Here is a 55,099-nt window from a genome sequence, read left to right as displayed (position 1 = left end):
TGGACTCCTTCCGCGCCTTCCGAGGCCGCGACGCCGAACTGGAACCGCTGCTAAAGCGCCGAGGCCTGGAGTAAGTCCTCATCGATTGCTCCAGAAGTGTCGTTTTGGACGCCCATAACGACACTTACGGAGCGATCGATCGAAAACGGCGGCGTGCGTAAACTATGCCCTCCAGAGTGCCATCTCAAGGCGTCCGGGAGCAGGACACCGGCCTGGTTTGGCGTCCTCGACGTCCCGGCGTACTGCGTGCTCTGCACCCACTCGAATTCATGCGTTACCTCTGCGGGAACACCCGCACGCGAGGCCGAATCAGGTCCACAAAGGTATCGGACATCGGATTGATCGATCTGCACCGGCTGAAACGGTATTTCGATGCTCACGGGTGCCACGCTAGTCCCGAAGCGCCGGCTCTAAGGACCGCTTCGACTGCGGTGGCGTCAGGCGGGCGTTGTCTCGCTCCCGCGCAACAACGCCGTCTCATAGCGGTTGCTCCGTAACTGTCGTTTTGAGGACTCATAACGACAGCTACTCAGCAATCGATGCAAACGACGGCGGCCGGTCACCTTCGCGGGAAGGTGACCGGCCGCCGTCGTAATTCAGTGCCGCAGGCTTACCAGCCGCGCTCAGCGAGGCGGTGCGGCTGGGGGATCTCGTCCACGTTGATGCCCACCATGGCCTCACCCAGTCCGCGGGAGACCTTGGCGATAACGTCCGGGTCGTCGTAGAAGGTGGTGGCCTTGACGACGGCGGCGGCACGCTGGGCCGGGTTGCCGGACTTGAAGATGCCCGAGCCAACGAACACGCCGTCCGCGCCCAGCTGCATCATCATCGCAGCATCAGCCGGGGTCGCGATGCCACCAGCGGTGAACAGCACCACCGGGAGCTTGCCGGTGGCGGCAACTTCCTTGACCAGTTCGTACGGGGCCTGTAGTTCCTTGGCGGCAACGTACAGCTCGTCCTCGGGCAGTGCCGAGAGCTTGGCGATTTCCGCGCGGATCTGGCGCATGTGGCCCGTGGCGTTGGAGACGTCGCCGGTGCCGGCCTCGCCCTTGGAGCGGATCATGGCCGCGCCCTCGTTGATGCGGCGCAGGGCCTCACCGAGGTTGGTGGCACCGCAGACGAAGGGAACGGTGAAGTTCCACTTGTCGATGTGGTTGATGTAGTCGGCCGGGGTCAGGACCTCGGACTCGTCGATGTAGTCCACACCCAGGGACTGCAGGACCTGGGCTTCGACGAAGTGGCCGATGCGGGCCTTGGCCATGACCGGGATGGACACGGCTTCGATGATCTGATCGATCATGTCGGGATCGGACATGCGGGACACGCCGCCCTGGGCGCGGATGTCAGCGGGCACGCGCTCGAGGGCCATGACGGCCACGGCACCGGCATCTTCGGCGATGCGGGCCTGCTCGACGTTGACAACGTCCATGATGACGCCGCCCTTGAGCATCTCAGCCATGCCCCGCTTAACGCGGCTGCTGCCCGTCACGGATGCTGCGGACGAGCCGGCTTCGTTGCTTACATCAGGTGTAGACACAAAAACCCCTATGGGTAGATAGAAGACCTTCTGCCCGGGGCGCACGCGGATGGGAGCCACTCAAAGCGCGCCGGATTTCCAGGTCGTATTTGACCAAGTACTTCCAATACTAGTCCCTGCGGCGGGGCGCTTGAACTTCGTGACCCGGGACCCTGTGCGGTGCCCCGCGACCCGGTACCGCGACGGCAGGCGGGCAGTCAGGCTCAGGCGGGCGTGCCGCCGTCGACGGGTTCGAGGGACTGGCGCCGGACCGCCGCCATGCGCTGCACGACGGTGACAGCGGTGGCGATGGCGAGGGCAACGAGCGTTACGAACAGCACCACCGGCGGCAGGCCGAGACCGGTGAGGCCGGTGACCAGGAGCACCGAAATCAGGCGTTCGGCGCGCTCGGCGATGCCCACGTTGGCCTGGAAGCCTAGGGACTCGGCCTTGGCTCTGGCGTAAGAGACCAGCATGCCCAGCACGAGGCAGGCGAGCGAGGCCAGGGCGATGGGCCGGTCGGCCCCGCCCGTAAAGAACCAGATCGAAACGCCGGCGAAGATCGCGCCGTCCGCAATCCTGTCCAGCGTGGAATCAAGGAAATTCCCCCACGTGCCATTGCGGCCCTGCTCGCGCGCCATGATGCCGTCCACGACGTCTGACAGCGCGAAGACCGCGATCACCAGGGAGCCCCACCAGAGCTCGCCGACGGGGTAGAGCGCCAGGGCACCCAGCACAACGCCGGCAGTGCCGACAATGGTCACGGAGTCCGGCGAGACGCCGCGCCTGAGGAGGAAGCGGGCTATGGGCGCGAAGAGCGCGGTGAAGAAACCGCGGGCGTGCCTATTGAGCATCCGACTCCCCCGGCCAGGCGTCGGCCACTTGCTGCCGGACTTCGTCGAGCGTCTGGGTGATGGCCTTGGTCTGGGCGATGATCGGGAAGAAGTTTCCGTCCCCGCCCCAACGGGGAACCACGTGCTGATGCAAATGCGCCGCGATTCCCGCGCCGCCCGTGACGCCCTGGTTCATGCCCAGGTTGAATCCGCTCGGGTTTGCCACTTTCCGCAGCACCCGCATCGCGGTCTGCGTGAGCTCGGACATCTCCGCCGTTTCCTCAACCGTGATGTCCGTGTAGTCGGGGACATGGCGGTAGGGGCAGACCAGCAGATGCCCCGGGTTGTACGGGAAGAGATTGAGGACCACAAAGCAGGTCCTGCCGCGGTACACGATCAGCGACTCTTCGTCGCTGCGGGCCGGTGCCACGCAGAAGGGGCAGTCGTCCTGGTTCTTGAACTGCTGCTGCCCGCCCTTGATGTAGGCCATGCGGTGCGGAGTCCACAGGCGCTGGAAGGCGTCGGGAACGCCTGCCAGGCCGAAGTCGTCGGTAACTTCGGCATCGCCGGGATATTCAGGGCTCACGCCTGTGTCCTCCTGCACTGTTCTCCTGATCTGGACGCTGGCGGCCTGTCAGCTGTCGCGGTTCGCGACGGCGTCGACGATCCGGCGAACGGCTTCGGCAACCGGCACGCCATTGTCCTGGCTGCCGTCCCGGAAGCGGAACGACACCGCCCCGGCTTCGGCGTCCTCGCCACCGGCAATCAGGACGAAGGGAATCTTGTCCTTGCTGGCGGTGCGGATCTTCTTCGGGAAGCGGTCCGAAGAAATATCCACCTCGGCACGGATACCCGCAGCCTTGAGCTGGTCCACGACGTCGAACATGTAATCGTTGAACGCCTCGGCAACCGGAATGCCGACCACCTGGACCGGCGCCAGCCAGGCCGGGAAGGCACCGGCATAGTGCTCGGTGAGCACGCCCATGAACCGCTCCACCGATCCGAAGAGCGCGCGGTGGATCATGACCGGGCGCTGGCGGGTGCCGTCGGCGGCCTGGTATTCGAGTTCGAAGCGCTCCGGCAGGTTGAAGTCCAGCTGGATGGTGGACATCTGCCAGGTCCGGCCCAGCGCGTCCTTCGCCTGCACCGAAATCTTCGGGCCGTAGAAGGCCGCGCCGCCCGGATCCGGGACGAGCTCCAGCCCGGAGGCCTCGGCCACCTCGGCCAGGGTGCGGGTTGCCTCTTCCCAGATGGCGTCGTCGCCGACGAACTTGTCTTCGTTCCTGGTGGAGAGTTCCAGGTAGAAATCGTCCAGCCCGTAGTCCTTGAGGAGGCCCAGGACGAAGTTCAGGGTGGAGGTGAGTTCGTCCTTCATCTGCTCTTTGGTGCAGTAGATGTGGGCGTCGTCCTGTGTCATCCCGCGCACGCGGGTCAGGCCGTGCACCACGCCGGATTTCTCATAGCGGTACACGGAACCGAACTCGAAAAGCCGGAGCGGCAGCTCGCGGTAGGACCGGCCGCGGGAGCGGAAGATCAGGTTGTGCATGGGGCAGTTCATCGGCTTCAGGTAGTAGTCCTGCCCGGGCTTGCGCACGGTGCCGTCCTCGTTCAGTTCGGCATCGATGTGCATTGCGGGGAACATGCCGTCGCGGTACCAGTCAAGGTGCCCGGAGACCTCGTAGAGGTGGCCCTTGGTGATGTGCGGGGTGTAGACGAACTCGTAGCCGGCGTCCACGTGGCGCTGCCGGGAGTAGTCCTCCATGGCCTTGCGGATGATGCCGCCCTTGGGGTGGAACACGGGCAGGCCGGAGCCCAGCTCGTCCGGGAAGGAGAACAGGTCCAGTTCGGCGCCGAGCTTGCGGTGGTCGCGGCGTTCGGCCTCGGCAATCCGCTCCTGGTAGGCCTTGAGGGCATCCTTGGTGGGCCAGGCGGTGCCGTAGATGCGCTGCAGCTGCTGGTTGTTCTGGTTGCCCAGCCAGTAGGCGGCGGAGGAACGGGTCAGCGCGAAGGCATTGGAAATGAGCTTGGTGTTGGGCAGGTGCGGGCCGCGGCAGAGATCGCACCACACGGTGTCGCCGCTCTTGCGGTCCACGTTGTCGTAGATGGTGATGTCTCCGGCACCGACCTCGACGTTGACGCCCTCTCCGGCGTCTGAGGCGTCATTCTTCTTGCCGAGCAGTTCGAGCTTGTAGGGCTCGTTCTTCATCGCGTCCCGGGCTTCGTCCTCGTTGACCACGCGGCGGACGAACTTCTGGTTCTGGTTGATGATTTTCTGCATCATCTTTTCGAGGGTGCGCAGGTCCTCCGGGGTGAAGGGCTCGGCGACGTCGAAGTCGAAGTAGAAGCCGTCGGTGATGTACGGGCCGATGCCGAGCTTGGCGTCGGGACGCAGCTGCTGCACGGCCTGTGCCATGACGTGGGCGGTGGAGTGCCGGAGGACGTTGAGTCCGTCCGGTGAGTCGATGGTGACGCCTTCGATGTCTGCACCTTCGGGCAGTACCTGGTCCAGGTCCTTGAGTTCACCGTTGACCCGGGCCACGACGACGTCGCGCCGTTCGAAGAAGAGCTCCGCCCCGGTAGTCCCCTCCGTCACCTTGGTCTCTTCGCCATCGACGATGAGGGTGATCTGCTGGGCATCTGACACGGGGGTCTCCTATTCATTGTTGAGGCTTCATAGCTTGTGGCGTACGGGGACCACAGCCAGCCACCGTCCATCGTATCCGCTCGGCCGGAGGCGTCCAAAGCTGCCGCACGGCCGTCCGGCAGTCCGTCGTTCAGGCTGCCGAAAAGGGTGCCGGGGATGCTTTCAGGGGTGGACGGCAAGGAAGCCGCGGAGCAGGATTGAGCCATGAGCACCCATGACGCACTCCTGAAGCAGGCAAGCATCACGGCAAGTGAGGCCACGCTGGTGGCCCGTTTTGAGATCAACGGCGATATTCCCGGTTCGGGAGCCTATGTAGTGGGCCTCGTGGCCGCAACCCCGGACTATTCTTCGCAGCGCAGGCTCGGCGTCGAGTTCATGAATGGCGAAGCGATCGCGTTCTTCGCCTTCAACCACGACCAAGGCACTGAGGAGAACTACGACCTCAAGGACGTTGAGCACTCCGGCAGCACGATCACCGCCAACTTCCCGCTTTCGGCCATCAACGGCCTCGGTGAAGGCCATGTGATCACTGCGTTCAGCGAGGCGGACGGCCGCGAGTTCCAGTCAGGCGTTGCCGTCGCCGAAACCCTCTGAACCGCCGGCCTGCTGCGCCGGACGTCATGTGACGTCCGGCGCCCGCCGTTGCGCGTGGGGAATAGCCTGTCCCGGGGTACCGTTGATGCGAGTAGTTCATAACAAACGGCGACAGGAGCATTCTGTGGACTTCACCCCCGATTCCGGCAGCATCACCATGTTCTCGACCACCTGGTGTGGCTACTGCAAGAGGCTGAAGAAGCAGTTGGATGCCCAGGGCATCGGCTACACCGAGATCAACATTGAAGAGGTCCACGGCACCGCCGAAATCGTGGAGCAGATCAATGGGGGCAACCGCACCGTTCCCACGGTCCTGTTCCCGGACGGATCCGCCGCCACCAACCCCTCCGCCGCCGAGATCGCGGAGCGGCTCGCGGCCTAGGCGCCAAACGCGGGCGCTGCCGCCGGCTCCAGGCGGATGACCACGGATTTCGACGCCGGGGTGTTGCTTCCCTCGGCAGTCGAGTCCAGGGGAACCAGCACGTTCGCTTCCGGGTAGTAGGCCGTGGCGCACCCCTTCGCGCTGGGGTAGGCAACGAGGCGGAGCTGGCGCAGCACCCGGTCCCGGCCGTCGGCGGCTTCGCTGTGGACGTCCACATATCCGCCGTCGTCCAAGCCCAGTTCCGCAAGGTCGTCCGGGTGCACGAAGAGCACCATCCGCCCTTTGTGGACCCCGCGGTAGCGGTCGTTCATGCTGTACGTGGTCGTATTGAACTGATCGTGCGAGCGGACGGTCTGCAGAAGCAGGCGACCCGGCGGCACCGTGATGGTCTCCAGCCTGCTGACCGTGAAATGGGCTTCTCCGTCCGGGGTGGGGAACGTGCGTGAATCCCGGGGGCCGTGGGGAAGCACGAAGCCGTCCTTCGCACGGATCCGCGCATTGAAGTTTTCAAATCCGGGGACAACCCGGGAAATGTGTTCACGGATGCGGTCGTAGTCGGCGGCCAGCCCTTCCCAATCCACAGACACCTTTCCGCCCAGGACCGACCGCGCCATCCGGCAGACGATGGCTACCTCGGACAGGGCGTCGGCCGGGACGGGTGCAAGGTTTCCCTGGGAACGGTGCACGGCGCAGACGGTGTCCTCCACGGTGACGAACTGCTCCCCCGTGGCCTGCCGGTCGATCTCGGTGCGGCCAAGGGTTGGCAGTATCAGCGCCTGGGCCCCGGTGATGGCATGGGAGCGGTTGAGTTTGGTGGAAATCTGCACGGAAAGCCGGGTCCTGCGCATTGCCTCTTCGGCCGCCTCGGTGTCGGATATGGCGTGGACCAGGTTCCCGCCAAGCGCCACAAGCACTTTGACCTTGCCGTCGCGCATTGCCCGGATGCTGTCCACGGCGTCAAGACCGTCCCTGGCCGGCGGGTCAAAGCCGAATTCGCCCCGGATCGCTTCCAAGAACCATGCTGGCATTTTCTCCCAGATTCCCATGGTCCTGTCGCCTTGGACGTTGCTGTGCCCGCGGATGGGGGACGGCCCTGCTCCCGGCTTTCCGATGTTTCCGCGCAGCAACAGGAGGTTGATGATCTCCTTGATGGTATCGACGGCTTTCCGGTGCTGGGTCAGGCCCATGGCCCAGGTGATGATCACGCGGTTCGCATGTATGTACCGTTGTGCCAGTTCGTCGATCTCCCCGGCGCCCAGACCGGTCGCGGCCAGCACCTCCTCGTCGTCGAGCTTCGCCAGGTGTTCCCGGAACGCCTCAAAACCCCGGCAGTGCTGGCGGATGAACCGGTGGTCCAGCACGGTGCCGGGTGCGGCGTCCTCGGCGTCGAGCACCCGCTTGGAGACGGCCTGGAGCAGGGCCATGTCCCCGGCCAGGCGGATCTGCAGGAACTGGTCCGCCAGATCCGTGCCACGCCCAATCAAGCCTCGTACCCGCTGCGGATTCCTGAAGTTGATCAGCCCTGCCTCCGGGAGCGGATTCACGGCCACGATGGCCGCACCGGCCTGTTTCGCTTCTTCGAGCGCCGTCAGCATCCGGGGGTGGCACGTGCCCGGGTTCTGGCCCATGACGATGATCAGCTCCGCCTTCGCGAAGTCGGCGTAGCTGACTGCGGACTTTCCGATGCCGATGGTTTCCGTCATCGCCAGGCCGGACGATTCGTGGCACATGTTCGAGCAGTCCGGCAGGTTGTTGCTGCCGTACGCCCGGGCGAAGAGTTGATAGACGAACGCGGCTTCGTTGCTCGTGCGGCCGCTCGTGTAGAACGCAGCCTCGTCGGGCGAGTCGAGGCCGTTGAGTTCGCGGGCGATGATGCCGAAGGCCTCGTCCCAGGTGACGGGCCGGTAGTGGTCCGAGCCTTCCGGTTTGTAGACGGGTTCTGTCAGCCGGCCCTGCTGGCCGAGCCAGTATTCCGTGCGGGAGGCGAGTGAACCGGCGTCGTGCTCTGCCCAGAACGCCGTGGGAACGGTGAGCATGCCGGCCTCCCAGCCGATCGCCTTGGCGCCGTTCTCACAGAATTCGGCAGCCTTGCGCTCTGCCGGATCCGGCCAGGCGCAGCCCATGCAGTCGTAACCGTCTTTCTGGTTGACGGCGCGCAGCGCTTTCCAGCCCCGCCCGGCTCCCATCTCGCCGAAGGCCCGGGGTATCGTCTCGGCCAGGCTCGGCAACCCCGCCGCCGAGCGTTCAGGACGGCCGAGTGCCAGGCGCACATCGGAGTCGTGGACTTCGGGTGCCTTCCGCTTCACGGAGCACCACCTCCCTTGGCGTCATCAAGCCTAGTCCCGGCGGAACCAGGCGACAACGCCCGGCGCCTCAGCCCAACAGCGTCCGGAAGTCGCCCTCGCGCAGTTCCGCGTGGCCGGCGTAGGCCTTGACGATGGCCTCCTCGACGGCGGGAACGTCCAGGCCGGGCAGGAGGTCGTCCGCGGCGCCGGCCGTGACGGGATCCCAGTCGAGGCCGAGCGCCTCGTAACTCGCTGTCAGCACCTCGCGGATCGGTGCGGAGTCCTGGACCACCACCACGGAACTGAACAGCCAGGCCCCGGAGACGACGCGCTGTGCGGTGCCGACCAGCTTCACGCGGTGGGCGGGAAATTCCGGGTCCACGCCGTGCACGCTGAACTCGCCGGGGCAGTACTCCCCGGGGATTTCCCCGACGGCGGCATGGAGCCCCACGCTGCGCAGCGCACCGGCCAGCATCTGCCCGAAGTAGTCGAAGCGCGACTTCGCGCCGGCGATCGCATCGTGGTGCGGTTCCACATGGTCCACCACGAGGGTGCCCTGGTGGTATGCCGCGGCCCGTCCACCGGCCTTGCGCACGAGCGGCTCGAAGCCAAGCGTGCGGCAGGCCCGCGCGGCGGCCTCGAAGCCGGGCAGTTTCGCGTCGCGTTGCCCGAAGGCGACGGTCGGCTGCGGACGGTACAGCCGCAGGGTCGGTTCGAGTTGTCCGCGGCGGGCCCGGTTCAGCAACTCGATGCCGAAGTCGAGGTCCTCGGCCGCGCCGAGGGATGCGTCCTGCCGCATCACGGTCAGGGTCCTAGCATCGGTAATCGGGGCGGTCATCAGCTGCGCCTCAGAGTCAGGATCTGTTCGGCCCTGCCGAAGGGGCCCTGAAGGTCATGCAGCACCGTCGAAGTCAGGCCGATCCCGTCGCTGCCGAAGGAGACCTTGTTGTCCAGGCCAAGCCAGGCCCCTGCCGGTTCCCGGTACATGTGGACCTGCAGGTCCAGGTTGGGGAACAGGTAGCTGTTCTTGCCGGGCGAGACGCGCGCGGCGATCCCGTTGGCCGTGTCAACAAGTCCTATCAGGCGGGCGACGTCACGACTGTCGGCGGCGTCCGTCAAGGGCAGGTCCGTGTGAATCCACACTTTGCCTGATCCTGCACGGTGGCCTTCGGCAATGCGCATCTCCAAGGACCGGATGTAGCCACCCGGCCACACGCTGGCGCCGTCCCAGGGCTTGCATTCGTCCGGCGGCGGCATGGTTTCATCCTCGACGGCGGCCACGGCGCTGGTGTCGCTGGTGGCCATCCGCCAGGCGGAGGCCCGGATGGCGGTCCGGCCGCCGGCGGAAAGCTCGGCCTGGATCAGCTCGATGGTCCGGCCGGGTCGCAGCGTGGTGGTGGCGATCGTGAATTCCCCGCCGGGAATCAGGCCGAGGATCTCGTAACTGATCCGGGCAATCCGCATGTCCTCGCGGGGTTCGTGTCGCAGCAGGGCTTCGGCAAGGATGCCGGAGGCAGGTGCCATGTGCTGTTCGTGCGCGTTCCAGGCACCTTGGACGTGGATCGTTGAACGGTAACGCCCGCCGCCAAGGGTCTGGTAGTAGAAATTGCCTTCCGCGAGTTCAGGAAGCTCAGTGCTCACGCGTGCCCTTTCAGCGCCGCCCGTTGGGGGGATCCTCGTCGTTGGTGGAACTCAGACCACTGTATCCCCTGGCGGGGCGGCATCAGCCGCGCTGGCGGCCCGGCGCCGGCGCCGCACAATCAGGAACAGCACCGCTGCGGCGGCGAACGCGAGGAGCAGCACGCCGGTCACCGGCGAAGCTGCCGCCAGGGCCAGCCAGGCGTCGATTGCGGCAAAGCCGATCGTCGCGTACAGCAGGGCCCAGGCCGCGGAGCCGACGACGGCGGCAGGCAGGTAGCGCCGCAGGGGCATCACCGCGGCGCCCGCGGCGAAGTTGATGGCGGTTTGGACCCCGACCGTGAGGAACGAGAGGAGGACGGCGAGCGGTCCCCACCGCCGGATGAGCGCCTGCGCGCTGGCGGCCTTGGAGGTGTGGAACCGGGCGGCGAAGCGGCTCCGTTCGACGCCGGCCGCGGCTCCCCTGCCCAGCCAGTAGGTGACGTTGACCCGGAGCATCACGATGCCGAACAGGATGGCCAGGGCCACGCCGAAAGGCAGCTTCAGAATGTCGTCCATGGTCCGGCCTCCCAGCCAATCAAGCGTGTCACGTCGTGCCTGCGGATTCCGTTGACCGCCCTGTTGGCCGGGCCTACCCTGAGGTGTCAGGACAAAGGAGTCACCATGAAACGCCATGCTGCCATTCTGGCAGCCCTCGCTTTGCTTACACTGACTGCTCCCCCGGCCGGGGCCCAGCCCAACATCTACCACACCATCTATTCCAGCCACGGTTCGGCGAACGTGGACCGGACGGACGGGTGCGAGCGGGTGGAAATCTTTCTCTCCTCCAGTGTCGCAGCTTTTGCAAGCCAGCCGGGACCGGTCAACAAACAGGGCCTCACCGGGGTCTTTCTCCGGATTTCGGACGTGTGCGCTGGTCTTGCGGCAGCAGCCGCCCCCGGCGGTTCCGTGCTGTTCCAGGCGGACGGACAGAGCCTTGCCCCGTTGACCATCGATCCGCGGCTGGAAACGGCGTCTATCGACGCGGAGCTGCCCGGAACGGACGGGGACGGCAACCCGGTGACAATCCGGGTCAGCGCGTCCTGGACCGGCGTCGGACCTTTGGAACACAGCACCGTGAACAGCCACGAACTCTTCCCCGGCGTCGGGAACGTGAGCGCAACGGACAACAACCTGCGCAGGGCCGCAGTTGCGACGGTGAGCGTTGCAGCGGGACCGTATTCGGTGTCCGGGACCGATCCCAATGCCGTGCTCGAGAGGGTGAAATCGCGCTGCGTCGAGGTGGCCCGGCCCGGGGTGGAAGAATTTTTCCCTTGCTTCGGTTTCCCGGGTTAGCCGGGGAAAGCTGCTAACTTTGGCGCAGGGACAAATCCGCTGCTGCACGTCCAAGGAGGTCTTCTTCTGATCCGGGTCATCAGCTACAACCTCCGAAAGCACCGGGCAAGCAACGAACTGAACCAGCTTGCCCGTGAGTTCGAGCTCGACGCGCTGTGCCTGCAAGAGTGCGACGCCGCCGAGCTCCCCGAGGTGCTGGGACCGTTGCGCCTGGCCGATGCCACCAAGGGAAACCGCCTGGGCCTGGCCGTCTACTACCGTGCCGAGCGCTTCAGCCCGCTGGAGAGCAGGTCCTTCGCGCTGCAGAAATCCATTCACGACCGGGTCCTGGCGCCCGCCCACGAACGGCTGCTGGGCACCAAGGTGACAGACCACAGCACCGGGCACGAACTGGTGATCGCGTCATTCCACGCCGCTCCGCTGACGGCGTCGAACTCGCTGCGCCGCAAACAGATCCACGCGGCCCATTCGGAGCTGATGGCCATGGGCGACAACCTGATGACGCTGATGGTGGGCGACTTCAACTACCCCTTCTTCAAGGACAAGCTGCACGCGCACGTCAAGAATTCGGGCTACTCCGTTTCCCTGAGCGACCGCAAGACCTACCTGAGGTACAAGGTCTTCCGCGGCCACTTCGACTTCGCCACGTCCCTCGGGCTGGACATCAGCAAAGTGGAGACCCTCCCCCAGGGCAGGTCGGACCATCTGCCGATCATGGTCACGGCCGAGTACGGGCGGGAACCGGCAGTCCTGGCCGGTTAACCCGCTCCTTTGCGCCCGGAGACTGCGCAGCTATTAGCTGCCGGTCTTGCGTTCGACGGCGAAATCACCGCCGGGATACAACATCGTTTCGTGCCCGTCGTCAAAGCGCACGAAATACGGCGGCGCTCCGTTCTCGCCTTTGACCTCAAGAATCTCCCCGTGACGGTCATGTGATCCTACGGTCCTGCCCCGGATGATGATCCGGTCTCCCTGCGAAGCCTCCACGGCAACCACCTCCGTACATCAGCGTAGGAGTCTCGGGGCGCCGAGGGAATGGCATCGGCTCAGGAGTCTCGGGGAGCCCAGGGGAAGCGCCGCCTTTATCCGACGGCGGTGATTGTCAGTGGTGCGCGCTAGCTTTCCCGGTGAACCCGATTCCCGGAAGGAACCGCCTGCATGACTGAAACAGCGCATTTCGAAGCCACCCCCGCCGCGACCGCCATGCCCGCCTGGTACCCGGAGTTGCTCGCCTCGGTGTCGCGGCAGGTCCACGGCGGCCGGTCGCGGGCCATCTCCGCGGCCAACCGGGAAATGCTGCTGGCCTACTGGAACATCGGCAACGAACTGTCCCAGCGCGAATCCGCGGAAGGATGGGGCAGCAAGGTCGTCACCCGGCTCTCGGCGGATGTGCGCGCCGCGTTCCCCGAGGCAAAGGGGTTCTCCCCCCGCAACCTGCGCTACATGAAGTCCTTCGCCCAGGCGTGGCCTGACTTCCCGATCTTGCAACAGCCTGTTGCAACATTGCCGTGGGGCCACAACGTCCTCCTGATCGACAAACTGGACCAACGGGAGAGCCGCCTCTGGTACGCCGAACAGGCCCTCACGGAAGGCTGGTCGCGCAGCGTCCTGGCATTGCAGATCGACAGCAAGGCCCACAAGCGTTCGGGCAAGGCGGTCACCAACTTCAGGGAGACCCTTCCCCCGCCGGGATCGGACCTGGCGGTGCAGTCCTTCAAGGACCCGTATGTCTTCGACTTCGTGGCGATGACCGGAAAGCGGAACGAACGGGACCTGGAGCACCAGCTGATCGTGCACGTCGAAAAGTTCCTGCTGGAACTGGGCCGCGGTTTCGCGTTCGTGGGCCGCCAGGTCCGCCTCACCGTCGACGGCGACGAGTTCTATGCCGATCTGCTCTTCTACAACTTCAAGCTGCGCTCCTTCGTCGTCGTCGAGCTCAAGGCCACCGCGTTCAAGCCCGAATACCTGGGGCAGATCAACCTGTACATGTCCGCCGTCGATGACTTGCTGGGGCATCCGGACGACCAGCCGACCATCGGCCTCTTGTTGTGCAGGACGAAGAACAACGTGGTGGCCGAGTACGCGCTGCGGGGCTTCAGCAAACCGATCGGCGTAGCGGAGTGGGAGGCCGAAATCGTTGCTTCCCTCCCCGAGGAATTCGCCTCCACGCTGCCGAGCATCAGCCTGCTGGAAACCGAGCTCCGCCGCCAGGGAGCCGAATAGGGCCTGGCCACCGCCGTCAGTTGGTAGGTAGACTGGTCTACCTACCAACTGGGAGGGATCCGTAGCGATGACGGCAGCAGGTCAGGATCGGCCATCAGGCACTCAGCCCCGCAGGTGGGCGCGCGAAGCCCTGCTCCAGGCAGCCGCCCGGCGCTTCTACGCCGACGGCCTGGCCGGGACCGGCATCGACGCGATCACGGCCGAGGCCGGGGTCGCCAAGAAGAGCCTCTACAACAATTTCGCCTCGAAGGCCGAATTGGTTGGTGCCTATTTGGAGGCCCGGCACGCGGAGTGGCTGGCGCTCTACCGCGCACGGCTCGGGCGCGCCGGCAACGCCACGGAACGGGTCCTTGCCGTGTTCGATGCCTACGCCGACCATGCCGGCCTGGCTTACGACCGCGGCTTCCGCGGCTGCGGACTGCTCAATGCCGCCGCCGAACTGCCCGCAGGCGATCCCGGCCGGGAAACGGTCCGCCGCCACAAGGAAGAGGTTGAAGCCTTGCTTTCGGCGCACCTCTCGGAGCTCCATCCGGAGGCCGCCAATGCAGCCCCGCTCGCGCGGCACCTCGCGTTCCTGCTGGAAGGGGCAATGGCCCGGGCCGGACTCGAAGGCAATGACCAATGCATCCGGGATGCACGGCGGCTCGCTGCGGACCTGATCGGCGCATCGTGAGGACCCCGGGTTTCGCCGGCCCGGGATGGGGCGCCCTCGCAATCCTCCTTGCGTCCGTCCTGTGGGGCACCACCGGAACGGCTGCAAGCTTCGCCCCCGAGGTGGGTTCGCTTGCCATCGGCGCGGCCGCGATGGGTATCGGCGGCTTGCTTCAGGCAGGGATCGCCGCCCGGCCTATCGCCGCCTTCCGTTCAGCACTCACCCGAGGCCGGCCCGTCCTGGCCCTTGGCGCCGTCGCCGTCGCCGTGTACCCACTGGCCTTCTATTCCTCCATGCGGCTGGCCGGGGTGGCGATCGGGACCGTGGTTTCGCTGGGTTCCGCTCCCCTCGCATCAGCCGTCATCGAACGCATCGCGGACAAGCGGCCGTTCACCGTCCGCTGGGCGTTCGGTGCGGCTCTCGGCCTGGGCGGAGCGCTGCTCTTGTGCCTGGCCGGACCAGCCCACGCCGCACCCGGGATGGAGAGCCCGGGCTGGACGCCCGGCCTCGGCATCTGCTTGGGGTTGCTCGCGGGGCTCAGCTATGCGGCCTATTCCTGGGCCGCCCACCGCCTGATCACCACGGGAATCCCTTCGGCGGCGGCCATGGGTGCGGTCTTCGGTGCGGGAGGCATGCTCCTGATGCCTGTGCTGGCGGTGACGGGTGCTCCGCTGGTGGCTTCCTGGCAAAACCTGGCGGTTGGCGCCTACATGGCGGCGGTGCCGATGTTCATTGGCTACGTACTGTTTGGCTGGGGCCTGGCACGTGTCACGGCCAGCACCGCCACCACGCTGACGCTTTCCGAAATCGTGGTGGCCGCCATCCTGGCTGTCGTAGTAGTAGGTGAGCGGCTTGCCCCGGTGGCGTGGACGGGCGCCGCGCTCATCACCGGGAGCCTCTTCGTTCTGACGCTCCCCGCCCCAGGGCGCCGACGGGAAGAACAAGCAGGCGACGGCGGAACCCACCTCCCGGAGGCAGCGGCCCGCCGCTGAACCGCGATTCCCTCCAAACCCGGGCTCCGGCGTCAGGCGTTCCGGCCGTCCGGCATCCCGGCGTACCCTGAACCCAACCTCGGTTCGGAGACCATATGCGCCAACGCCCATCTCTCAAAACCCGAAGACTCAAGCGAAAGTGGCTGCCCGCCGCCATCCTTATAGCAGCCCTCCTGCTCGCCGTGATTACCTGGCGCAGCCTCCGGATGCCGAAGCCCCGGCCCCGCCGCGAATCGCCCGCAGCGCACGTGCAGCCTTCCCCATAATTACTAAGCAGGCTTATAATATCTACTGGGTGCAAAAAGCACCGACTGTTCAAAGAGACCATAGGAGTACCCCATGGGACTGGATGACAAGATCAGGAATGCCGCCGAAGAGGCAGCCGGCAAGGTCAAGGAAAAGGCCGGAGACGCCACGGACAACGAAGAACTCGAAGCCGAGGGCCAGGCCGACCAGATGAAAGCGAACGTGAAGCAGGCCGGGGAGAAGGTCAAGGACGCCGCGAAGGATGCGTTCGATCGGGACTAGGTTCTGCATCCCGTTGCATCGGGAACGCAGCCGACCATCCCCCATCCGAAAGGAACACCGGTCATGAATACTTTGTTGGTTATCGCGGGCATCATCGCGATCGTTCTGCTGCTTGTCGGAGGGTTCAACCAGGCCCTCAGCTTCCTCCTCTGGGTCGGCGTGATCCTGCTGGTCCTCGCCCTGCTGGGCTGGATCCTCGGCCGTTCCAGGGGCAGCCGGGTTCCGTAGCGAGGCACCCGTGCGCATGTTCCGCGGCGCCCTCGGGATCCTGGTCATTCTGTGGCTGGTCCTGGGGGTTGTCGCGGCAGCCCAGCGTGGTTACTTCCGGGAACCGCCGGAACGCTGTTCACAGGCCGCGACCATCGCGGTGGTGATAGTTACCGGCCCCCTGAACTACCTGGGCGTGAATCCCCGGATGGGGTGCGAACTGCCGCAACCCTCCCCCTGACCGGGACGACCCGCTCCCGCGACGCTGAGGATCGTTCGTGAGCAGCACTGAACCCCACCAAATGCCAGGACGGCCGCTCGGACGCTTCGTGTCCGCGGCCGTCCTGCTCTGCGCCTTGAGCCAGTCCGTGATTGCCTGCTCGGCGCCGGTGGACCAGGCCGCAGCGTCCGCGGTCAACCAGGGCGCCTCCGCGGTAGGCACCGGCGTCCTCTCGCTCGACCTCCTGGCGAAGGAACGCGCAGGAACCCCGGTCGTCGAGACTGGCCTGGAGGACATGGCCGAAGAACTAGACACGGTCCGGAAAGAATTCCTCGACAACGTGCCCGCCACCACCGATGAACGGGCTTTGCACCGCGAAGTGGACGCAGCACTGGAGCGCGCGCAGGGCGCACTCAGCCTTGCCCGCCAGACGTTGGCGTCGAAGGACACGTCCGCCGGCCCCGACAACCCGCCTTCCCTGGCCAATGCCCGCGCGGCGTTGGCCGCCTCCGCAAAAGAGCTTGAAACGCTCCGGCAACGCCTCGGGACGGGCCGGTGAAACGGCTCCTGGGCGTCGCCCTCGGGATCCTGACGGCGATCGGCGGGTTCGTCGATATCGGCGATCTGGTGACCAACGCCGTCGTCGGCTCCCGTTTTGGCCTGTCGCTCATCTGGGTGGTGGGCGTTGGCGTGGTGGGCATCTGCCTATTCGCGAACATGTCCGGCAGGGTGGCGGCCGTATCGGGGAGGGCAACCTTCGAGGTTATCCGCGAGCGGCTCGGGCCACGCGCCGGGCTGGCCAACCTCGGCGCTTCCTTTTTCATCAACCTGATGACTGTCACGGCCGAAATCGGCGGCATCGCCCTGGCGCTGCAACTGGTCACGAGCATCCACCACCTGCTTTGGATTCCCGTGGGGGCCTTCGCGGTGTGGCTGGTGATCTGGCGGGTGCGCTTCAAGATCATGGAGAACGTTGCCGGCCTGCTGGGACTCTGCTTGGTGGTGTTCGGCGTGGCGCTGTTCCTGCTGCAGCCGGACTGGGGCCAGCTTGCCGGACAAGCCATGGCCCCCGCCGTCCCCCAGACCGAGAGCGCTGCGGTGTACTGGTTCTACGCGATCGCCTTGTTCGGCGCAGCCATGACGCCGTACGAAGTGTTCTTCTTCTCCTCCGGCGCCGTCGAGGAAGGGTGGAAGGTCAAGGACCTGGTCCAGTCGCGCATCAATGTGCTGGCCGGGTTCCCCCTTGGCGGCCTCCTCTCCGTGGCCATCGCCGGGTGCGCCGCCGTCGTCCTGCTGCCGGCGGGCATCGAGGTGACGTCGTTGTCGCAGATCGTCCTGCCGGTGGCTGAGGCAGGCGGAAAACTCGCCCTGGCTCTCGCGCTGATCGGCATCCTGGCCGCGACCTTCGGCGCCGCCCTCGAAACCACCCTGTCCAGCGGCTACACGCTGGCCCAGTTCTTCGGCTGGTCGTGGGGGAAGTTCCGCCGTCCCGTACGTGCAGCCCGCTTCCACCTGTCGATGATCATCTGCCTGGTGGTGGCGATAGGGGTGCTGGCCACGGGCGCGGACCCAATTCTCATCACCGAGTATTCGGTGGTCTTCTCGGCCGTGGCCCTGCCCCTCACCTATCTACCGATCCTCATCGTTGCCAACGACCCGCAATACATGGGCAAACACGTCAACAGCCGCGCCGTCAACCTGGCTGCCAACGTCTACCTGGTGATCATCCTTGTAGCTTCCCTGGCCGCGATTCCCCTCCTGATCATTACCGGAGCCGGCGCATGAACAGACCGCGGAATACGCCCACTTCATTGAAGTCTCCGCCCTCAGTTGGCGGCCCGGTGCTCGACGCCCAGCTCCATCTGCTGGACCGGCAGGTGATCGACGTCGACGGACTTCCCGTCACCACCGTCGACGACATCGAACTGGAGGGCGTCGAGGCGGATCTCCCGATTTCCCTCGGCGCCAGGGCGCCGGTGATCTCGGCCCTCCTGACGGGACCGGTCCTTGGCACGCGGATTTTCGGCGGGCGGCCGCCGTCGAGCCGTCTCATCCGCCTGCCGTGGCACGACGTGTCCGCGGTCGATGTCACCGTCCGGCTGGGCGTGCGCAGTGAAAGCCTTTCCGCGAGTTGGGTGGAGCGCTGGGTCCGGGACAAGATCATCCGGCGGATACCTGGGGGGAAGCATGATCCTGACTGACGTCCTCGGCTCACGTGTGCTGAACTCCGAGGGGGATCTCCTGGGCCGCGTGGCGGACGCCCGCTTCGTACTGGACCAACCGCCCGGACAGTTGCTGGCCGGGGCGCGCCTCCAAGGGCTGATCGTCAGCCCGCATTCCGCCGGGTCATTCATGGGCTATGAGCGCAACGATGTCACCCGGCCGTGGCCGATCGCCCAGATACTGAAGTGGTGGCACCGGGGATCATTCCTTGTCCTGTGGGAGGACATCGAAATCATGGGGCCGGAGACGGTCAGGCTGCGTGAAGGGTTCACCGCCTACCATCCCGGCCTGCAGGGTGCAGGACCGGGACAGGCGCCGCAGCGCTGACCATCCTACCCGTACTCCTTACTCGTACCTTCGCCCGGGTTATTCGTCTGGAGCCCGGGGCGCGAGGTCGGGGTCCTCCCCCACCGGCTCGTTGCCGGGATTGCTTTCCCGCGCGCTTTCTTCCCTGTCCTCCGGGTACTCGGCAGCGGTGTAGTCGTTTTCATCCCGCGCGGCATCTCCGTCTTCGGCTGCGACCGCCCCGCCGTCACCGTAGTTGCCTTCGGTGTAGCGGCCCCGCTCCTCGTCCTCCGGCGGGATATCCCGCCGGTCTCCGGTGGTTGCTTCCTCAGACATGGCTTCTACGCCCGACGATCAGGCCGTAGATCAATAGGACGATCACGGAGCCGCCGATCGCGAGCAGCCAGGTCTGCAGTGAGAAGAACTCCTGCAGCCCGGAGTTGAAGATGAGCCCGCCGATCCAGCCACCCAGTATTGCCCCGAGCACGCCCAGGATCAAGGTGATGAACCAGCCGCCGCCCTGCCTTCCGGGAATGAGCAGTTTGGCGATCGCGCCGGCGATCAGGCCGAGCAGGAGGAATCCGAAGAATCCCATGATGTTCTCGCTTCCTTTGGGGTTTGCCGGGCGGATTGTGACCGTCCGACGGCGGCCCGCGGCTTTCGCGGGCCGGGACTGTTCCGCTAGCCCTGGCTGGTGGCTCAGGGGCGTACGGCTAATGGTTGCGAATTGCGTCGATGAGTTGGGCTTTGGTCTTGGAGGAGTAGCCCTTCAGGCCCAGTTCCTTGGCCCGGGCCTTCAGCTCCGGGACAGTGCGGTCCTCATAGTCGGTGGCGTTGCCGCCGCGGCTGCCTACCTTTTTCCGGCCTTCTTTGGCGGCGGCGTTCGAGATGCGGGCTGCCTTCTCCTTTGAGGCGCCCTCGTCGCGCAGCTCCTCGTAGAGCTCTGGGTCTTTCAGGCTCGGGGTCTTTTTCCCTGGCATGGTTCAGTTCCTTCCGTCAGCTACTTGGCTTACTCAGGCCTGTCCCGGAGACATTGGTCTCGTGCTTCAGTCTAGGCCGCAGACACTCACGGCATAACCCCCGCCCCGCCTTGCACCTCACCCGCCGGGTGGCGGACCTAGATCACGACCTGCACAGTGAAGCCGTCCTCCGCTTCGTGACGCGCCCGGGCAGCCGTCACGACGGCGGCCGGGATGCCTTCGAAGGTGCGCGAATGGACCAGCATTTCCGGCATCTCGTCCACGGTCACGGCGATTTTCCCGTCGGAGGCTTCCTTGATGCGTGCTGTGAGGTTCATCTGGGGGTCTTTCCGGAGACTGTGGCGGGACGCGGGCCGGCGGAGCGAATAGAACGGAGTGGAACGGCGTCGGGCGCCTTTGGGACGGTCGCACTGGATGATTCCCGATTCCTCGAGAAGAGCCAAGTGCACAAGGAGGGTCTCCCGGCAGACGTCGACCTCGGTGAGGATATGCGAGAGCCTGCTGGCCCCGTGGCGGGCAAGATAGCTGATGATCTGGGCGTGCAGCCGGGTGTGCCTGGTCTTCGCTGCGGGGACCGGGCGGGCGGTTTGTGGTTCCGGCTCCTGGATGGTTGCTTGGGTCACGGTTTCCTACTCCTTGGTTTCTGCCGCAAACAGCACGTCATTGTGCCTGTTCGCGGTTTCGGGCATGGCGAATTGCCCCCGGGACTGTGCGTTTCAGTTCCGGGAAATTCAGGCGGTGCGGGTGGCGCTGGCACGAAGCGTGCTAAAGGTCCTGAGTGTCCTTACCGGTAACGGTCTCGACGGCGATTTCGACTCCCTGCAGGTGCAGCATCATGGCCAGAGTTGCCTCGTCCGCGGAACCGCGCTCAATCGCTTCGAAAATGGCGTGGTGCTCGGCCCCTGATTCCTTCCTGCGGTCAAGGACCTGGTTCAGGGTGTTGGACTGCTTGGACATCGCGTCTTCGATGTCTGCCTGCATGGTGGCGAACACGCCGTTCCCGCTGGCCCTGGCGATCCGGGCATGGAACTCCGAATTCAGCACCACCCATTGGGAGAGCTCCTCCTCGGCGTCCATGGCGTCCAGGATCTCCCGGAGGCCTTCGAGGTCCTCGGAACTCCGGCGCTGCGCGGCCAGGCCGGCAGCCGGAATCTCAATGTGCGGCCTCGCCTCCATCAACTGACGCGCCGAATACCTGCCGAGCCGAAGGTCCTGCTCCGCTTGGTCGGCGACCACGAACGTTCCCTTGCCGGTCTGAGTCGCCGTCAGGCCAAGCGACGCCAATGACCGGAGAGCCTCCCGGACCATCGTCCGGGACACCCCGAACCGCTGCGCCAGCATGGCCTCGGATTCAAGCTTCGTTCCCACCGGGAGCTTCCCGCTCTCGATGGCCGAACGCAGGGCCGCAAGGACCCCTTCTGCGGCTCCCACCCGCACCAGCGGCCCCTGATCGGCTGTCCAGCTGTCCAACAGGTTGCTCATGTCTCGAGCCTGACATGATGCACATTGCCGGGTCAAGAATGTGCGCGAGAATGTCACCGCTTGGTTTCTTTAAGACCACCGGCTGTTTTCCGGGCTCTGGGGAAGCACACCACCGGACAGGGCCGCATGGCCACGACTGCCGGAACGCAATGTGGCCGGCTGCCAAGGGCAGCCAGCCACACCGATTTAGTTATCGTCAAGCATTCGCCAGCACTTCGGCTGACTCAAGTGAGGAGCTTAGAACTCCCAGTCCTCGTCCTCGGTGTTCACGGCCTTGCCGATCACGTAGGAGGAGCCGGAACCGGAGAAGAAGTCGTGGTTCTCGTCCGCGTTCGGGGACAGCGCCGAGAGGATGGCCGGGTTCACGTCGGTGACGGAGGCCGGGAACATGGCCTCGTAGCCGAGGTTCATGAGGGCCTTGTTGGCGTTGTAGTGCAGGAACTTCTTGACGTCCTCGGCCAGGCCGACGCCGTCGTAGAGGTCGTGCGTGTACTGGACTTCGTTTTCGTATAGCTCGAAGAGCAGTTCGAAGGTGTAGTCCTTGATTTCCTGGCGCTTCTCCTCGGAGACCTTCTCCAGGCCCTTCTGGAACTTGTAGCCGATGTAGTAGCCGTGAACGGCCTCGTCGCGGATGATGAGGCGGATCAGGTCGGCGGTGTTCGTGAGCTTGGCGCGCGAGGACCAGTACATGGGCAGGTAGAAGCCCGAGTAGAACAGGAAGCTCTCCAGCAGGGTGGAGGCCACCTTGCGCTTCAGGGGGTCGTCGCCCTGGTAGTAGTCCATGACGATCTGCGCCTTCTTCTGCAGGTTCTCGTTCTCGAGGGACCAGCGGAAGGCGTCGTCGATCTCCTTGGTGGAGCACAGGGTGGAGAAGATCGAGGAGTAGCTCTTGGCGTGCACCGATTCCATGAAGGCGATGTTCGTGTACACGGCCTCCTCGTGCGGGGTGAGCGCGTCCGGGATGAGCGACACGGCGCCAACGGTGCCCTGGATGGTGTCCAGCAGCGTCAGGCCCGTGAACACGCGCATGGTGAGCTGCTGCTCCTCCGGGGTGAGCGTGTGCCAGGACTGGACGTCATTGGACAGCGGCACCTTCTCAGGCAGCCAGAAGTTGTTGACCAGGCGGTTCCACACCTCCACGTCCTTGTCATCCTGGATGCGGTTCCAGTTGATCGCTTCGACGTGGCTGAGCAGCTTGACCTTTTCGGTCATTTCGTCCCCTTAACGTATGTGTTCTTTAAGGTAAGCGTACGACGCCGGGCGCTCACCCGGCGTCGTACTCTTCAGTTTTGGTTCCCCGCTTGCGGGAGGGTCAGAGCATGCACGAAACGCAACCCTCAACCTCGGTCCCTTCCAGCGCGAGCTGGCGGAGGCGGATGTAATAGAGCGTCTTGATGCCCTTGCGCCAGGCGTAGATCTGCGCCTTGTTGATGTCACGCGTGGTGGCGGTGTCCTTGAAGAACAGCGTCAGGGACAGGCCCTGGTCCACGTGCTGCGTGGCGGCGGCGTAGGTGTCGATGATCTTCTCGTAGCCGATCTCGTACGCGTCCTGGTAGTAGTCCAGGTTGTCGTTGGTGAGGTACGGCGCCGGGTAGTAGACGCGGCCGATCTTGCCTTCCTTGCGGATTTCGATCTTGGCGGCCACCGGGTGGATCGACGAGGTGGAGTTGTTGATGTAGCTGATGGAACCGGTGGGCGGCACGGCCTGCAGGTTCTGGTTGTAGATGCCGTGCTCCATGACGGAGGCCTTCAGCTCGCGCCAGTCATCCTGGGTGGGGATGTGGTGGCCGGCGAAGAGCTCGCGGACGCGCTCGGTTTCCGGAGCCCATTCCTGCTCGGTGTACTTGTCGAAGAACTCGCCGCTGGCGTACTTGGAGTCCTCGAAACCGCCGAACTTCTCCCCCGTTTCGATGGCGAGCTTGTTGGACGCGCGCAGGGCGTGGAACAGCACCGTGTAGAAGTAGATGTTGGTGAAGTCCAGGCCCTCTTCGGAACCGTAGTGGACCCGCTCGCGGGCCAGGTAGCCGTGCAGGTTCATCTGGCCGAGGCCGATCGCGTGGCTCTGGGCGTTGCCCTGGGCGATGGACGGCACCGAGTTGATGTAGGACATGTCCGACACCGCGGACAGGGCACGGATGGATGTCTCGATCGAGGCGCCGAAGTCCGGGGAGTCCATGGTCTTGGCGATGTTCATCGAGCCCAGGTTGCAGGAGATGTCCTTGCCCACGGTCTCGTAGCTGAGGTCCTCGCCGTAGATGGACGGCGTGGACACCTGCAGGATCTCCGAGCACAGGTTGCTCATGGTGATCTTGCCGGCGATCGGGTTGGCCCGGTTCACAGTGTCCTCGAACATGATGTACGGGTAGCCGGATTCGAACTGGATCTCCGCAAGGGTCTGGAAGAACTCGCGGGCGTTGATCTTGGTCTTCTTGATCCGGGAGTCGTCCACCATCTCGTAGTACTTCTCGGTGACCGAGACGTCGGAGAACGGCACGCCGTAGACGCGTTCGACGTCGTACGGCGAGAACAGGTACATGTCCTCGTTCTTCTTGGCCAGTTCGAAGGTGATGTCCGGGATCACGACGCCCAGCGAGAGGGTCTTGATGCGGATCTTTTCGTCCGCGTTCTCGCGCTTGGTGTCCAGGAAGCGGTAGATGTCCGGGTGGTGGGCGTGCAGGTACACGGCACCGGCACCCTGGCGGGCACCGAGCTGGTTGGCGTAGGAGAAGCTGTCTTCGAGGAGCTTCATGACCGGGATGACGCCGGAGGACTGGTTCTCGATCTGCTTGATCGGCGCGCCGTGCTCGCGGATGTTGGTCAGGGACAGCGCCACGCCGCCGCCGCGCTTGGAGAGCTGCAGGGCGGAGTTGATGCCGCGGGCGATCGACTCCATGTTGTCCTCGATGCGCAGCAGGAAGCAGGAGACCAGCTCGCCGCGCTGGGCCTTGCCGGCGTTGAGGAAGGTGGGGGTGGCCGGCTGGAAGCGGCCGTCGATGATCTCGTCCACCAGGCGGGTGGCGAGCTCTTCGTTGCCGCGGCCCAGGTGCAGGGCCACCATGCAGACGCGGTCTTCGTAGCGCTCCAGGAAGCGCTTGCCGTCGAAGGTCTTCAGCGTGTAGGAGGTGTAGAACTTGAAGGCGCCCAGGAAGGTCTCGAAGCGGAACTTCTTCTTGTAGGCGCGGTTGAACAGCTCACGGATGAAGTTCATCGTGTACTGGTCGAGGGTCTCGCGCTCGTAGTACTGGTTCTTCACCAGGTAGTCGAGCTTCTCTTCCAGGTCGTGGAAGAACACGGTGTTGTTGTTGACGTGCTGCAGGAAGTACTGGTGGGCAGCCTCGCGGTCGGCTTCGAACTGGATCCTGCCGTCCGCGCCGTAGAGGTTCAGCATCGCGTTGAGCTCGTGATAGCCCAGGCCCTTGTAGGCCTGGGGAAGCGGCTTCTTGTCCTGGCCGGTTTCCACGGACGGCGTTACTTCTGTTTCTGCGACAGTAGTGTCCAAAACTTGTCCAATCCTTGGCTCACCCGGTCAACGTCTTCCGGGGTTCCCATGAGTTCGAATTTATAGAGGTGCGGAACCTTGCATTTTGCGGCGATGATGTCGCCGGCAGCGCAGTAGTTGTCCGCGAAGTTCGTGTTCCCGGCTCCGATGACGCCGCGGATCAGGGCCCTGTTCTGCGGGTTGTTCAGGAACCTGATGACCTGCTTGGGCACCGAGCCTTCCCCGTTGGTACCGCCATACGTAGGTACCACCAGCACATAGGGTTCCAGCGCAAGCAGCGGAGCGTCCTTGGCGTACAGGGGGATCCTGGCCGCGTCCCTGCCCAGTTTCTGGACAAAGCGCCGGGTGTTCTCCGATGTGGAGGAAAAATAGATGAGGTGACTCCTCGTGCTGACGGCTCCGCCGTCGGTACGTGCAGGTGCTGTTGCCAGCGCTGCCATGGGGTCACCTCATCTTTGTCAGTTCATGGTGGCGGCCGATACCAGGAACCGGTCGCGGTAACTAGGCCACCGAAGCGGCCGCGACGGCCAGTTCTTCGATCTTGTCAGGACGGAAACCCGACCAGTGGTCCTGCTCGGTCACCACAACGGGGGCCTGCATGTAGCCAAGGGCCTTCAGCCGCTCGAGGGCCTCGGCATCCTGGGAGATGTCAACGCTCTGGTAGGCGATGCCCTTCTTGTCCAGCGCCCGGTAGGTCGCGTTGCACTGAACACAGGCCGGCTTCGTGTAAACCGTGACGGTCATGATCCCTGTCCCCTCAGTTGAAGTCTGATGCTCTTCGTATGCGGCAGGCCCGTGTCGGTCACTAACTGAATCCGATGCCGGCCCACTTGCTGCAATGGCAGCCAATGCTCTGTTTTGTCTTAGGTCCGTCTTGCGCAGGTTTCCCGCCCAATCCGTAAATCGATACTACATGTAGTGCAAGCGGCTGGCGCGGACCCCAAGATGATGTATTACAAGTATGTCATTTAACTCACCGGTAGTCCACAGGCAGGGGTGCTGAAAATGGCCGGAAATCCGCCAAAAGCGACCGTTCCATCCACACCCTGTGGATGGGTTAATCACATTTCGCTCCCCGCGTGTCGCGGCGCGCCGGGCGTGTCGCGGCAGGTGGCGGATGCGATCACCCCCCGGCCCTGCCAAGCCCGCGAAAGCGCCACCCGGCCACCGGCCAAGCGGAGCTTCGGAGGGGGTGCCCCGGCTACACTGGCTTGGCACGGAAATACGCCTGACCCGTCCGAAGGATCCCTGATGGTCAACCTCCTCCACCTGCGCACGCTGCTCGAAGTGACGCGGCTTGGATCCTTCGCGGCCGCGGCTACGCGGCTCGGGTACACGGCGTCGGCGGTGTCCCAGCAGATGGCGGCGCTGGAGCGCGATACCGGGGTGGAACTCTTCCACCGTTCCGCCCGTAGCGTGGTGCCCACCGAGGCCGCCTTCACCATGGTGCGGCACGCCTCGAAGGTCCTCACCGACGTGGAGGCGCTGCTCGCCGCGGCGTCCCGCAGCCAGGACTCCCCCGCCCAGGAGCTCAGGCTGGGCATCTTCCCCAGCCTGGCCACCTACGTGCTGCCGGACATCCTGCGGAACCCGCGCTGGAACGACCTCGGGATCGAACTGCGGGTGTCCGTGGCTGAGCCCGCCCAGACAATCCAAGGCCTGCGCACCGGCGGCGAGCTGGACGTGGCGCTCGTTTACCAGGTGGGCCAGTCGGGCCTGGCCTGGCCGCATACCCTGGACCGCCAGTGGATCGGCGACGACGACTTCCGGGTGGTGTTGCCCGCGTCCTGGGGTATCCGCGAGGACGCCGAAATGCAGGCATCCCAGCTTTCGGACATGCCCTGGATCATCCACCACCCCGGCACCAGCGACGCCTTGGTGATCGAGCGATTGTTCGCCAGCTGCAACCTGCACCCGCGGGTCGTGGCGTACAGTGACGACTTCCACGCCAGCCTCGAAATGGCGGCAGCGGGCCTGGGTGCGGCGCTGGTACCGGAACTTGCGCTGCGGCACCGGCCGGCCGGCGTCGTCGTCCTGGATGTGCCGGACATCCGGCTGGCCCGCAACGTCTTCGCCCTGCTCATCAACGAAAAGCGCACCGCGCAGGTGCAACTCTTCACGGAATTGCTGGCCGATACGCTGCGCGGCACCTCCCTGGGTGCGGCGGCCAAGGCGCAGACGGCGGCCCGGCGGCCGGGCGGAAAGTCACGGCCGCAGCGTCCTCAGTGAATTCCGGCAGGATGCTGGAACCGGCTGGTCCTTGGGTCTAGATTGTTGGCATGAGCAAGGTAGCGAGCAAACATTTCGGGGAGATTGAGCTCAACCACGGGCGTGAACACTGCTATGTGGCCTCGCACGAGCTCGCTGGAACTCCCCTGGAACTTGACCTGAATGTGGGGGCGCACGACCACTTCGACGAGCGTGCCCTGCACAAGGTGGACTACCGTCTGGGCTATCTTTCCGAACTGGTCGAGCAGGTCCGCGACATGATCGCCGACGAACTCGAGCAGGAGGGCACCAACTCGCAGCAGTTCCTGCATTTCCACTCCACGCAGCTCAAGGAAGAGCAGCTGGAGGCCGTGTTCGGCGTCCGCGACAAGGAGGAACTGACCCATGACGTATTCCTCAAGGCACTCAAGCTCGGGCATGTAGCCATCTACCCCGGGCAACCGGAGCGCTACTTCGTCCTCGATTTCACCCTCGGCTCCCACTTCACGGACGAGATCCTGGTGGCGGCCGCCGATGAAGACGGAGTAGTGGACGACGAAATCCTCTGGGAATCCTAAGTAGACGTGAAACCACGACGTCGGCCGCCCACCTTCCGGTGAGCGGCCGACGTTTCGCTGTGGTGCTATTCCCTACTTGGCGGTTTCCAGCAGTTCGGCGCGACGGCCTCACCAGGGGCGCTCAACCTGGCCTCCGGGCCCCGTGTCCTGCAGGTACTCGCTGCGTTCGCGGCTCTGCCTGCGTTCTTCCTGGGCTTGCCTTTCCGATTCTTCGAGCCGTTCCAGTTGCTCCCGCGCCGCGGGATCCCCGGCCTGTTCGTCGCCGTCGTCGTTTCCCTTGCTTCCGTGTTCGTCCGTCTTGGCGCGCAGCCGCTCCCCGGCCTCGGACAGACGCTTCCCTTCGCCGTCGGCGTTGCCTCGTCCGCCGGCTGCGAAGCAACCCGGCGGCGCGGCCTTGATGACGGCCAGCGCGTCGAGGTAGAACGCCTTGGCGGCCACGCCGTCCGTGTTTCGGCGTGCATCACCAAGCTTCTCGATGCTGAGGGCAAGGTTGACGCGGATCCGGCAGCCGTCGCTTTCCGGTGCGCCCCGCAGTGCCGTTTCGAAGGACGTCCTGGCCGCCTCGAAATCGCCCCGGAGCGCGTACGCGTCTCCCCTGGCGAAGTCCGCCTTGTAGGGCTCAACCAGATTGAGAATTCCGAGCCAGTCCGCGGCCGCGGCGAGGGCAGGCGCGTTGCCGTCCCCGAAGGCATCCTCCGCGGCTGCACCCAGGGGCGCCAGGGAGAGCAGCTTGACGGAAGCAGCCAGCACAACGGCGGCCGGCAACGCGGTCCACAGCAGCCGGCGCTTCCTTCGCCCGGCCGTTCCACGGACCTGCCGGACGGCGCTCACGCAGCACCTCCCGGCCGGCGCACGCGGAGACGCTTCAATGCCAGGGTGTGCCGCACCGGCTCGGGCAGGGCGGCCGCGAAGGCCAGGAGCGCGAAGATCCAGTACAGCTCCGTGCGGTCCCCGCCGCCTTCCTGCGTGGCGTTGAGGGTCCCCGGCCTGGCGGTGCCGAGCGCCGGGTCCAGGGCGGCCCCCGGTTCCCGGTGTGCGTACGGGACTCCGAGTCCGTCCGCGATCCGGCGGAGCTGCCCCTCGTCGATCCGTGACAGCGCGTCCCGGGCGCCGCCGTCGGTGTTTTCCCTGAGGTACGTGCCGTCCCCGGAAGCATCCTTCATCCGCCCGCCCTGGCTGCTGCCGTACCCGAGCACAGCGCCGCCGGCGACGAGCCCGGCGTCAATGCCCAGATCCGGCGCGGTTGGCTGTGCGGCGGTGTTCTCGCCGTCGCCCAGGTAGAAGACGACGGCGGGCCGCCCGGGATGCTGTTCCCCGGCGGCCTTGAGCCGTTCCCCGAGCAGCGGGCCTGCCGCGGTGACGCTGCTTCCCCGGGCGTACACGGCAGCCTGCGGCTGCAGCACCTCCACGGCCGTGGCCAGGGCGTCGGCGTCCTGGCTCAGCGGCATGCGCACTCCGGCAGTGCCGTCAAAGGCCAGGAGAGCGAATTTGGCCCCGGCCAGCTCCCGCGCGATGGCGGTGATGTCGTTGCGGACGCCGTCCAGCCGCGGAGCGCGTCCATAGTCTTCGGCCGCCATGCTGGTGCTGGCGTCCACCACGAAAAAGACGTCGAGTTCGGTGGTGGCGGTGCGTGCGTCCCCTCCGGGCCAGCCCGGCCGCAGGGCGGCGGCCAGTAGGAACAGTGCGGCCGCGGAACGCAGCAGCACTGAACGCCGTTCGCCCGTTTTTCCGGACACCGCCAGCCGGCGTGACAGCATCACGGCGGCGGACCCGACGACTGCGAGCGCCAGGGCCGCGATGACCCACCACGGCAGCACGGGAGCGAAGGTCAAGGGCAGCGGGTTCACCGTTCCAGCCTCCATCCGGCGGCCAGGAACACGGCGCCGGCAAGCAGGGCGGCCAGGAGCGGCGCCTCCGGCCGGTCCGAAACGATCAGCTGTGCGGCGCCCCGGTAGGCGGTAGCTTCGCTTTCCTGGACCTGCTGCACGATGGCGGGCACGGCCTCCGGGCTGTCGGGCGCAAAGTAGCTTCCTCCGCTCCCCTCGGCGACCGCCCTGAGCCGGGCCCCGGGTTGGTCCCTGTCCTCCCCGTAGTCGAGGTCGCCGGGGTTGAGTGCGTGGATCTTCACGTTTTTGGGCTTTGCCAGTTGTGCGGCTTGCTCGAGGGTGAAGATCGGTGCGCCGGATACGTAGTTGTCCGTGGCGAGAATGACGCTGCGTGAACGTTCGGCGGCGCCGTTCCCGCCTAAGCTGCTGTCCGACTCAGTGAAGCTGCGGAGGCAGCCGGCCAGCCCGTCGCCGATGAGTGAAGAGCCCCTGCCTCCCCAGGTGCCGCTGAAGAAGCCGTCGCCGCCGTCGTCGAAGGCCCTGCGGGCGGCGCCGAGTTCGCCGGCGATGTAGTCGTAGTCGTCGGTGAGCGGGAAGAGCTGCACTGCACGGCTGTCGAACATGACCATGCCGATGCGTTCGCCGTCGAACTCCCGGGCGAGCTTTTCGAACACCCCGGTGATGGCGGCGTCGGTGCTTGCCATTGAGCCGGAGACGTCCAGGCACAGGACGATGTCCCGGTTGCGCAGCTCCGGCTGGGTGGTGCTGCGTTCGGCCGGGCGGGCAGCGGCGAGCGCCGTCGCTGCCAAGAGCAGGAAGCCGGAGACGACGGCGGTTGCGAGCCAGCGGCGGTGTCGGCGCAGGGCGCGCCGGTATTCGGGGAGGGTGGTGAGGCGTTCGCTGTGGGCGACGGGCCGGGCGTGGGTGCCGCCGGTGCGCCGGCCGGCCAGCCAGTGGACGAGCACGGCCGCTGCAGCGGCGAGGGGAAGGACCCACCAGAAGGTCAGTTCCATGTGCGCACCGCCTGGCGGGCAAACGCGGCGGAGTCTTCCACGGCGGCGGGCATGGCGGCGGCGAATTGGGCCGGGTACAGGGCGGCAACGGCCTCGGCGAGCGTGCCGAGGCCGTGGGCACGGAGTTCCTGGGCAGTCATGTGCGTTGCCGGGATGCCGCGCACCTCCCCGGCGAAGCCGCGCAGGAGCAGGCTGAGCCGCTGGTGGGCCTCGCGGTGCGGGAGGCGGCCGGAGGCGGCGTCGGCGGTGACGGCATCGATGGCTGCCAGGTAGCGCGCCCGGAGGACGGACAGCTCCGGCGTCTGTCCCGCCGGCTTGGCTGCCGGTCGTGCTTTCCGGGCCGGGCGGAACAACCATGCCAAGGTTGCGGCCAGCAGCACGAGCAGCAGAATGCCCAGCCACATCCACTGCGCGCCGTAGTGCAGCGGCGCATAGAAGCCGGCGTCATCCCGCATGCCGTTGCCCCCTGGAAGCTGCCCTGCGCCGGGACCTGTGGCGTGCCAGCAGCGCGAACAGCTCAGGCAGCACCTGTGCACTGCTGCCCGCCCCGCCTTCGGCGATCCCGAGACGCCGGAAGAGTTCCTGCCGGCGGTGTTCGCGTTCAAGCATCGCCTGCCGGTAGGCGGCACGGACCGCTGGGTCGGCGGAGACGGCCTCCGGGATGCCCGAGCCGTCTGCCACCTCGACGGCGTCGGCATCCGCGCGATTTGCCAGTTCGGTGTCGTGGACGGTGAACCAGAGGACCTCGTGCCGGGCCTGGAGGCGGCGCAGTTGCAGTTCCATGGCGGCGTCGGGCAGCACTTCGTCGGCGACCACCACCAGCAGCATCCGCCGCGTGAAGTTGCGCAGCACATAGTCGAACTGGTGTTCGATACTGCTGGGGCCGCCATCAAGGACGGTGCCGCGGTGAACGTCCTGCAGGAGCCTTTCGAGGTGGTCTTCGCCGCTGCGGGCCGGCACGGAGCGGGATCCTGCGGCGTCGCCGTGCACGAGCCCCACTACGTCGCCGTGCCGGTGCGCGAGGTAGCCGAGCACACCAAGGACCTGGACGGCGATGTCGCGTTTGCATTCCCCCGAGGCCGCGAGCGCCGCCATGTTCCGTCCGGTGTCCGCCACCAGCAGCACGGTCTGCCGCCGCACGGCGACGTAGCGCTTCACGAGGGGCGCCCCGTGCCGGGCGGTCGCTTTCCAGTCGATGTCGCGGACCTCGTCCCCGGGCGTGTAGGCACGGAGTTCGTCGAAGTCCAGGCTCCGGCCCTTGAAAACGGAGCCGTATTCGCCGTCGAGCAGGCCGAGGGTCTTGCGGTGCGCGAAGATGAACATCTTCGACTGCACGCGTGTGAGAAGGCTGGCCACGGGCGTTTCAGGGGGTCTGCACCGAGGCGAGCACGGCGTCGATGACTGTTTCCACCGGGATGTTTTCCACGACAGCGTCAAAGCCCAGAACCACGCGATGGCGCAGCACCCGGTGGGCGAGGTTCTTCACGTCTTCCGGGATCACGTGGCCCCGCCCGTTGAGCAGCGCCAGGGCACGGGCGGCTTGGCTGAAGGCGATGCTGGCCCGCGGGCTCGCGCCGAATTCCACCAGTGAAGCCAACCGCGGTTCCAGATACTGCGCGGCGTTCCGCGTCACATAGGCGATCCCCACGATGTAGCGCACGATCGCGGGGTCGATGTAGATCCTGCCCACCAGTTCCTGTGCCTCCACCACGGCGGCCAGGGAAGCCGCTGCGGGTGGTTTCCGGGTCGCGCTGTAAATCCCGGCGTCGATCCTCCGGATGATTTCCGCTTCCTCGGCCGGGTCCGGGTAGTCGAGGACGTCCTTGAGCATGAAGCGGTCCATCTGGGCTTCGGGCAGGCGGTAGGTGCCTTCCTGCTCGATCGGGTTCTGGGTGGCCAGGACAAGGAACGGAGACGGCAGGGGGTGGCTCTGCCCGCCGATGGACGTCTGGCGTTCCTGCATGGCTTCGAGCATGGCGCTCTGGGTCTTGGCGCTGGAGCGGTTGATTTCGTCGAGGAGCACGATGTTGGCGTGGACGGGGCCGACCTGCGTGACGAAGGTGCCCTGGGCGGCGTCGTAGATCTGGGTGCCGGCGATGTCGCTCGGAAGCAGGTCCGGGGTGCACTGGATGCGCCGGAAGTCGGCGCTGACGGACTCCGCGATGGCCTGCGCCGCGGTGGTCTTGGCCAGTCCCGGAACGCTCTCCAGCAGGACATGTCCACCGGTCAGCAGGGCGATCAGGAGGGTCTCCCGCAGCCTGGCCTGGCCCACTACCTGGGCTTCGAAACGCCGCGAAATGGCGGCCACCAACTGCTGGGCCCGGGCCATCTCGTTCGCCTCAATGCTGACGGTGGCGGTGTTCTGAAGCACCCGTGGTCCCCTCCCCTGGATTTCCCGTCCGGATGACAGCCGGGCGGCCCGGCGCTCCCGGCCGCGGGCGGGCTGGAGACCGGCCTTAACAGCCAAGCCGTCCTGGCCCGAAGCGGCAATGGGGAGACCTCCCCATGAACGGGCCGCAGGGCTATCCTTTAGCCATGATTGAGCTCCCAGACAGTTACCAGGCGTATCTTGAAGGCAAGAGCGAGAGGGTCGTCCAGACGATCCGCCCTGTTCTGATGCAATCAGCCGCGGACCGGCTCCACGGCGTCCGGATCTCCTACAACCCCGGACCTACCGGCCACCAGGCCCACCTCGACGAGAACCTCCCCTTCGGGACAATCGTGGAGGACATCGACTGAATACCGGCGGCACTGCCGCCACAAACGCCTCGTGCGGTCTCACGCCACGGTACGTCCGCCGCCCCGGACTTCCGTGATGGCATCGCCCCTCCAGGGCCTTGGCGCCGGACCACGCCGTCCGGAACAGCGGGCCGAAGGAGTGCGCGATGAGACCTGCACGGATCCTGGCAGCGGCTGCGGCCGGCGTCATCCTGATGTTAGGCAGCGTCCCACCGACTGCGCCGCAGGCGTTGACCGGCCTGACCGGCAACCTCCAGGGCGTGGTACCCGCGGTGCCGGGCCAGCTCCACGTCACGGCCGCCGGGGACTACTCCGGTTCCAGTGCCGCCGCAGGCGTGCTCTCCCGGATCGGCACAGTCCAGCCGGACCTGCATTTCGCATTGGGCGACCTTTCCTACGCCACTGGCACCCCGGAGCAGGTCTGGTGCGACTTCGTCACCACGCGCACGGGCGCGGGGTTCCCCTTCGAACTGGTGGCCGGGAACCACGAAAGCAACGGGCAGAACGGCTACATCAACAATTTCTCCGCCTGCCTGCCCAACCAGCTTCCCGGCGTCGTGGGCACCTACGGCCGCCAGTACTACGTTGACGTCCCCGAAGAGAACCCGCTGGCCCGCTTCATCGTCATCTCCCCCGGCATCCCCTTCGAGGCGGGCAACCTCAACTACTCGCCCGGGAGCAGCAACTACACCTGGACGTCCAACGCCGTCGATTCCGCCCGGGCCTCCGGCATTCCCTGGGTGGTGGTGAACATGCACACCCCCTGCCTGTCCGTGGGACAGTACGCCTGCGCCTCCGGCGAAGCCATCGCCAACCTGCTGCTCACCAAGAAGGTGGACCTGGTCCTGAACGGCCATGAGCACATATACCAGCGCTCCAAGCAACTCGCCACGGCCGCGGGCTGCACCGGGATCGCCACCGATGTCTACAACCCGGCCTGCGTACGCGATGCCGACAACTCCCTGGCCAAGGGCGCAGGCACGGTCTTCACGACCCTGGGCACCGGCGGCGTGGCCTTGCGCGACGTCAACCCGGCCGATCCGGAAGCGCCGTACTTCGCTGCCTGGTCGGGGCTGAACTCGAACCCCAGCCACGGCCTGCTGGATTTGCAGTTCACGGCCACCACCCTTACGGCCGGCTTCCTCGCCACGGACGGCAGCTTCACCGACTCCTTCAGCATTGCTCCGGCGGGGAGCAACACCCCGCCGCAGGCATCCTTCACCAGCAACTGCACGGGACTCACCTGTACTTTCGACGGCGCCGCCTCCCAGGATCCCGATGGCAGCATCACGGGTTACCTGTGGGACTTCGGTGACGGGACGTCCTCCACCGCCCAGCCCGCCACTAAGACCTACGCCTCGGCCGGCAGCCGTACGGTGAGCCTCACGGTCACCGATAATGACGGCGCGACGGCGGCCACCAGCCAGGGGGTCACCGTCACCGCGCCGGGGATCCTCGCGGCGGACGCCTTCGGCAGGACCGTCAGCAACAGCCTCGGCACCGCCGACACCGGCGGCGCCTGGGCGACGACGGGAAACACCGCGAACTACTCCGTCGCCGCCGGCACGGGACGGCTGCGCTTGCCCGCGGCCGGGAACGGCAACTACGCCTACCTGCCTTCGGTGTCCTCCGCTGCGACGGAGCTGTACCTGGAAGCCGCCAGCGACAAGCCTGCCAGCGGCTCCGGGCTGTACCTCTCCGTAATCGGCCGCAGGATCGCCGGCGCCGGGGAATACCGCTGCAAGGTGGTCGTCGCTGCCTCGGGCGCCGTGAACCTGTCCCTGGTCCGCACCAACTCGACCGGTGCGGAAACCACCATCCAGGCCTCGGTTGCCGTGGCGGGCGTGAACTACGCGGTGGGTGACAAACTCTCGGTGCGGCTCCAGGTCACGGGTACAGGCACAACGACTGTCCGGGCCCGGGTCTGGGAAACCGGCACCCCGGAACCAGCAACGTGGCAGCGCAGCGCCACGGATACGTCGGCGGCGCTCCAGGGACCGGGCGCCGTCGGCTTCACAAGCTACCTCTCCGGCTCCGCTACCAACGCCCCGGTGACGGTGCTGCTGGACAACCTGCAGGCCACAGTTCCGTAGGCCGGATCGCATAGTCAGCCTTTCATCGCGCCGGACATCGCGAAGCCGTGGCCGGAGCCGCGGGACATGACCGTGTACAGCACCAGGACGGGCAGCGAATAGAGGATGGAGAAGGCGGCCAGTTCGCCGTAGGCAATGGCGCCGTGCTGGCCGAAGAAGCTGAAGATGGACACGGCCGCCGGCTGCTTGGACGGGGACAGCAGCAGGATGAACGGGACGAAGAAGTTTCCCCAGGCCTGGATGAACACGAAGATGAACACCACCCCCAGGCCCCGGCGCATCAGCGGAAGCACCACGGTGCGCAGGGCCGCCATGCCGGAGGCCCCGTCCATCCAGGCTGCTTCCTCCACCTCGCGCGGGACCGAGTCCATGAAGTTCCTGGTCATCCAGATCGCCATCGGCAGCGTGGTGGTGGCCATGAAGAAGATGGTGGCGGGAACGGAATCCAGGAAGTTCAGCTGGACGAACAGCCCGTACACCGGGACCATGATCGCGGTAACCGGCAGCGACGTGCCGAACAGCACCGAGTACATGAACGGCCGGGTGAAGCGCGAAGGGTGCCGGGACAGCGGGTACGCGGCCAGCACCGCCGCGAGGAGGGTCACGGCTGCCGTGCCGGCGGCGAGCAGGAAGCTGTTGAACAGGGGCACGAACAGCAGCTCGGGGGTCAGGACCGCGGCGAAGTTCGCCAGCGAAAGCTGCCGGGGCACCCGGGTGGCGTGCCCCGCCTCGGCGTCGAGGGATGCGAAAACAAGCCACAGCAGCGGCAACAGGAAGCTGACACCGACGACGGCGAGCGCGGCGTTGGTAGCCCAGCGCACCGTGCGGCGTCCGCCCGGCAGCGGGGCCGCCGTCGTCCCTTTGCGTGCGGTGGTCCGCGCACGCGGTGACGGGCTCACCGTGCCGCCCCGCGGAGCAGCCGGACGTAGGCGAGCCCGAAGACCATGCCGATCAGGACCAGCACCGAGGCGATTGCGGTGCCGTAGCCGATGTCGCCGAACTTGAACGCCTCCTGGTAGGCGAGCACCGGCAGGGTGGTGCTCGCCCCGGCCGGGCCGCCTGCGGTCATGACCCAGACGAGGGTGAACACGGCAAGCGTCTGCAGGGTGATGAGCATGAGATTGCTCGCGATGCTGTTGCGGATCATCGGCAAGGTGATCAGCCGCAGCCGCTGCCACCCGCCGGCGCCGTCCATCAGCGCCGCTTCCTGGATCTCGCCCGGCACTTCGGCGAGCGCCGCGCGGTAGACCAGCATCGAGAAGGCCGTCCCGCGCCAGGTGTTCGCCAGGACGACGGCGGCCATCGGGAACGCGTACAGCCAGTCCGTCCCCTGCGCGCCGGCGACGCCCAGCAGCTGGTTGAGCGTGCCGTCACGGCTGAAGTATGCATAGGCGGCGAAGGCCGCCACGATCTCCGGCAGCACCCAGGCGGCGACGACGGCGGTCCCCACCGTGCGGGCGAGCGCCCGGTTTCCCCGGGCCATCAGAAGGGCAAGGGCCAAACCAAGCGCGTTCTGGCCGACGATGGCGGAGGCCCCCACGAACACGACGGTGAGCCAGAGCGCGAGCGGGAACCCCGGTTCGCTGACCATCCGGGCGTAGTTGTCGAGCCCGAGCCACGACGGCTCGCGGGCCGCCTTGCCGCTCAGGGCCACATCGGTGAAGGAGGCATAGAAGGACCATGCCACCGGCGCCAGCAGGAAGAGGCCGAGGAGGAGGACCGAGGGAAGGACAGGCAGCAGCCGGAACAGGTGCCTGCGGCGCGCACGGGACAGCCTCCCTGGAGTGGCCTCAGGGACGTGCATGGATCACTTCTGGATGACCTTGTCCTCGCCGACGAGCTTCCGGACCGCGGCGTCATAGGCCGCGGCTGCTTCGGCCGGGCCCTGTTTGCCGGTGATCACGGCTTCGGTGGCTTCCTGCACGGCGCTGGAAATGCGCGGGTAGTCCGCCGTCGCCGGACGGAAGTGCGTGACCTCCACCAGTTCGGAGACGTCCTTTACGAAGGGGTTGGCGGCCTGGTAGGCGGGGTCCGCGGCGACGTCGCTGCGCACCGCGATCTGGGAGTTGTCGACGTCGTACGCCAGGGCGTTCTTGCGGTTCAGGGCCGTGGACAGGAACTTGAAGGCGAGGTCCGGGTTCTTCGTCTTCGCGCCGACGGCCAGGGTCCAGCCGCCGGACATGCTCACCCCGCCGGGCGCCTGCCCGTGCTGGGTGGGGAACATTGCCACGCCCATGTCCTTGGCGTAGCCGGGCCATTCGTAGGCGCCGCCCTTCTGCCAGAACGACGGCGTGTAGGAGCCTTCCACGGTGGCGCCCATTTTGCCCTTGGGCAGCCATTCGCCGAAGACCTTCTTCCAGACGTTCGCGTCCAGTGCCTCGGCCGGGGTGACGGCGAGTTTCTCGTCGTACAGGGTCTTCAGGAACCGCAGGGAATCGGTGAAGCCGCGGGACCCGACCACCCACTTCTTTTCCTGCTCGTCGTAGAGCGTGCTGCCCGTGCCGTACAGGAGCTGGTAGAAGCCCTGCATCACGGTGCCTTCACCCGTGGCTTTGCCCGCGTACATGTTGAACGGCACCACCGAGGGATCGGCGGCCTTCATCTTCCGGGCCGCCGCGAGGATGTCGTCCCAGGTCTTCGGTTGCCAGGGCACGGCGATGCCGGCCTTCTGCAGCACGGTCTTGTTGTACCAGATGGCCCGGGTGTCGGTGCCCAGCGGAACGGCGTAGATGCCGCCGTCGTCGGCGCGCCCGGCCGCCTTCGCTGCTTCGGTGAAGTTTGCCCAGTCCGGCCAGGAGGCCAGGTGCTCGTCCAGTTTCAGCAGGTATCCGGCGTCGACGTCGGAGCGGACCTTGAAGGTGTCCTCGTAGAATACGTCGGGCGCCGTTCCGGCGGAACGGTGGGACAGGGCGAGCTTGGTCCCGTAGTCGTCATCGTTGGCCTGGATGGGCTGCAGCTCGACGGTGACGCCGCTGTTGGCGGCCTCGAACTCGGCCTTGGCCGCGGTCAGGACATCGTCCAGGGCGGTGAAGGAATCGGTCTTCTGGTAGGCCACCTTCAGCGTCTTGGCTTCCGTGCCCTGCGGCGCGGCGGGTGAGCAGGCAGGCAGGAGCAGCAGGGCGGCGGCCGCCAGCAGGCCGGTCAGGGCCCGGGTGGTTGCTGCCCGTTTAGGCTGGGCTTGTCCGGGCTGGGCTTGTCTGGGCATGGCGCTCCGATCTTCATGCGGCTGCAGCCCCCACACTCCAGTCGGCCCAGCCATTTTCCGGTATTCAACAAGTCATGCGCCGTCCGGCGCAGCGGGCGGTTGTCAGCCTTCCAGCAGGAGGCGCTGCGCCCGGGGCGCCAGCGTGTGTTCCAGCACGAGGCATGCCGCGCCGATGGCACCCACGTCCTCGCCCACGCCGGTTCCCACGACCTCGATTCCATGGATGCTGTTGGCCGCGCTGTTGGATGCGAGCAGCGGCGGCACCAGGTCCAAGTAGCGGGAGGCCAGGCGGCCCCAGAACGGCCCGCCGAAGACCACGCGCTCCACGTCCAGCGTGTTCGTCACGACGGCGACCGCGCGGGACACGAGCACCGCCGACCTGTCGATAATGGCCAGGGCACGCTCGTCCCCGGCGTCGGCGGCGTCGCACAGCCGGGCGAAGCTCTCCTGCACTTCCGGCCCGTCGCTGCCTTGGCGGCCGCCGTCGATCACGCCTTGCTCCTCGGCGGCGGACACCAGGACCTGCGGGATCGCCGACGACTTAACGCAGCCGTTGAGACCGCAATCGCAGGCGGGGCCGCCCGGGTCCACGATGATGTGGCCGATTTCGCCGGCATTGCCCGAGGTCCCCCGGACCACCTCGTCGTTCATGACGATCCCGCAGCCGATGCCGGTGCCCATGTACATGAAAATGAAGCTGCCGGTCCCGCTGGCACCTCCGGCCCAGGTCTCGGCGACGGCGGCGCTGGTGACATCCTTGTCCACCAGGGTTTCCAGGCCGGTGGCCTCGGCGAGCGCGTCGCGCAGGTGCACCCGGTGCCAGCCGCTAAGCAGCGGCGGGTCGACGACCGCCCCTTCGTCAAGGTCGATCGGACCGGGAGCGGCGACCCCGAGTCCTGCGATCCTGCCGGCGTCCACCCCGGATTCCCTGATGAGGGACTTGATCTCGTCGGCGATGGCGGCGATGACCACCGGCGGCGGGCCCGCCGGAGTGGCGATCCGTGAATGCTTCACCACGTCGCCCACCAGGTCGAGCACCACGAAGGTGATGACGGCCGGGTCCAGGTGCACGCCGACCGCGTACATGCCGTCCGGGTTAAGCCGCAGGATGGTGCGGGGCTTTCCCGGCCCGCTGCCTTCCTTGCCGGCTTCGACAATCAGGTTCTGGTCCAGCAGCCGGCGCGAGATGTTCGAGATTGTCTGCGGGGACAGGCCGACGATCTGGGCAAGTTCCACCCGGCTGAGCCCGCCGGTGGAACGACGGATCGCATCCAGAATGACCGTGAGGTTGAAATCACCCATACGTGGCAGATTCGTTCCGCGCCTCGGGGTGGGCTGGCGGATCTCAGTCAAGGATTCCCCTAAACTCATTCGGATGCGGTACTTGCATCTGCATCGTACGTCACGCACGCTCCCGCCGGTATGTTCACACGCGGGTCCCTGCGAAGCCGCCGGGGGCGGGGCAGTGCGCACGCCATGGCACTGATGCCGGCGGCCGACGTCGATATCACCGAAGACCTCGTCCGGCGCCTTCTCGCCGCCCAGGCACCCGCCCTCGCCGCCGAACCGCTGGAGCTCGCCGCGAACGGCTGGGACAACGCCGTCTACCGCCTGGGCAGCACCCGCGCGGTGCGGCTCCCGCGCAGGGAGGCCGCGGCGGAACTGGTACTGCGGGAACAGCGCTGGCTTCCAGGGTATGCACGCCGCTCCCCTGTGCCTGTCCCTGCTCCCGTGTACGCCGGCCGGCCGGACGCCGGATACCCCTGGCACTGGAGCGTCATCCCCTGGCTCGAGGGCACCTCCGCAACGCAGGTGTCCCCGGAGAAGCGGACCCCTGCCGCCGAGCAGCTGGCCGCCTTCCTCACGGCCATCCATGTACCGGCCCCGGCGGCTGCGCCGGTCAATCCGGTGCGCGGCGTACCCCTGGCTTCCCGCTCGGCGGCAGTGCTGGAACGGCTGGAGGACACGCACGGCTACCCGGAGGCTGCCCGGCTCCGGAGCCTGTGGGCAGCGGCGTTGGAGGCGCCGCCGCATTCCGGGCCCGCAGTGTGGTTCCACGGCGACCTGCATCCGGCGAACGTGCTGCTGCGGGATTCCCCGGACGGGCCCGCCGCGCTGGCGGCGGTGATCGATTTCGGCGACCTCGGCGCCGGGGATCCCGCCGTCGACCTCGCCGTCGCCTGGTTGATGTTCGACGGCGCCGGGCGGCGGCGTCTCATGGCGGCGTACAGTGCCGCCGGGTCAGGGCAACGGGGCGGTTGGGAGCGGGGCGGTTGGGAGCGGGCCAGGGGCTGGGCGCTGGTCCTCGCCACGGCGATGCTCAGCAATTCCGATGACAATCCCGTGATGCTGGAAACCGGCCGCTTTGCCGTGCGGCAGTTGCTCAGGCCTTGACGCTGCGGGTCACGGTGAACTTCGGGTTCCTGCCGATTTCCGTGGTGGACCCAATCAGCCGCTCCAGGGCGGGACGGTACTGGAGGTGGCTGTTGTAGACCGTCCACAGCTCACCGCCGGCCGCCAGGACCCGGGAAGCGGCCTCGAACATCTTGAAGGCGGCCCCGGCATGGACGCTTGCCCCGAGATGGAAGGGCGGGTTGAGCAGGATGAGGTCCGCACTGCCCGCCTCTAAGCCCGACATGGCGTCGTCATGCACCACCGTGATGCGGTCCGCCAAACCGTTGGCCGCGGCGGTGGCTTCGGTCGAGGCAACGGCCGCCGCGGACTGGTCCGTTGCGGTGACCCGGGCGGCGGGATGGCTGCGCGCGTACATCGCGGCGAGGATCCCGGTGCCGCAGCCGAGGTCGACGGCGTGCGCGGCATCGGGCATCCGGTCCAGGAAGGACAGCAGGAACCGGGTCCCGATGTCCAGCTTCCCGCCGGAGAAGGCGGCACCGTGGGAGGCCACGGTGATGCCGAGCTCTGGCACCTGCTCCAGGACGGGAAAGGGCGGGGCGGCGGCCGGCCGCTTCGGGCCGCGGGCCACGAGCACCCGCGACTTCCGCCGGGCGAGCTGTGGCTGGACGCTGTCGAAGTAGCGTTCCAGGACGGCGTTCATTCCGAGGGACATGTGCTTGACCCTGCCGCCCGCCAGCAGGACCGCATCCCCGGGCGCGTGCCGGGCGACGGCGTCGGCGATCTCCTCCAGTTCCGCGAGCGAACGCGGCAGCTGCAGCAGGACCAGCCCCGCGCCGTCGAACAGCTCCGGACCGAACAGCCCGGGACCGGGCGGGACGGATTCGAACCGCGCCTCGAGGCCGGCCGCGGCGGCGTTGCGCTGCAAGGCGCTGCGGCCGGAGTGGAGATCCTGGGAAACCCGGATTCCGCCTGGGTCGAGGACGGCGAGCGCGCCCAGGGTCAAGGCGCCGTACCGGTCCCCGAGGACGGTGACCCGCATCCCGGCGCGGGCGTGCTCCGCCGCGGTTTCCAGGAGCAGCCTGTCGCTGGCGTCATGGGCGAAGAGATTCGGCGCCTCGACGTCCGGGAACCTTCTGAGCCCGGCGAACACGCGGTCCAGCTCCATGTCCTGCATCAGGCCGTCCACCTTCCCTCGGAGACAGAAAAACACCCCGTCCGGTTGGACGGGGTGTTTTGTCGGAGTGGAGCTGAGGGGACTCGAACCCCTGACCCCCTGCATGCCATGCAGGTGCGCTACCAGCTGCGCCACAGCCCCGGAAATCACCCGGCAGGGATTCTTTCGTTCCCGCCGAAGCAACTCGTCAATACTAAACCACAACCGTGTGAGATAGGAAATCGACCACCGGAAAGGCGTCGCGGCGGTGCGCGGGACGGTGACGCAGATAAGGTGCGGTCGACGAATCGGCCGCACCTCCCCCCATTTCTGCTCTCAAGCCTGACGCGCAACCGCCACTGGCCTGACTTCCAGTGTAGGTTCATAATCGTAGTTAAACAAACCATGCAACCGGTTTTGGCCATCTTCCGCCGCTCGGGCGGATCATGACCGGAACATCCCCGCGGCGGCCACTCCGCCGGGCACCAGGCCGCCGATCCGCCACAGCCGCTCGGAAGGATAGAAATGATCCACCGTGACCAGGTCGATCTGGTGCCTGCTGAACCCGGCATCCAGCAGGGCCTGCCATGCTTCGGGGACGTCACCCAGAAGACGCGGCAGCGGGCGGCCGGCGGCACGGCAGAGCGATTCCACCAGTTCGGAGACCGGCACGGGGTCCGGGTAGGCGGCATAGAAGGCCTGCCCGGGCTGCGCTTGCGCGAGCGCCAGCCCGGCGACCAGCGCCCCCAGGCTTCCGGCGTCGATGATCGACAGACGGGCGGTCCCGTCGCCGGGCCATCCGCCGGCTGCGTCGATGATGCGCAGCAGCCCAGGCGCCAGCCAGCGGTCGCCGTCGCCGAACACCAGGTTGGGGCGCACCACCTCGCCGCCGTAGTCCAGGACCATTCGCTCGGCCGCGGCACGGGCCGCACTGGCCGCCGATGCCGGCCGCAGCGGATGGGCGCCGCCGCCGCGGTGCGGGCCCATGCCGTGGACGCTGGCCGTGCCGAGGTAGATCAGGCGGGGATTTCCGGACTGCCGGCATTGCTCGACGACGTTGCGGGTGCCGTCCTCATTGACTTCCCGAGCCAGCACAGGATCGGAGCCCACATAGGAAACAGCATGGACCACCGTACTCAGGCCCGGGGCACGCAGGACGGGCAGGAGCGTCCCCGGAACCCTGATGTCCCGGGCGGCGATGTGGTCAATGGTGCCGTGCCCGACAAGGCCGTGCTGCAGGGTATTGTCCGCCACAGTGCTGGTAGCGTTATGTCCCTGCGGCCCGGCGGGGCCATCGGCATTCCGAAGACCGGGTTTCCGGGAGAGCGCGGCCACCCGGGCTTTCCCGTCCAGCGACGCGGCGATGCGGCGGCCGATGAACCCCGACGAGCCCAGCACTACGACTCCGGGGAGTGCGTCAACGCCAGTTGTCATGTTGCCCGGACTCCGGCTATCGATGGAATCATGAACCCAAGTATCCCGGACGGGGAACCGGAGAGGTCCTGACGCAGACTATGCAGCAACGAGCCAAAGCCACCCGAACGGCCGTCATCGAGGGAGCCGCTTCCATCTTCGAGGAAGTCGGCTACGGAAATGCGAGCCTCAGTGATGTCACCAAACGCGCCAACGTCACCAAAGGCGCACTCTATTTCCACTTCAAGTCCAAGGAAGACCTCGCCCTGGCGGTCATCGCCGAACAGCACAACATCGTGCGGATCGCCGGCGAGAAGATCGCGGCCGCGGGGCTTCCGGCGCTGGAAACCATGGTCACCATGTGCAAGACCTTCGGGCAGCAGCTCCTCGACGAGCCGGTGGTGCGCGCCGGCATCCGCCTGACCTTCGAAGCCTCGGCTTTCAACGGAGACGTCAAGGGCCCCTACCAGGACTGGATGGCCACCATGGAGTTCCTGACGCAGCAGGCCCAGCGTGAAGGGGACATCCGCGAAGACCTCAACGCCAGCGACTTCGCCCATTACCTGGTGGCCTCGTTCACGGGAAGCCAGATGGTCTCCAACGTCATGACCGGGCGGCAGGATGTGCTGAAGCGGATCGATGACATGTGGGACTTCATGATGCCCGCCATCGTTCCCCGGCAGCACCAGGACCAGCGGAGCTGAAGTCCCTCTCGAAAGTCCCGGCCCGAACCCCGGCGCCGGCCGGCTCAGTTCCAGACGGCCGCCTGCAGGATCATCAGGACATCCTCGCCGCTGAGCACCCTGACCTCCAAGGGGTTTCGGCGTGCTTTTCCGGCTGTTTCCGGCGCTGCTTCGCGGTCCCTCGGGCCGGGCAGGGTGACAGCAAGCTCAATCGGGTCGGCGAGCTCGGCGATCTTCACGAACTCCGCTTCGAAGCGGGAGAAATCCGCGGCCGGGCGGCCAGTGGCGGCCCGTACGGCCTGCCTGGCGGCTTCGATCAGGAGCATCCCCGGCACATGGTCCAGGGGATGGTCGAAGAAGATCGGATGGCTCGTGTCCACGCGCAGCGGCCAGACGGAGGGCCGGACTTCCTCCCCCAGCATGACGTTCCGGGGGGTGGAATGGCCTACCACCGAAGGGTCAAGCGGCGTTCCCACCCGCGGCGGCTCTCCAATCACGGCCGAGCGGCGGAAACGCTCGTAGCCGGCCGGGGTCACGATCCGGGCACCGGCACTGCCCGAGCCGATGTTCTCGCCGTCCACGGCGAATCGCGCTTCCACGCTAAGCGCCGCAGGACTGCTCCCGCTGAATTTCACATCACGGAGTTCCAGGTCCATCGAGAGCTGCGTGGGGGTCAAGGGGTCCAGCCTGACTTCTTCCATGGACACGCCGAGCCTGGGCATCAGGAACTTGTGGTCCATGGGGACGCCGCTGCTGTGGGCCAGCAGGATCACCGACTGCCGGAGCGTCTCGGCCATCAGTGCCGAGTCCGGCAGTCCGTCTCCGGATCCGTAGAAGACATGCCAGCGCGGCCATTGCGCCCCGGCCGCGAAATGTTCCGGCCCGGTCTGGACGAAATCCGTGAGGAAGACTTCCGAAAGGGAAAGTTTATGGACCAGGGCACGCCGCACGGAGGATTCGAACAGCGCTTCGGCATACCCCGGGCCGTTGCCCGCATTCTGCTCATCCAACTCGATATGCCCCATATTCTCGACTCGCAATGCCCCAAGAATTCTATCGGTTTCCCCACTCTTTCAAACAAGTGGCTTGCGCTTGCCCCCAACCATGCCAAGACAAAGGCGGGAACGGAACCCTCCTCCCGGCAACCCTGCGGCAATTGACGTATTCGAACATATATTCGAATATTGAAGTATGCCAGCAGCACTGCCCGATCTTCCTCCCGGCCCCTTGCGCTCTTCGCCGGGCGAGGACCTGCAGGCCAAAATCCACCTCATGCAAGGCAGGCGCACCCGGGAGCATTCCTTCCCGGTGCTTCCCGTACTCAAGGGAGTCCTGCCGGGAGGTCTCCGGCCGGGAGCCGTGTACTCGCTGCAGGGTTCCATGTCCCTGGCCATGGCCCTGCTGGCCGGCCCGTCACAGCAGGGCGCCTGGTGCGGAGTCGTGGGGCTTCCCGACTTCGGGATCGAAGCGGCCGCAGGGTTCGGCATCGCGCTGGAACGGCTGGTCCTGGTCCCCGATCCCGGCGAGCGCTGGATGCAGGCGCTCGCCGCCTTGGCCGATGTCCTGCCGGTAGTCCTTTCCCGCGCCCCGGCCCGGACCGCCCCTGCAGAAGCCGCCCGCCTGGGGGCCCGGCTCCGCGAGCGCGGCTCCGTTCTGCTCGTGGCAGGGCACTGGCCGCAAAGCGAGGCAATCCTGCGGGTCAGCAGCCACGAATGGGAAGGCCTGGGCAAGGGGCACGGACACCTTGCCCGCCAGGAGCTCCTGCTCGAAGTGGCCTTGCGGGGTGCTTCCCGGTCCGCCGTCGTGGACCTTTCCGGCACCATCCCGGAAGACGCCTCCGCGTACCGGATAGGGGCCTGAGCACATGCCTGGCCGAACGGCCTCCAGGGTGATGGTGGCCTGGTTCCCGGACTGGCCTCTGGTGGCGGCCCGCCTGGCGGATGAGCTTCCGGCCGGTGTCCCCGCGGCAGTCATTTCCCAGGGCAGGGTGGCGGCCTGTTCGGCGGAGGCCCGCGCGGAGGGGGTGGTCCGGGGCCTGCGGCTCCGGGAAGCCCAGACCCGGTGCACCTCCCTGGCGGTGTGCCCGGCGGACCCGTTGCGGGATGCCCGGGAATTCGAACCCGTCCTCGCCTCGCTTGAAGAGCGGAGCCCGGGGGTGGAGGTGCTGCGTCCCGGCCTGTGCGCCACCCGGGTCCGTGGCGCGGCCCGGTATTACGGCAGCGAGGAGTCAGCGGCCGGCGCCGTGCTCGACGCCGCCGATTCCCTGGGCATTGAGGCCCGGGTAGGGATTGCCGATTCCGTCTTTGCCGCCGTGCAGGCGGCCCGGAGCACCACCGAAAGCGTCGCCCTCCTGGTGCTGCCGCCGTCCACATCACGGGACTTCTTGGCCCCGTTCCCGGTGGAGGCACTGGAGCAGCCGAAACTGGCCTCCTTGTTGAAACGGCTCGGCATCCACACCCTCGGGGATTTCACCCGGCTCCCCCTGTCCGATGTCCGTGCCCGTTTCGGCGACGCCGGCGCCCTGGCCCATGCCATGGCCGGCGGCGAAGACCCCAAAACGGTGGTGCCCCGGGTCCCGCCGCGGAAACTGGACCGGCAGGTGGATTTCGAACCCGGGCTGGACCGCATCGACCAAATTGCCTTCCAACTGCGGGCCCCCGCCGGGGAGTTCATTGCGGCGCTGCAGGACGCGGGACTGGTGTGCACCGAACTCAAAGTCGCCCTCCTGGACGATTCCGGCGCCCGGTCGGAGCGGCTATGGGGCCATCCGCGCCATTTCACGGCGAACGACGTCGTCGACCGCGTCCGCTGGCAGCTTCAGCCCCGCTCGGCTGACCCGTCCGGCGGCTTCGGCGCGGGCGGCATCACGTCGGCGATCATCCGGGTGGAGCTGATCCCCGGGCGGGTGGAATCCATTACCGGCCACGGCCAGGCCCTGTTCGGCGAAGGCGCCGAGGAAAAGATCCATCACGGCCTGAGCCGGCTCCAGAGCATGCTGGGGCAGGAAGCCGTGCTGGTTCCGGCCGTCTCCGGCGGCAGGGTCCTGAACGAACGGCGGCTGCTCACCCCGTGGGGCGACCCCGTTCCGCGGGAGGCTGCCGTCCAGGCGGCCAGGCCCTGGCCCGGGAGCATTCCGGATCCGCAGCCTGCCACGGTCTTCGCCTCCCCCGTTCCGGTCCTGCTGCTGGACGCCGACGGCGAAACAGTCCGCACGGACCAGCGCGGCACCCTGGTAGCCCCGCCGGCCTGGTTCTGTCCGGACGCCGGCAACGAAAGCAACGCGCCGCGCCGGCCGGTGGCCGAATGGACCGGCCCGTGGCCGCTGCGGCAGCGCTGGTGGGACGAGGGCCGCCGTCGTCATGCTGAACGTTTCCAGATCGTCGACGGCGACGGCGACGCCTGGCTCCTGCTCCTGACCGGGGACCGCTGGTGGGCCGAGGCCCGCTACGACTGACGGCTCCGCTCCCCCACGACCCCTGCAACACCAAGCACCGAAAGACCGACATGGGCTGGCACAATTCACCCCTCACCTGGGCACAGTTCGAAGGCACCCTCTCCGGCAGGCTTCCCGCAGGAGACCAGGGGCGCAAAGGCGACGGCGGGGACAGCCCCGCCTGGTCCCGCAAACGCGGCCCCTACCGTCCGCTGCCCGCCCGGGCGCTTCACCCGGAGCCGGGAACCGTTCCGTACGCGGAACTGCATGCCCACTCGCACTACAGTTTCCTCGATGGCGCCTCCTCGCCGGAGGAACTGGTGGAGGAAGCCGTACGGTTGGGCCTGCACGCTCTCGCACTCAGCGACCACGACGGGTTCTACGGGATCGTGCGGATGGCCGAGGCCGCGGAGGCCTACCAGCTGAAAACCGTGTTCGGCAGCGAACTCTCCCTCGCCTTGAGCAAACCCCAGCACGGCGAACCCGATCCCGAAGGCGACCACCTGCTGGTCCTTGCCCGGAAGGAGGAGGGCTACCACCGGCTGGCCTCCGCACTGACGGCGGCCCACCTGGCTCCCGGGGCGGAAAAAGGCAGGCCGGTCTACAGCCTCGACTCCCTGGCCGAAACGCTCAGCGGTCACTGCCTGGTCCTGACAGGCTGCCGCAAGGGATCCGTGCGCCGGGCCCTGGTGGACGGGGGTGAGCCGGCCGCGGCCCGGGCGCTCGATGTCCTGCTGGAGCGTTTCGGGCGAGGGAACGTGGCGGTGGAGCTTTTCGACCACGGCAACCCGCTGGACACGGACCACAACGATGCCCTTGCCAGGATCGCGGAGCGTGCCGGGGTTCCCCTGATCGCCAGCAACGCCGTGCATTACGCGGCCCCTGAGCAGTATCCCGTGGCCACGGCGCTCGCCGCGGTCCGGGCCCGGCGGAGCCTGGACGAACTGGATGCCTGGCTTCCGGCCAGTTCCGGCGCGCACTTGCGCAGCGGGGCGGAGATGGCCGCACGCTTCGCCCGCTACCCCGGCGCCGTGGAGCGCACCGTGGAACTGGCCGACGACCTTGCCTTCCAGCTGCGGGCCGCCCGGCCGAAACTTCCGAAACTCGATGTCCCCCGGGGCCACACCCCCATCTCCTGGCTCCGGGAACTCGTCAGGCAGGGGGTCGCTGCGAAGTATCCGGGCGCCGGGGAGGATGTCCACTCCCGGATCGAACAGGAACTCGCCGTGATCGAGGCGAAGGACTTTCCCGGCTACTTCCTGATCGTCCACGACATCGTCCAGTTTGCCCGTTCCCGCGGCATCCTCTGCCAGGGCCGCGGTTCGGCGGCGAATTCCGCCGTCTGCTTCGCCCTGGGGATCACCGCCGTCGACAGCATCTTCTACAAGCTGCCGTTCGAACGGTTCCTCTCAAGCCTCCGGGAGGAGGAACCGGACATCGACGTCGACTTTGATTCCGACCGCCGGGAGGAAGTCATCCAGTACGTCTACGGCAAGTATGGGAGGTTCAACGCGGCACAGGTGGCGAACGTCATCAGCTACCGGCCTAAGAACGCCGTGCGGGACATGGCCAAGGCCCTGGGCTACAGCCAGGGCCAGCAGGATGCCTGGTCCAAACGGATCGACCGCTGGAACGGCGTCGAGGAAGGCAAGGAGGACGGCATTCCGGGTCCCGTCCTGGAACTGGCCGAGCGGATCATGGGCTTCCCCCGCCACCTGGGCATCCATTCGGGCGGGATGGTCCTGACGGAGCGGCCGGTGGGCGAGGTAGTGCCCATTGAACATGCCCGGATGGAGGACCGCACGGTGCTGCAGTGGGACAAGGACGACTGCGAATGGATGGGCCTGGTCAAGTTCGACCTCCTGGGCCTGGGAATGCTCGCTGCCCTGCAGTACTGTTTCGACCTGATCCGGGACAACTTCGGGGAGCACTGGGAAATCGGAACCATCCCCAAGGAAGAACCAGGGGTGTACGACATGCTCTGCCGCGCCGATTCGATCGGAGTGTTCCAGGTGGAGTCCCGGGCCCAGATCAGCACCCTGCCCCGGTTGAAGCCACGGAGGTACTACGACCTCGTGGTGGAGATTGCCCTGATCCGCCCCGGCCCCGTGCAGGGCGGCGCCGTGCATCCCTACATCCGCCGCCGCTCCGGGGAAGAGGACGTCACCTACCTCCACCCGCTGCTGGAACCCGTGCTGGAGCGGACCCTCGGTGTCCCCTTGTTCCAGGAACAGCTGATGCAGATGGCCGTCGCCGTGGGCGGCTGCACCGCCGAAGACGCCGATTTGCTGCGCCGGGCGATGGGGTCCAAGCGCGGGGTGGAGAGGATTGAGTCACTCAAAGCCAAGCTGTACGACGGAATGGCCGCCAACGGAATCAGCCCGGACGACGCCGACCAGATCTACGCCAAGATCGAGGCCTTCGCGAACTTCGGCTTCGCGGAATCGCACTCGCTCAGTTTCGCGGTGCTGGTCTATGCGAGCTCCTGGTTGAAGCTGCACTACCCGGGGGCGTTCCTCGCGGCACTGCTCCGGGCCCAGCCCATGGGTTTCTACTCCCCGCAGAGCCTGGTGGCCGACGCCCGGCGGCACGGCGTCACGGTGCTCCGGCCGGACATCCTCCACTCCCGGGCCGAAGCGACGCTCGAACCGGTGGAGCAAGAGTACGACGGCGGCCCGGAAGCGGGTGCGCCGGCCGCCTCCCGCCCCGGCGGGATGGACTCCTGCCTGCTCCCCGAACAGCCCGAGCCCGGACCGTTCCGTCCCGAACTGCCGAAAGAAGACCACCTGCACCGCAGGGACGCTTCCCATGCGGTGCGCCTCGGCCTGGACGGAGTGACGAACATCGGAACCGAAGTAGCAAAACGGATCGTTGCAGAACGGGAGGAGAACGGCCCCTACCGGGACATGGCGGACCTTTCCCGCCGGGCGGATCTTGGCTCCGAACAACTGGAAGCGCTAGCCTCCTCCGGGGCCCTCGATTCCCTGGGGCTGAGCCGCCGCGAAGCGCTGTGGCAGGCGGGCAGCGCGGCTTTGGAGCGGCAGGGGCAATTGCCGGGAACGCAGGTGCCCGTCCAGTTGCCGCTGTTGCCGGAACTCTCGCCCCAGGAGAGCGTCATCCAGGATCTCTGGTCCACCGGGGTCAGCACGGACGACCATCCGATGCGGCACGTGCGCGACATCCTGGAAAAGCGCGGGGTGCTGCGGATCGACGGACTGGCGGACATTGCCTCCGGTACCCGGATTAAGGCCGCCGGGCTGGTCACGCACCGGCAGCGGCCCCAGACAGCGCAGGGCATCACCTTCGTCAACCTCGAAGACGAAAGCGGGATCCTCAACGTGATCTGCAGTGTCGGTCTCTGGAAACGGCACCGCCGGGTGGCCCGGGAGGCGGTGGCCCTGGTGGTGCGCGGATTCCTGGAGCGCTCGCCGGACGGCGTCACCAACCTGGTGGCGGACAGGCTGGAAGCCCTTGGCCTGCCGGCCGCTCCGAAGTCGCGGGATTTCAGATAGCCGCTGCGGACCGCGAAGAGCAAGTCACGAAATGTGACGAAAAACACCTTTGCCCTCTGATATATCAATCATATACTAGACCGGATCCGTCGCAGGATCGCTCTCCAACTCGACGAGGAGTGAAACAACATGCAGAAACTCGCGAACCGGCTCGAACGCCTGGGCACCGAAACCGCCTTCAGCGTGGCGCAGGCCGCCGCATCCTGGAAGGCGCAGGGGAACCTGGTGTACCCCTTCCATCTGGGCGATATCAATATCCCCACCGCCGCGAACATCGTGGAAGCGATGAACAAGGCGATCGCCGACGGCTACACGGGCTACTGCCCCGGACCCGGCATCCCCCAGCTGCGCGAGGCCCTCGCCGAGGACCTCGGATCGCGGCGCGGCGTCACCTTTTCCCCGGACAACGTGGTGGTCATGACCGGCGGCAAGCCTGTCATCACGAAGTTCCTGCAGGCGGTCATGAACCCGGGCCAGGAAGTGCTCTACCCCAACCCGGGCTTCCCGATCTACGAATCGCAGATCGAGTACCTGGGCGGCACCGCCGTGCCCTACCGCTACGTGCCCACCAGCACCGGCTTCGCGATCGACCTGGACCAGATCCGTGCCTCGATCACCCCGAACACCACCGCGATCATCTACAACGACCTGCAGAACCCGATCTCGGCCGAATCGACCGCCGCCGAGCGCGAGGCCATCGCGCAGATCGCGATCGAACACGACCTCTGGGTCCTCTCCGACGAGGCCTACTTCGAGACCCGCTACGAAGGCGTCTCCAGCTCGATCGTGTCCCTGCCGGGCATGGCCGAACGCACGGTCATCCTCTACACCTTCAGCAAGAAGTTCGCGATGACCGGTTCGCGCCTGGGCTGTGCCGTCGCTCCGCTGGAGATCGCCCAGGTGCTGAGCAAGCTCAACACCAACGATGAGTCTTGCACCACGCACTACGTGCAGTGGGCCGGCATCGAAGCGCTCCGCGGCCCCCAGGATTCCGTGCAGCAGATGCTCGACATCCTGCAGAAGCGCCGCGACACCGCCTGCGAACTCGTCAACTCCATCCCGGGCATGAGCGTCGCGGTGCCGCAGTCCACGTTCTACCTGTTCCCCGACGTCACCGGGGCCATGGAACGCCTGGGCTACACGGCGGTCGGCGACTTCGCCACCGCGGCCCTGCACAACACCGGGGTGTCCTTCTGTACCCGCGAACACTTCGGCCGCCGCCTGCCCGGCGAGGAGCGCCAGTACATCCGCCTGGCCTACTCCGGCATCGAAGCGGACGCCATCCGCGACGGCCTGGGCCGCCTGCGCGATTGGATCGAAGCATGAGCCGCGTCGTTGTCACCGGGCGGATCCCGGAAGCCGCCCTCGACAGGCTCCGCGCCGAACACGACGTCGACGCCTGGACCGGCACCGAGTCCATCAGCCGCGAGGAACTCCTCGCCCGCGTGGCCGGGGCCGAGGCGATCGTCAGCCTGCTCACCGAACGCATCGATGATGAACTGCTCGACGCCGCCGGGCCGCAGCTCAAGGTCGTCTCCAACGTCGCCGTGGGCTACGACAACATCGATGTCCCGGCCTGCACCGGGCGCGGGATCACCGCCACCAACACCCCCGGCGTGCTGACCGAGGCCACCGCCGACATCGCGTTCGGGCTCATCCTAATGGCCACCCGCCGCCTCGGCGAGGGCGAACGGCTCATCCGCGCCGGCCAGTCCTGGAAATGGGGCATGTTCTTCCTGCTCGGCTCCAGCCTGCAGGGCAAGACCCTCGGCGTCGTGGGCATGGGCGGCATCGGCCAGGCCACCGCACGCCGGGCCAAGGCCTTCGGCATGGAGATCGTCTACCAGTCCCGCAGCGAGATCGACCCCGCCATCGCCGCCGAGCTCGGCGCCCGCCGGGTCGAACTGGACGAACTGCTGGCCGTGTCCGACGTCGTGTCCCTGCACTGCCCCTACGGACCCGCCACGCACCACCTGATCGGTCCCGAAGAGCTCGCAGCGATGAAGGACACCGCCTACCTGGTCAACACCGCCCGCGGACCCATCATCGACGAAGCCGCCCTCGCCACCGCATTGCGCACCGGCGTCATCGCCGGCGCCGGCCTGGACGTCTTCGAAAAGGAACCGCAGGTCTACCCGGAACTGCTCGAGCTGGAGAACGTTGTCCTCGTCCCGCACCTCGGCTCGGCCACGGTCGAGACCCGCACTGCGATGGCCGTCCTCGCCGCCGAGAACACGCTCGCCGTGCTCCGCGGCGAACAGCCACCCACACCGATCGTCAAGTAGCCCACTATGGGCCCCGTCCGGATGGACGGGGCCCATAGTCTTTTAAGTCCCAGCCTTAGGCGGCCGGCGACCGCTCCCGCATTTGGAAGGCTTCCGGCAAAAAGAAGATCCCGCGGATTCTTTCATCCGCGGGATCTTCTTTGTGGATTGTGAGGCGCCCGGTTCGGACGGGATCCACCCGCCCGAACCGGACTTCAGCCGGTCAGGCCTTGATGTAGCCGTTGGGGTTCAGCACGTACTTCTTGGCGGCGCCCTGGTCGAACTCGGCGTAGCCGCGCGGCGCGTCCTCGAGCGAGATCGGGGTGGCGTTGACGGCCTTTGCGATCTGCACCTTGTCGTGCAGGATGGCCATCATCAGCTGCCGGTTGTAGCGCATCACGGGGCACTGGCCGGTGGCGAACGAGAGCGACTTTGCCCAGCCGAGGCCGAGGCGAAGGGACAGCGAGCCGACCTGCGCGGCTTCGTCGATGCCGCCCGGGTCGCCCGTCACGTACAGCCCGGGAATGCCGATGCCGCCGCCGGCGGCGGTGATGTCCATGAGCGAGTTCAGCACGGTCGCGGGCGCCTCGTGTCCGGCATCCGCTCCGTGTCCGCGGGCTTCGAAGCCGACTGCGTCGACCGCGGAGTCGACCTCGGGGACACCGAGGATCTGCTCGATCTGCAGCTTCGGATCACCCTTCGACACGTCGACGGTCTCACAGCCGAACGAGCGCGCCTGCGCGAGGCGGTCCTCGTTGAGGTCGCCAACGATCACGGCCGCCGCGCCAAGCAGCTGCGCGCCGACGGCAGCGGCGATACCGACGGGACCGGCGCCTGCGATGTACACCGTCGAGCCCGGACCGACCCCGGCCGTCACCGCGCCGTGGAACCCGGTGGGGAAGATATCCGACAGCATTGTCAGATCGAGGATCTTCTCCAGCGCCTGGTCACGGTCCGGGAACTTCAGCAGGTTCCAGTCCGCGTAGGGGACGAGTACGTACTCGGCCTGCCCGCCGACCCAGCCGCCCATGTCGACATAACCGTAGGCGCTGCCGGGTCGGTCAGGGTTGACGTTGAGGCAGATTCCGGTCTTGCCTTCCTTGCAGTTGCGGCAGCGTCCGCACGAAATGTTGAACGGCACCGAGACGATGTCGCCCACCTTGATGAACTCGACGTCGGGGCCGACCTCGACCACCTCGCCGGTGATTTCGTGACCGAGCACAAGCCCTTGAGGCGCAGTGGTCCGGCCGCGCACCATGTGCTGGTCCGAGCCGCAGATGTTCGTGCTCACGGTACGCAGAATCGCACCGTGCGGCACCTTGCGCCCGACATTGGCCGGGTTCACCCCGGGTCCATCCTTCAGCTCGAAGGTCGGGTAGTCGGTGTCGATTACCTCGACGACACCGGGCTCCTTGTAGGCGACTGCCTTGTTCCCAGACATCTATGTCCTTCCTGTCATGCGGCGTGTACCACCCACCTGAGTATCCTGTTGCGCGGCAGAGCGCTCAACGCCCCTACCGGGCAGAGGCACCCATTCTTTTGGGTAGGCCCTCCGGTATGGCCACCGGGAGTCCGCTCCCGCAGGTCGCTCCCCCGTTTCGCTCCCCCCGTTTGATCCGGCAACCCGGAAACAAATAGGAGCCCCGTCCCGAAGGACAGGGCTCCTAACCGTTCGCATTTCGCCGGAACCGACGCCCCGGAAAACAAAAGATCCCGCGGATTTCCATCCGCGGGACCTTCTCTTGGTGGAGGTAAGGGTGTGTGATTTCAGGACATCGTTTACACCTGTGGCGGGACATCGTTGACGGGTGATAGTTGACTGCTGTGGCGGGACATCGTTGACGGTCTCGGCATGTCGCGGGACATAGACGACAGCTGGCCTGATGGGCTGGGCCATGTCGAAGAACAAGGTCATCGTCCTGGCCGTACTCGAGGGCGGAATGTCGAAATCCGAGGCTGCCCGCCGTTACGGGGTCAGCCGGCAATGGGTCCACGAACTCCTCAGGCGCCATGCCCAGGCCGGTGACTCAGGACTCGCGCCCCGCTCCAGGCGTCCGCGCACGAGTCCGCACGCCACCCCGGCGCCAACCCGGGACAGGATCCTGG

59 protein-coding genes and 1 tRNA gene (1 of these 60 cut by a window edge) are annotated in these 55,099 nt (G+C 66.7%); 27 read left to right on the top strand and 33 right to left on the bottom strand.

Going from position 1 to position 55,099, the window contains the following annotated elements; all coding sequences use genetic code 11:
- Window positions 1-74, top strand: the 3' portion of a protein-coding gene (locus tag BLP88_RS16110; RefSeq protein WP_245679897.1) for a M3 family metallopeptidase. Its footprint begins 1,951 nt before the window's first position; only the last 74 of its 2,025 coding nucleotides appear in the window; its start codon lies beyond the left edge, outside the window; the stop codon is at window positions 72-74.
- Window positions 75-610: 536 nt separating this feature from the next.
- Here the strand turns inward: BLP88_RS16110 and pdxS are convergent.
- The 4 genes from pdxS to thrS form a co-directional block, all read right to left on the bottom strand.
- Window positions 611-1,537, bottom strand: a complete 927-nt coding sequence (gene pdxS / locus BLP88_RS16105; protein WP_074590850.1) for a pyridoxal 5'-phosphate synthase lyase subunit PdxS — start codon at window positions 1,535-1,537, stop codon at window positions 611-613.
- A 203-nt stretch (window positions 1,538-1,740) separates the two neighbouring features.
- Complete coding sequence (gene pgsA, locus BLP88_RS16100; RefSeq protein ID WP_074590848.1) at window positions 1,741-2,370, bottom strand: phosphatidylinositol phosphate synthase; 630 nt, start codon at window positions 2,368-2,370, stop codon at window positions 1,741-1,743.
- Complete coding sequence (locus BLP88_RS16095) at window positions 2,360-2,953, bottom strand: HIT family protein (protein WP_074590846.1); 594 nt, start codon at window positions 2,951-2,953, stop codon at window positions 2,360-2,362. Before BLP88_RS16095 ends, pgsA begins: the two co-directional genes overlap by 11 nt.
- 30 nt (window positions 2,954-2,983) lie before the next feature.
- Window positions 2,984-4,993 carry a threonine--tRNA ligase gene (gene thrS / locus BLP88_RS16090; RefSeq protein WP_074590844.1) on the bottom strand — a complete coding sequence of 670 codons (2,010 nt, stop codon included), beginning with the start codon at window positions 4,991-4,993 and terminating at the stop codon, window positions 2,984-2,986.
- Between the two features lie 204 nt (window positions 4,994-5,197).
- Here thrS and BLP88_RS16085 point away from each other — a divergent pair, with 204 nt between their 5' ends.
- Together BLP88_RS16085 and BLP88_RS16080 are read left to right on the top strand one after the other, a co-directional pair.
- On the top strand, window positions 5,198-5,587 hold the full coding sequence (locus tag BLP88_RS16085; RefSeq protein ID WP_074590842.1) for a hypothetical protein: 390 nt from the start codon (window positions 5,198-5,200) through the stop codon (window positions 5,585-5,587).
- A 124-nt stretch (window positions 5,588-5,711) separates the two neighbouring features.
- On the top strand, window positions 5,712-5,969 hold the full coding sequence (locus tag BLP88_RS16080; protein WP_074590840.1) for a mycoredoxin: 258 nt from the start codon (window positions 5,712-5,714) through the stop codon (window positions 5,967-5,969).
- Here the strand turns inward: BLP88_RS16080 and BLP88_RS16075 are convergent.
- The 4 genes from BLP88_RS16075 to BLP88_RS16060 all read right to left on the bottom strand — a co-directional run bounded on the left by BLP88_RS16075 (window position 5,966) and on the right by BLP88_RS16060 (window position 10,450).
- Window positions 5,966-8,275, bottom strand: a complete 2,310-nt coding sequence (locus BLP88_RS16075; RefSeq protein WP_074590838.1) for an FdhF/YdeP family oxidoreductase — start codon at window positions 8,273-8,275, stop codon at window positions 5,966-5,968. The genes BLP88_RS16080 and BLP88_RS16075 overlap by 4 nt on opposite strands.
- Window positions 8,276-8,342: 67 nt before the next feature.
- A complete protein-coding gene (locus BLP88_RS16070) occupies window positions 8,343-9,092 on the bottom strand; it encodes a lipoate--protein ligase family protein (protein ID WP_074590836.1) in 750 nt (249 codons plus the stop codon).
- Window positions 9,092-9,895 carry a thioesterase family protein gene (locus BLP88_RS16065; protein WP_074590835.1) on the bottom strand — a complete coding sequence of 268 codons (804 nt, stop codon included), beginning with the start codon at window positions 9,893-9,895 and terminating at the stop codon, window positions 9,092-9,094. The genes BLP88_RS16070 and BLP88_RS16065 overlap by 1 nt, the downstream gene beginning before the upstream one ends.
- Before the next feature lie 51 nt (window positions 9,896-9,946).
- Complete coding sequence (locus BLP88_RS16060) at window positions 9,947-10,450, bottom strand: DedA family protein (RefSeq protein ID WP_074590833.1); 504 nt, start codon at window positions 10,448-10,450, stop codon at window positions 9,947-9,949.
- Between the two features lie 105 nt (window positions 10,451-10,555).
- Here BLP88_RS16060 and BLP88_RS16055 point away from each other — a divergent pair, with 105 nt between their 5' ends.
- Both BLP88_RS16055 and BLP88_RS16050 read left to right on the top strand, forming a co-directional pair.
- The gene (locus tag BLP88_RS16055) at window positions 10,556-11,227 is read left to right on the top strand and encodes a hypothetical protein (protein ID WP_074590831.1); all 672 of its coding nucleotides are present in this window, start codon (window positions 10,556-10,558) and stop codon (window positions 11,225-11,227) included.
- A gap of 69 nt (window positions 11,228-11,296) precedes the next feature.
- On the top strand, window positions 11,297-11,989 hold the full coding sequence (locus BLP88_RS16050; RefSeq protein ID WP_074590829.1) for an endonuclease/exonuclease/phosphatase family protein: 693 nt from the start codon (window positions 11,297-11,299) through the stop codon (window positions 11,987-11,989).
- A gap of 33 nt (window positions 11,990-12,022) precedes the next feature.
- On the opposite strand, the gene BLP88_RS16045 is transcribed toward BLP88_RS16050, so the two are convergent.
- Window positions 12,023-12,214, bottom strand: a complete 192-nt coding sequence (locus tag BLP88_RS16045) for a DUF1918 domain-containing protein (RefSeq protein WP_074590918.1) — start codon at window positions 12,212-12,214, stop codon at window positions 12,023-12,025.
- A 171-nt stretch (window positions 12,215-12,385) separates the two neighbouring features.
- Here BLP88_RS16045 and BLP88_RS16040 point away from each other — a divergent pair, with 171 nt between their 5' ends.
- The 10 genes from BLP88_RS16040 (at window position 12,386) to BLP88_RS16000 (ending at window position 18,599) form a co-directional block, all read left to right on the top strand.
- Window positions 12,386-13,450, top strand: coding sequence for a PDDEXK nuclease domain-containing protein (locus tag BLP88_RS16040; protein ID WP_084111300.1), 1,065 nt, complete (start codon window positions 12,386-12,388; stop codon window positions 13,448-13,450).
- A 67-nt stretch (window positions 13,451-13,517) separates the two neighbouring features.
- Complete coding sequence (locus BLP88_RS16035) at window positions 13,518-14,123, top strand: TetR/AcrR family transcriptional regulator (protein WP_074590827.1); 606 nt, start codon at window positions 13,518-13,520, stop codon at window positions 14,121-14,123.
- Window positions 14,120-15,094 (top strand): DMT family transporter, encoded by a 975-nt coding sequence (locus BLP88_RS16030; protein WP_245679896.1) that lies wholly within the window; start codon window positions 14,120-14,122, stop codon window positions 15,092-15,094. The genes BLP88_RS16035 and BLP88_RS16030 overlap by 4 nt, the downstream gene beginning before the upstream one ends.
- 339 nt (window positions 15,095-15,433) lie before the next feature.
- Window positions 15,434-15,622, top strand: coding sequence for a CsbD family protein (locus BLP88_RS16025; RefSeq protein WP_074590825.1), 189 nt, complete (start codon window positions 15,434-15,436; stop codon window positions 15,620-15,622).
- A 63-nt stretch (window positions 15,623-15,685) separates the two neighbouring features.
- Entirely contained in the window at window positions 15,686-15,850 is a 165-nt protein-coding gene (locus BLP88_RS18820) for a DUF4175 domain-containing protein (protein ID WP_139163425.1), read from the top strand.
- 16 nt (window positions 15,851-15,866) lie between these two features.
- Window positions 15,867-16,070: a hypothetical protein gene (locus BLP88_RS16020; RefSeq protein ID WP_074590824.1), complete on the top strand. Its 204-nt coding sequence runs from the start codon at window positions 15,867-15,869 to the stop codon at window positions 16,068-16,070.
- 37 nt (window positions 16,071-16,107) lie between these two features.
- Window positions 16,108-16,608: a hypothetical protein gene (locus BLP88_RS16015; RefSeq protein WP_139163424.1), complete on the top strand. Its 501-nt coding sequence runs from the start codon at window positions 16,108-16,110 to the stop codon at window positions 16,606-16,608.
- Window positions 16,605-17,834: an NRAMP family divalent metal transporter gene (locus BLP88_RS16010; RefSeq protein WP_074590820.1), complete on the top strand. Its 1,230-nt coding sequence runs from the start codon at window positions 16,605-16,607 to the stop codon at window positions 17,832-17,834. The genes BLP88_RS16015 and BLP88_RS16010 overlap by 4 nt, the downstream gene beginning before the upstream one ends.
- Window positions 17,835-17,860: 26 nt before the next feature.
- A complete protein-coding gene (locus BLP88_RS16005) occupies window positions 17,861-18,250 on the top strand; it encodes a hypothetical protein (protein WP_245679895.1) in 390 nt (129 codons plus the stop codon).
- Window positions 18,237-18,599 carry a PRC-barrel domain-containing protein gene (locus tag BLP88_RS16000; protein WP_074590816.1) on the top strand — a complete coding sequence of 121 codons (363 nt, stop codon included), beginning with the start codon at window positions 18,237-18,239 and terminating at the stop codon, window positions 18,597-18,599. The genes BLP88_RS16005 and BLP88_RS16000 overlap by 14 nt, the downstream gene beginning before the upstream one ends.
- A gap of 39 nt (window positions 18,600-18,638) precedes the next feature.
- Here BLP88_RS16000 and BLP88_RS15995 read toward each other — a convergent pair whose 3' ends face one another.
- From BLP88_RS15995 to nrdH, 9 genes are all read right to left on the bottom strand, one after another.
- Window positions 18,639-18,893, bottom strand: a complete 255-nt coding sequence (locus BLP88_RS15995; protein WP_074590815.1) for a hypothetical protein — start codon at window positions 18,891-18,893, stop codon at window positions 18,639-18,641.
- On the bottom strand, window positions 18,886-19,152 hold the full coding sequence (locus tag BLP88_RS15990) for a GlsB/YeaQ/YmgE family stress response membrane protein (protein ID WP_074590813.1): 267 nt from the start codon (window positions 19,150-19,152) through the stop codon (window positions 18,886-18,888). The genes BLP88_RS15995 and BLP88_RS15990 overlap by 8 nt, the downstream gene beginning before the upstream one ends.
- 118 nt (window positions 19,153-19,270) lie before the next feature.
- Entirely contained in the window at window positions 19,271-19,537 is a 267-nt protein-coding gene (locus BLP88_RS15985) for a DUF7218 family protein (protein WP_074590811.1), read from the bottom strand.
- Between the two features lie 137 nt (window positions 19,538-19,674).
- Window positions 19,675-20,160: a hypothetical protein gene (locus BLP88_RS15980; protein WP_074590810.1), complete on the bottom strand. Its 486-nt coding sequence runs from the start codon at window positions 20,158-20,160 to the stop codon at window positions 19,675-19,677.
- A gap of 142 nt (window positions 20,161-20,302) precedes the next feature.
- Window positions 20,303-21,019, bottom strand: coding sequence for a FadR/GntR family transcriptional regulator (locus BLP88_RS15975; protein ID WP_074590808.1), 717 nt, complete (start codon window positions 21,017-21,019; stop codon window positions 20,303-20,305).
- A 237-nt stretch (window positions 21,020-21,256) separates the two neighbouring features.
- A complete protein-coding gene (gene nrdF / locus BLP88_RS15970) occupies window positions 21,257-22,231 on the bottom strand; it encodes a class 1b ribonucleoside-diphosphate reductase subunit beta (RefSeq protein WP_074590806.1) in 975 nt (324 codons plus the stop codon).
- 100 nt (window positions 22,232-22,331) lie between these two features.
- Entirely contained in the window at window positions 22,332-24,479 is a 2,148-nt protein-coding gene (gene nrdE, locus BLP88_RS15965) for a class 1b ribonucleoside-diphosphate reductase subunit alpha (RefSeq protein WP_074590804.1), read from the bottom strand.
- 8 nt (window positions 24,480-24,487) lie between these two features.
- Complete coding sequence (gene nrdI, locus BLP88_RS15960) at window positions 24,488-24,958, bottom strand: class Ib ribonucleoside-diphosphate reductase assembly flavoprotein NrdI (RefSeq protein WP_074590802.1); 471 nt, start codon at window positions 24,956-24,958, stop codon at window positions 24,488-24,490.
- A 61-nt stretch (window positions 24,959-25,019) separates the two neighbouring features.
- On the bottom strand, window positions 25,020-25,262 hold the full coding sequence (gene nrdH / locus BLP88_RS15955) for a glutaredoxin-like protein NrdH (RefSeq protein ID WP_074590800.1): 243 nt from the start codon (window positions 25,260-25,262) through the stop codon (window positions 25,020-25,022).
- A gap of 507 nt (window positions 25,263-25,769) precedes the next feature.
- On the opposite strand from nrdH, the gene BLP88_RS15950 reads away from it, so the two are divergent.
- Both BLP88_RS15950 and BLP88_RS15945 read left to right on the top strand, forming a co-directional pair.
- On the top strand, window positions 25,770-26,747 hold the full coding sequence (locus BLP88_RS15950) for a LysR family transcriptional regulator (protein WP_074590798.1): 978 nt from the start codon (window positions 25,770-25,772) through the stop codon (window positions 26,745-26,747).
- Window positions 26,748-26,797: 50 nt separating this feature from the next.
- Entirely contained in the window at window positions 26,798-27,304 is a 507-nt protein-coding gene (locus BLP88_RS15945) for a DUF2004 domain-containing protein (protein ID WP_074590796.1), read from the top strand.
- Window positions 27,305-27,412: 108 nt separating this feature from the next.
- Here BLP88_RS15945 and BLP88_RS15940 read toward each other — a convergent pair whose 3' ends face one another.
- From BLP88_RS15940 to BLP88_RS15915, 6 genes are read right to left on the bottom strand one after another with little or no spacing between them, the layout of a single operon-like run.
- Window positions 27,413-28,135, bottom strand: a complete 723-nt coding sequence (locus tag BLP88_RS15940) for a hypothetical protein (RefSeq protein ID WP_074590794.1) — start codon at window positions 28,133-28,135, stop codon at window positions 27,413-27,415.
- A complete protein-coding gene (locus tag BLP88_RS15935) occupies window positions 28,132-29,151 on the bottom strand; it encodes a vWA domain-containing protein (RefSeq protein WP_245679894.1) in 1,020 nt (339 codons plus the stop codon). Before BLP88_RS15935 ends, BLP88_RS15940 begins: the two co-directional genes overlap by 4 nt.
- Complete coding sequence (locus tag BLP88_RS15930) at window positions 29,148-30,143, bottom strand: vWA domain-containing protein (RefSeq protein WP_074590790.1); 996 nt, start codon at window positions 30,141-30,143, stop codon at window positions 29,148-29,150. The genes BLP88_RS15935 and BLP88_RS15930 overlap by 4 nt, the downstream gene beginning before the upstream one ends.
- On the bottom strand, window positions 30,134-30,598 hold the full coding sequence (locus BLP88_RS15925) for a hypothetical protein (RefSeq protein WP_074590788.1): 465 nt from the start codon (window positions 30,596-30,598) through the stop codon (window positions 30,134-30,136). Before BLP88_RS15925 ends, BLP88_RS15930 begins: the two co-directional genes overlap by 10 nt.
- The gene (locus BLP88_RS15920) at window positions 30,588-31,499 is read right to left on the bottom strand and encodes a DUF58 domain-containing protein (RefSeq protein ID WP_074590787.1); all 912 of its coding nucleotides are present in this window, start codon (window positions 31,497-31,499) and stop codon (window positions 30,588-30,590) included. Before BLP88_RS15920 ends, BLP88_RS15925 begins: the two co-directional genes overlap by 11 nt.
- A 7-nt stretch (window positions 31,500-31,506) precedes the next feature.
- Window positions 31,507-32,514: an AAA family ATPase gene (locus BLP88_RS15915; protein ID WP_074590785.1), complete on the bottom strand. Its 1,008-nt coding sequence runs from the start codon at window positions 32,512-32,514 to the stop codon at window positions 31,507-31,509.
- Window positions 32,515-32,678: 164 nt separating this feature from the next.
- Here BLP88_RS15915 and BLP88_RS15910 point away from each other — a divergent pair, with 164 nt between their 5' ends.
- Both BLP88_RS15910 and BLP88_RS15905 read left to right on the top strand, forming a co-directional pair.
- Complete coding sequence (locus tag BLP88_RS15910; protein ID WP_245679893.1) at window positions 32,679-32,882, top strand: hypothetical protein; 204 nt, start codon at window positions 32,679-32,681, stop codon at window positions 32,880-32,882.
- 146 nt (window positions 32,883-33,028) lie between these two features.
- Window positions 33,029-34,975, top strand: coding sequence for a PKD domain-containing protein (locus BLP88_RS15905; RefSeq protein ID WP_074590781.1), 1,947 nt, complete (start codon window positions 33,029-33,031; stop codon window positions 34,973-34,975).
- A 14-nt stretch (window positions 34,976-34,989) separates the two neighbouring features.
- On the opposite strand, the gene BLP88_RS15900 is transcribed toward BLP88_RS15905, so the two are convergent.
- The 4 genes from BLP88_RS15900 to BLP88_RS15885 all read right to left on the bottom strand — a co-directional run bounded on the left by BLP88_RS15900 (window position 34,990) and on the right by BLP88_RS15885 (window position 39,482).
- Complete coding sequence (locus BLP88_RS15900) at window positions 34,990-35,817, bottom strand: carbohydrate ABC transporter permease (RefSeq protein WP_074590908.1); 828 nt, start codon at window positions 35,815-35,817, stop codon at window positions 34,990-34,992.
- A gap of 53 nt (window positions 35,818-35,870) precedes the next feature.
- On the bottom strand, window positions 35,871-36,779 hold the full coding sequence (locus BLP88_RS15895) for a carbohydrate ABC transporter permease (protein WP_074590779.1): 909 nt from the start codon (window positions 36,777-36,779) through the stop codon (window positions 35,871-35,873).
- Between the two features lie 3 nt (window positions 36,780-36,782).
- Entirely contained in the window at window positions 36,783-38,180 is a 1,398-nt protein-coding gene (locus BLP88_RS15890; protein WP_084111297.1) for an extracellular solute-binding protein, read from the bottom strand.
- Window positions 38,181-38,282: 102 nt separating this feature from the next.
- Window positions 38,283-39,482 carry an ROK family transcriptional regulator gene (locus BLP88_RS15885; RefSeq protein ID WP_074590778.1) on the bottom strand — a complete coding sequence of 400 codons (1,200 nt, stop codon included), beginning with the start codon at window positions 39,480-39,482 and terminating at the stop codon, window positions 38,283-38,285.
- A 174-nt stretch (window positions 39,483-39,656) separates the two neighbouring features.
- On the opposite strand from BLP88_RS15885, the gene BLP88_RS15880 reads away from it, so the two are divergent.
- A complete protein-coding gene (locus tag BLP88_RS15880; RefSeq protein ID WP_074590776.1) occupies window positions 39,657-40,574 on the top strand; it encodes an aminoglycoside phosphotransferase family protein in 918 nt (305 codons plus the stop codon).
- Here the strand turns inward: BLP88_RS15880 and BLP88_RS15875 are convergent.
- The 3 genes from BLP88_RS15875 to BLP88_RS15865 form a co-directional block, all read right to left on the bottom strand.
- A complete protein-coding gene (locus tag BLP88_RS15875; protein ID WP_139163423.1) occupies window positions 40,564-41,709 on the bottom strand; it encodes a class I SAM-dependent methyltransferase in 1,146 nt (381 codons plus the stop codon). The two genes, BLP88_RS15880 and BLP88_RS15875, sit on opposite strands and share 11 nt — an antisense overlap.
- 68 nt (window positions 41,710-41,777) lie before the next feature.
- Window positions 41,778-41,850 (bottom strand) — tRNA-Ala (locus tag BLP88_RS15870).
- Window positions 41,851-42,132: 282 nt separating this feature from the next.
- The gene (locus BLP88_RS15865; protein ID WP_084111293.1) at window positions 42,133-43,122 is read right to left on the bottom strand and encodes an NAD-dependent epimerase/dehydratase family protein; all 990 of its coding nucleotides are present in this window, start codon (window positions 43,120-43,122) and stop codon (window positions 42,133-42,135) included.
- Between the two features lie 80 nt (window positions 43,123-43,202).
- Here BLP88_RS15865 and BLP88_RS15860 point away from each other — a divergent pair, with 80 nt between their 5' ends.
- Window positions 43,203-43,805, top strand: a complete 603-nt coding sequence (locus tag BLP88_RS15860; RefSeq protein ID WP_074590772.1) for a ScbR family autoregulator-binding transcription factor — start codon at window positions 43,203-43,205, stop codon at window positions 43,803-43,805.
- Window positions 43,806-43,849: 44 nt separating this feature from the next.
- On the opposite strand, the gene BLP88_RS15855 is transcribed toward BLP88_RS15860, so the two are convergent.
- Window positions 43,850-44,824: a ScbA/BarX family gamma-butyrolactone biosynthesis protein gene (locus tag BLP88_RS15855; protein WP_139163422.1), complete on the bottom strand. Its 975-nt coding sequence runs from the start codon at window positions 44,822-44,824 to the stop codon at window positions 43,850-43,852.
- Between the two features lie 151 nt (window positions 44,825-44,975).
- Here BLP88_RS15855 and BLP88_RS15850 point away from each other — a divergent pair, with 151 nt between their 5' ends.
- The 5 genes from BLP88_RS15850 to BLP88_RS15830 all read left to right on the top strand — a co-directional run bounded on the left by BLP88_RS15850 (window position 44,976) and on the right by BLP88_RS15830 (window position 53,014).
- Window positions 44,976-45,644 carry a hypothetical protein gene (locus BLP88_RS15850; RefSeq protein WP_074590768.1) on the top strand — a complete coding sequence of 223 codons (669 nt, stop codon included), beginning with the start codon at window positions 44,976-44,978 and terminating at the stop codon, window positions 45,642-45,644.
- A 4-nt stretch (window positions 45,645-45,648) separates the two neighbouring features.
- Window positions 45,649-47,238, top strand: coding sequence for a DNA polymerase Y family protein (locus BLP88_RS15845; RefSeq protein WP_074590766.1), 1,590 nt, complete (start codon window positions 45,649-45,651; stop codon window positions 47,236-47,238).
- 50 nt (window positions 47,239-47,288) lie between these two features.
- Window positions 47,289-50,729, top strand: coding sequence for an error-prone DNA polymerase (locus BLP88_RS15840; protein ID WP_074590764.1), 3,441 nt, complete (start codon window positions 47,289-47,291; stop codon window positions 50,727-50,729).
- 129 nt (window positions 50,730-50,858) lie between these two features.
- Window positions 50,859-52,055 (top strand): pyridoxal phosphate-dependent aminotransferase, encoded by a 1,197-nt coding sequence (locus BLP88_RS15835; protein ID WP_074590762.1) that lies wholly within the window; start codon window positions 50,859-50,861, stop codon window positions 52,053-52,055.
- Window positions 52,052-53,014, top strand: coding sequence for a 2-hydroxyacid dehydrogenase (locus BLP88_RS15830; protein ID WP_074590761.1), 963 nt, complete (start codon window positions 52,052-52,054; stop codon window positions 53,012-53,014). Before BLP88_RS15835 ends, BLP88_RS15830 begins: the two co-directional genes overlap by 4 nt.
- A gap of 202 nt (window positions 53,015-53,216) precedes the next feature.
- Here the strand turns inward: BLP88_RS15830 and fdhA are convergent, their stop codons facing one another.
- A complete protein-coding gene (gene fdhA, locus BLP88_RS15825) occupies window positions 53,217-54,434 on the bottom strand; it encodes a formaldehyde dehydrogenase, glutathione-independent (protein ID WP_074590759.1) in 1,218 nt (405 codons plus the stop codon).
- Window positions 54,435-54,888: 454 nt separating this feature from the next.
- Between fdhA and BLP88_RS15820 the strand changes: the two genes are divergently transcribed.
- Window positions 54,889-55,099, top strand: a 211-nt coding sequence (locus BLP88_RS15820) for a helix-turn-helix domain-containing protein (protein WP_175453582.1), incomplete at its 3' end; no start/stop codon positions are given.

The organism is Arthrobacter cupressi, assembly GCF_900099975.1.
GTDB classification, from domain to species: Bacteria; Actinomycetota; Actinomycetes; order Actinomycetales; family Micrococcaceae; genus Arthrobacter; species Arthrobacter cupressi.
This window is presented reverse-complemented; position numbering and strand designations above follow the sequence as displayed.

Bases quoted from the DNA above. Each gene is read 5' to 3' on its own strand.
- pgsA (WP_074590848.1), bottom strand. From the start codon at position 2,370: ATGCTCAATAGGCACGCCCGCGGTTTCTTCACCGCGCTCTTCGCGCCC.
- BLP88_RS16085 (WP_074590842.1), top strand. From the start codon at position 5,198: ATGAGCACCCATGACGCACTCCTGAAGCAGGCAAGCATCACGGCAAGT.
- BLP88_RS16070 (WP_074590836.1), bottom strand. From the start codon at position 9,092: ATGACCGCCCCGATTACCGATGCTAGGACCCTGACCGTGATGCGGCAG.
- BLP88_RS16060 (WP_074590833.1), bottom strand. From the start codon at position 10,450: ATGGACGACATTCTGAAGCTGCCTTTCGGCGTGGCCCTGGCCATCCTG.
- BLP88_RS16055 (WP_074590831.1), top strand. From the start codon at position 10,556: ATGAAACGCCATGCTGCCATTCTGGCAGCCCTCGCTTTGCTTACACTG.
- BLP88_RS16040 (WP_084111300.1), top strand. From the start codon at position 12,386: ATGACTGAAACAGCGCATTTCGAAGCCACCCCCGCCGCGACCGCCATG.
- BLP88_RS16035 (WP_074590827.1), top strand. From the start codon at position 13,518: ATGACGGCAGCAGGTCAGGATCGGCCATCAGGCACTCAGCCCCGCAGG.
- BLP88_RS16025 (WP_074590825.1), top strand. From the start codon at position 15,434: ATGGGACTGGATGACAAGATCAGGAATGCCGCCGAAGAGGCAGCCGGC.
- BLP88_RS18820 (WP_139163425.1), top strand. From the start codon at position 15,686: ATGAATACTTTGTTGGTTATCGCGGGCATCATCGCGATCGTTCTGCTG.
- BLP88_RS16020 (WP_074590824.1), top strand. From the start codon at position 15,867: ATGTTCCGCGGCGCCCTCGGGATCCTGGTCATTCTGTGGCTGGTCCTG.
- BLP88_RS16000 (WP_074590816.1), top strand. From the start codon at position 18,237: ATGATCCTGACTGACGTCCTCGGCTCACGTGTGCTGAACTCCGAGGGG.
- BLP88_RS15995 (WP_074590815.1), bottom strand. From the start codon at position 18,893: ATGTCTGAGGAAGCAACCACCGGAGACCGGCGGGATATCCCGCCGGAG.
- BLP88_RS15990 (WP_074590813.1), bottom strand. From the start codon at position 19,152: ATGGGATTCTTCGGATTCCTCCTGCTCGGCCTGATCGCCGGCGCGATC.
- BLP88_RS15985 (WP_074590811.1), bottom strand. From the start codon at position 19,537: ATGCCAGGGAAAAAGACCCCGAGCCTGAAAGACCCAGAGCTCTACGAG.
- BLP88_RS15975 (WP_074590808.1), bottom strand. From the start codon at position 21,019: ATGAGCAACCTGTTGGACAGCTGGACAGCCGATCAGGGGCCGCTGGTG.
- nrdF (WP_074590806.1), bottom strand. From the start codon at position 22,231: ATGACCGAAAAGGTCAAGCTGCTCAGCCACGTCGAAGCGATCAACTGG.
- nrdI (WP_074590802.1), bottom strand. From the start codon at position 24,958: ATGGCAGCGCTGGCAACAGCACCTGCACGTACCGACGGCGGAGCCGTC.
- nrdH (WP_074590800.1), bottom strand. From the start codon at position 25,262: ATGACCGTCACGGTTTACACGAAGCCGGCCTGTGTTCAGTGCAACGCG.
- BLP88_RS15950 (WP_074590798.1), top strand. From the start codon at position 25,770: ATGGTCAACCTCCTCCACCTGCGCACGCTGCTCGAAGTGACGCGGCTT.
- BLP88_RS15945 (WP_074590796.1), top strand. From the start codon at position 26,798: ATGAGCAAGGTAGCGAGCAAACATTTCGGGGAGATTGAGCTCAACCAC.
- BLP88_RS15930 (WP_074590790.1), bottom strand. From the start codon at position 30,143: ATGGAACTGACCTTCTGGTGGGTCCTTCCCCTCGCCGCTGCAGCGGCC.
- BLP88_RS15925 (WP_074590788.1), bottom strand. From the start codon at position 30,598: ATGCGGGATGACGCCGGCTTCTATGCGCCGCTGCACTACGGCGCGCAG.
- BLP88_RS15910 (WP_245679893.1), top strand. From the start codon at position 32,679: ATGATTGAGCTCCCAGACAGTTACCAGGCGTATCTTGAAGGCAAGAGC.
- BLP88_RS15905 (WP_074590781.1), top strand. From the start codon at position 33,029: ATGAGACCTGCACGGATCCTGGCAGCGGCTGCGGCCGGCGTCATCCTG.
- BLP88_RS15895 (WP_074590779.1), bottom strand. From the start codon at position 36,779: ATGCACGTCCCTGAGGCCACTCCAGGGAGGCTGTCCCGTGCGCGCCGC.
- BLP88_RS15890 (WP_084111297.1), bottom strand. From the start codon at position 38,180: ATGCCCAGACAAGCCCAGCCCGGACAAGCCCAGCCTAAACGGGCAGCA.
- BLP88_RS15885 (WP_074590778.1), bottom strand. From the start codon at position 39,482: ATGGGTGATTTCAACCTCACGGTCATTCTGGATGCGATCCGTCGTTCC.
- BLP88_RS15880 (WP_074590776.1), top strand. From the start codon at position 39,657: ATGGCACTGATGCCGGCGGCCGACGTCGATATCACCGAAGACCTCGTC.
- BLP88_RS15875 (WP_139163423.1), bottom strand. From the start codon at position 41,709: ATGCAGGACATGGAGCTGGACCGCGTGTTCGCCGGGCTCAGAAGGTTC.
- BLP88_RS15865 (WP_084111293.1), bottom strand. From the start codon at position 43,122: ATGACAACTGGCGTTGACGCACTCCCCGGAGTCGTAGTGCTGGGCTCG.
- BLP88_RS15860 (WP_074590772.1), top strand. From the start codon at position 43,203: ATGCAGCAACGAGCCAAAGCCACCCGAACGGCCGTCATCGAGGGAGCC.
- BLP88_RS15850 (WP_074590768.1), top strand. From the start codon at position 44,976: ATGCCAGCAGCACTGCCCGATCTTCCTCCCGGCCCCTTGCGCTCTTCG.
- BLP88_RS15845 (WP_074590766.1), top strand. From the start codon at position 45,649: ATGCCTGGCCGAACGGCCTCCAGGGTGATGGTGGCCTGGTTCCCGGAC.
- BLP88_RS15840 (WP_074590764.1), top strand. From the start codon at position 47,289: ATGGGCTGGCACAATTCACCCCTCACCTGGGCACAGTTCGAAGGCACC.
- BLP88_RS15835 (WP_074590762.1), top strand. From the start codon at position 50,859: ATGCAGAAACTCGCGAACCGGCTCGAACGCCTGGGCACCGAAACCGCC.
- BLP88_RS15830 (WP_074590761.1), top strand. From the start codon at position 52,052: ATGAGCCGCGTCGTTGTCACCGGGCGGATCCCGGAAGCCGCCCTCGAC.
- fdhA (WP_074590759.1), bottom strand. From the start codon at position 54,434: ATGTCTGGGAACAAGGCAGTCGCCTACAAGGAGCCCGGTGTCGTCGAG.